This window comes from Streptomyces sp. NPDC093568 (assembly GCF_044764945.1).
Lineage (GTDB): Bacteria > Actinomycetota > Actinomycetes > Streptomycetales > Streptomycetaceae > Streptomyces.
Genome location: NZ_JBIWJD010000016.1, coordinates 55263 through 110906 on the forward strand (window position 1 = coordinate 55263; position 55644 = coordinate 110906).

Below are 55644 nucleotides of genomic sequence, written 5' to 3' on the forward strand. Positions count from 1 at the left end.
CTCCTCGCGCGGCGGATAGACGGGACCCTTCGCCCGCTCCTCCTCGACGAACTCCGTCAGCTCCTTGAAGTAGGGCTGCTGCAGCTCGTCGCCCAGAACCCCGCGCCAGGACTCGGGCAGCATGGCGGTGTCGGTCACGTCAACTTCCTTACGGTGTGCGGCAGACGATGTGCGGTCCACGACCAGCGGTCGCCTCGACGACCAGCGGTTCGCTCCCGGTTCTCAGAACCTACAGGCGACCACTGACAATCGCCCCGCGGACCGCACATCCCGACCGGCCGCCCCGCCGGTGGATCTCCCTACCAGCTCGTCTTGCGGGAGAGCTCGCCCACCATCATGATCGTCGACGGGTCCAGCGCCCGCTCCGCACCGGAGACCTCCGCGCTCGCGGCCACGTACTGCCGGCCCTGCCACAGCGGGAGCAGCCGCACGTCGTCGACGAGGATGCGCTGGGCGTCCTCGAAGTCCTTGACCACGTTGGCCCGGTCGCTCTGGGCACGGGAGTTGGGCAGCAGCGTTTCGGTGATCTTCGGCACCAGGTACGGCGTACCGAGCGCGTTCTGCTCACCGACGAACGGCGCGATGAAGTTGTCCGCGTCCGGGAAGTCGGGGAACCAGCCACGCCCGAACACCGGGTACTCGCCCTCCTGGTAGCCGGCGACGTAGGTCTTCCAGGGCCGGCTCTTGAGGGTGATGTCGAACAGGCCGGAGCCGTCGAGCTGGCGCTTCAGCTCCTCGAACTCCGCCTTGGTGGCGGAGCCGTACCGGTCGCTGGTGTACCAGAGGGTGAGGTCGACGGGGGTGGTGATGCCCGCGTCGGTGAGGATCTCGCGGGCCTTGGCCGTGCTGGGCTCGCCGTAGTCGTCGAAGAAGCCCGTGGTGTGCCCGGTCAGGCCCTTGGGGACCATGGAGTACAGCGGCTCGACGGTGTCCTTGTAGACCTTGTGCGCGATGGCCGGGCGGTCGACGACCTGGGCGATGGCCTTGCGGACGGCGGCCTTGCCCGCCATGGGGTCCTTGGGGTTGAAGACCAGGTAGTTGATCTCGGTGCCGGAGCCCTCGATCAGCTGGAGTTCGTCATCGTCGTCGGCCTGGATGTCGACGATGTCGTCGGCGGCGAGACCTCGGAAGGCGACGTCGAGCTGCTTGTCGCGCAGCGCGCCCACCATGGTGGGCGAGTCCTGGAAGTAGCGGATGGTGACCGCGTTGTTCTTGCGCTCCAGGAGGCCCTTGTAGGTGTCGTTCTTGACGAGTTCGGCCTTGCCGTCGTCGTACGAGGACAGGGTGTACGGCCCGGACCCGACGACCGACTCTTCCTCGCGGAGCTTGTCCGCCGGGTAGTCCTCGGGGTCGACGATCGACATCGCGGGGGTGGCGAGCACGAAGGGGAAGGTCGCGTCGGCCTTGTTGAGGTGGAACACGATCTCGCGGTCGTTGAGCACCTGGACCCGTTCGAGGCTGCCCAGCAGACCGGCGGGGCCGCCGTTGACGTTGATCTTCCGGATCCGGTCGATCGAGTGCTTGACCGCCTTGGCGTCGAGGGCGTGCCCGTCGGAGAACGTGAGGCCCTCGCGCAGCTCGCACTCGTACTTCATGTTGGTCGTGTCCGTGAACCGGCAGCCCTCGGCCGCGTCGGGCTCAGGGGCGGTCGCACCCGAGGGATAGCTCAGGAGTGTCTGGTAAATGTTGCGGAACAGTTCCCAGGAGCTGTCCCAGGAAGCGGCGGGATCAAGGGTGCTGGGGGCCGCGGTCGTCCCCACGACGATCGGACCTGCCTCCTCCGTCGAATCGGACGAGAGGACACCACACCCTGCCACCAGGGACGATATGGACGCGATGGCCGCCACCTGCCGCAGGCGTCGGATCCGGTTGAACACGCGCACGCTCCTCGATCTGCCATACCAAGGGTCGGCAGACGATACCGCAGTGTTCCGGCCGTGGGACCTCCTGTCTCATAGAGCACTTGTTCGTTCTTTGGATGACTACGTTGTCAATGTTTAGTGATCTTCCGATACGTCGACACGGGCGCCGCTGATGTCCAGCGGCGCCCGTGTCGAGGTGGGTATCGGGGTCGTTCCCCCGTGCGTCAGCCCACGCCGGCGTTGAGGAAGATGCCGCCGTCGACGACGAGGGTCTGGCCGGTGACCCAGTCCGACTGGTCCGAGGTGAGGAACGCGGCGGCGCCACCGATGTCGGAGGGCACGCCGAGCCGGCCCAGCGGGTAGGACGCGGCGGCCTCCTCCTCCCGCCCCTCGTACAGGGCCTGCGCGAACTTGGTCTTCACCACGGCCGGGGCGATGGCGTTGACCCGCACCTTGGGCGCGAACTCGTGCGCGAGCTGCTGGGTCAGGTTGATCAGCGCGGCCTTGCTGACGCCGTAGGCGGCGATGAACGGCGAGGGCGCGATGCCCGCGACGGAGGCGATGTTGACGATCGCGCCGCCGTTGTCCTTCTGCCAGGCGTGCCAGGTCTTCTGCGCGAAGCCGAGAGCCGAGATCACGTTGGTCTCGAAGACCTTGCGCGCGACGCCCAGGTCGAGGTCGGCGATCGGCCCGAACACCGGGTTGGTGCCGGCGTTGTTGACCAGGTAGTCGACCCGGCCGAAGGCCTCCATGGCGCGCTCGACGGCGAGGGCCTGGTGGGCCTCGTCGTGCGCCTTGCCGGCCACGTAGACGGCGCGCTCGGCGCCGAGCCGCTCGACGGCCTCCTTGAGGGAGTCCTCGGTGCGGCCGGTGATGACGACGCGGTCGCCGCGGGCGACGAGCGCCTCGGCGACGCCGTAGCCGATGCCGCGGCTGGCGCCCGTGACGAGGGCGACCTTGCCGGAGAGTGCAGGCAGTTCAGTCATGTCCGTGTCTCCTTCGGCCCTAGTCGAGCGGTCCGCCGGCGACGTACAGCACCTGGCCGGAGACGAATCCGGCCGCCTCGCCCGTGAAGAAGGCGATGGCGTTGGCGATGTCCTCCGGCTCGCCGACCCGCGCCACGGGGATCTGAGTGGCGGCCGCGGCCTTGAAGTCCTCGAAGCCCATGCCGACGCGGTCGGCGGTGGCCTTGGTCATCTCGGTGGCGATGAAGCCCGGGGCGACGGCGTTCGCGGTGACGCCGAACTTGCCGAGCTCCTTGGCGAGGGTCTTGGTGAAGCCCTGGAGTCCGGCCTTGGCGGCGGAGTAGTTGACCTGGCCGCGGTTGCCGAGCGCGGAGGACGAGGAGAGGTTGACGATCCGGCCGAAGCCCGCGTCGACCATGTGCTTCTGACAGGCCTTGGACATCAGGAAGGCGCCGCGCAGGTGCACGTTCATGACGGTGTCCCAGTCGGCGACGCTCATCTTGAACAGCAGGTTGTCGCGCAGCACGCCCGCGTTGTTGACCAGGATCACCGGGGCGCCGAGCTCCTCGGCGATCCGTGCGACGGCGGCCTCGACCTGCGCCTCGTCGGAGACGTCGCAGCCGACCGCGACGGCCCTGCCGCCGGCCGCGGTGATCTTCTCCACGGTGTCCTTGCAGGCGGCCTCGTCGAGGTCGATCACGGCGACCGCGTGACCCTCCGCGGCCAGCCGTACGGCGGTGGCGGCGCCGATGCCGCGCGCTGCGCCGGTGACTACGGCGACCCGCTGCTCAGTGGTGGACATCAGTGACTCTCCTCGGGTGAGCGACCGCTTAGTACCTTCGATGGACGTGACGCTAGAAGTCCTGGCACGCGGTGTCAACGGCCACCGCGCGCATGTGATCCATTACCTGATCCGTCACTTCACCAACACCTCGAGCAGCCGCTCGGTCTCGGCCGCCGGATCGGAGGTGAGCCCGGTGTGCACGGGCCCGGGCTGCACGACCGTCGAGCGGGGCGCGATCAGCCAGCGGAAGCGCCGCCCGGCGTCGTCGCCCGCGGCCTGCCCCGCCGCCTCGCTGCCGCCGCAGACCCGCTCGACGGCCCCGAGGGCGGCCCGGATGCCGGCCACGTCCGCGGCCGGGTCGAGGGCGAGCAGCCGCGCCTCGTCGAGGTGGGTGCGGGCGCCGACGTAGGCCTGGGCCCGGCAGTACACGAGGACGCCCGCGTTGATGCATTCACCGCGTTCGACGCGGGGGACGACGCGCAAAAGGGCGTACTCGAAGACGTCCCGTTCGTTCGACTCGCCGCCCCGGATGATGTGCCGTTCGACGACGCTGCCGGCCATGTGGATGTGGCGCTCGCTCACTTGCCCTCCTCGGTGGCGATTCCGGTGACACGCTCGTGGACGCCGGCGGCGCGGGCGAGCAGGGTGCGCGCATAGGCCCGCCGGAGCTCGTCCGGGGTGTCGAAGCCGGCCTCGTCGGCCAGCCAGACGTCCGGGATCGCGGCGGTGACCTCGGCCAGCAGGTCCTCGGTGACGCGCGGCGCGAGGTCGGCCGCGGCCGCGGCGACATCGGGGGCGAAGCGGGCCAGGGCGTGGTCGGAGGCGTCGTAGGGGCGGGCCGCGGAGGCCTCGGCCCCGGGCCAGTTGTGGTGCCAGATCATGGTCGCGCCGTGGTCGATGAGCCACAGCCCGCCCCGCCACATCAGCAGGTTGGGGTTGCGCCAGGACCGGTCGACGTTGTTCACCAGCGCGTCGAACCAGACGATACGGCCGGCCTCCTCGGCGCTCACCTCGAAGGCGAGGGGGTCGAACCCGAGCGCACCGGACAGGAAGTCCATGCCGAGGTTGGTGCCGCCGCTGCCCCGGAGCAGGTCCTGCACCTGCTGCTCGGGTTCGCCGAGCCCGAGCACCGGGTCGAGCCGCATCGTCACCAGCCGGGGTGTCCTGAAGCCGAGCCTGCGGGCGAGTTCACCGCAGACGACCTCGGCGACCAGCGTCTTGCGGCCCTGTCCGGCGCCGGTGAACTTCATGACGTAGGTCCCGAAGTCGTCGGCTTCGACGAGTCCCGGCAGCGAGCCGCCCTCACGCAGGGGCGTGATGTAGCGGGTCGCGATGACTTCCTTGAGCATCGCCCCAGGTTACTGGCGTGGAGCCGGCCGCCGGGGGCCGCCCGGCGCCCGTGCGGCCGTCACGTCGACAGCGAACCGACAGGTGCCGACAGCCGACCGACAGCTCCGCTTTACCCACCTCCGCAGGTCAGCGGGTCAGGATTTCGGCATCTCCTGAACAGCCGGTCCCCAGGGGCCGTACCACTCGGCAGATCACGAATGACCGGAAGGAACGTCAGCATGGCCAGCGAATCAGTTCAGCCGGTGTCGAAACCCAGCCGCCGTACCGTCGTGGCGGCGGTCGGCGCGGCGGGGCTCGCCGTCGCGCTGACCGCGTGCGGATCGGACGACGAGCCGTCGGGCTCGTCCACCGAGCAGGGGGCCGCCGGCGGCGGCGCGGCCACGGAGTCGGGCGGCGGCTCGTCGGCCGACCCGGGCGCGGGCGGCGGTGCGGCGCTCGCGAAGACCGCCGACATCCCGGAGGGCGGCGGCAAGGTCTTCAGCGACGAGAAGGTGGTCGTCTCGCAGCCGGCGGCGGGCGACTACAAGGCCTTCTCGACGATCTGCACCCACCAGAACTGCCCGATGACGGACCTCAAGGAGGACACCATCTCCTGCGCCTGTCACGGCAGTCAGTTCTCCGTCCTCGACGGCAGCGTGAAGAAGGGGCCCGCCACCCAGCCGCTGGCCGCGCAGCAGATCAGCGTGTCGGGCGACTCGATCACGCTGGCCTGATCCCGCGCGGACGCCCGAGGCAGCCCAGCACCTCGTCCGTGGTCGCGACCGTGGCGACCAATGCGAGGGTGTGGCTGATCATCGCCGGGGTGTAGTCGGAGGGCACCCCGGCGATGGCGTCCCGTGGCACGACCACCACATAGCCCCGGTTCACCGCGTCGAAGACGGCGTTGGGGACCGCGACGTTGGCCGAGACACCGCTCACGACCAGCGTGCGGCAGCCGAGGTTGCGCAGCAGTGCGTCGACGTCGGTGCCCTGGATCGGGGACAGGCCGTGCAGTCGCCGTACGACGAGGTCCGCTTCGGCGACCTCGATCGGCGCGGCCACGCGGACCGCCTCGGTGCCGGACGTCTGCCGGACGGGAAGCCGTTCGGCGGCGCGGAAGAGGCGGGCGTTGTGGTTGGCACCGCGGCCGTCGGGGCGGCGTTCGGCGATCGCGTGGATCACCTGGACTCCGCTCTCGTGGGCCGCGGCCACCAGACGTGCCACGTTCGCGAGCGCGCCGGACGTCCGTGCCTCCTCGGCGAGTTGGGGAAGCGCGCTGTCCGGTCCGACGACGCCCCGCTGGCATTCGACGGTGAGCAGGACGGTGGTCGCGGGGTCGAGGAGCTCGCTGAGCTCGGCGTTCGACGGCATGGGTCCCCCTGTGCCCGACGGCGGCGTGGGCGGGCGAGCGTAGCCACCATCGCGTGAGGACGGAACCACCATTGCGTGCGGACGGAAGACGACCCATCCTTTTCTGACGTGATGTCAGAGGATCTCTCCTCTGGCACGACGTGAGAGAAGAGGGGGCCGTATGACCGTCACTCAGCGCCGGGGCCGGAAGATCATGATGACGCCCGGTGAGCTGGACGAGTTCCTCACGGAGCAGCGCACCTGCCGGGTCGCCACGGTGGCCGCCGATGGATTCCCGCATGTCAGCGCCCTGTGGTTCGCCTGGGACGGCAATTCGCTGTGGCTGTACTCGGTCGTCCGCAGCAAGCGGTGGACCGATCTGCGGCGCGATCCTCGGGTCGCGGTCGTGATCGACACGGGTGAGGAGTACGAGCAGCTGCGGGGCGTCGAGCTGTCCGGCACCGCCGAGTTCGTGGGCGAGATCCCGCGCGTGGGCGAACTGCGTGCCGAACTCGACGTCCCCGAGACGCTGTTCGCCCGCAAGAACTTCGGCATCGACGAGATGCCGCACGACGGCCGGCACGCGTGGATACGGCTGACGCCCGAGAAGATCGTGTCGTGGGACTTCCGGAAGCTGGGGCCGCGGTAGGTCTCCCGTCGCCGGCGGCCCCTTCAGCCGATGTGCTCCGCCGCCGCCTGCAGCGCCTGGACCGCCGCCCGGATCGACGGACGGCGGTCGGCGTCCGCGCGCCACACCGCGTAGACGTACCGGTGGACCCGGTGGCGCACGGGCACGACCCGCACGCCGGGCGGCATCGGGTCGCGGCCCAGGCGGGGTGCGACACAGACGCCCAACCCGGCGGCGACCAGCGCGAGTTGAGTGTGGTGCTCCTCGGCGCGGTGCGCGATCCGGGGCTCGATGCCCTTGGTGCGCAGCGTGAAGAGCAGCCACTCGTGGCAGAACTCGCCCTCAGGCCAGGCGACCCATTCGTCGTCCGCGAAGTCCTCCAGGTCGACCTCGCTCCGGTCGGCGAGCGGGTGGCCCTCGGGCATGGCGATCTCCACCCGGTCGTCGAGGATCGGGGCCTTGGCGAGCCCTTCCGGCATGGGCAGCGGCTTGTTGTACCAGTCGAGGACGACGGCCAGGTCGGCGTCGCCCCGCAGCACCGCGGCGACCCCGCCCTCGGGCTCCAGCTCGCGTGAGCGCAGGCGCAGCGCCGGATGGTCGGCGCGCAGCGCGGTGAGCGCGGCGGGGAACAGCCCGCGCAGGGCCGTCGGGAACGCGACCAGCCGCAGCTCGCCGACCACCTGTCCGCGCTGTGCCTCCAGGTCGGACTGGGCGAGCTCGACCTGCGAGAGGATGCGCGCGGCGTGCTCGGCGAGCAGCCGGCCCGCGTCCGTCAGCCGCACTCCCCTGCCGTTCTTGGCGAGGAGCTGCTGGCCGACCTCCCGCTCCAGCTTGGACATCTGCTGCGAGACGGCCGAGGTCGTGATGTGCAGCCCCTCGGCGGCGCCGCTGACCGAGCCGTGCCGGGCGAGGGCGTCGAGGGTGCGCAGCCGCTCCAGATTCAACATGTAAGCAATGCTACGAGATACCGGCCGAGAAATCTCGATTGTGCTACGAGATTCTGTCGAGCATCTTTGTTCCATGACCACCGCCACCGCCTCGCGCGATGCGGCAGCGACCGCTGCGCCGCCTCGCCCGCGCGCCCGCCTCGACTGGCGTCTGCGCTTCGCCGCCCTCTCCCTGATCTGGGGCTTCAGCTTCCTGCTCATCAAGGTGGGCACCGACGGGTTCGCGCCCTTCCAGGTCACGCTGGGGCGGCTGGTGTTCGGCACGGCGGTGCTGGCGGCCGCGATGGCGGTGAAGCGGGAGCGGCTGCCGCGCGGGGTGCGGACGTGGGGTCATCTGGCGGTCGCCGCGTTCCTGCTGAACGCGCTGCCGTTCTCCCTGTTCGCGTACTCCGAGCTGACGATCCCGTCGACGCTCGCGGGCATCTGCAACGCGACCTCGCCGCTGTGGGGGATGGCCCTGTCGCTGGTCGCGCTCTCGGAGGACCGGCCGACGCGGATCCGGGTGGCCGGACTCGGCATCGGCTTCCTGGGTGTGCTGACGGTGCTGGGTGCGTGGCAGGGCTTTCACGGGCTGGACGCCACGGGTACGGCGATGGCGCTGCTGGCCTCACTGAGCTACCCGGTCGGCTGGATATACGTCCGCCGGACCCTGGCCGGCTCCGGCGAGTCGCATCTGTCGCTCACCGGGGCGCAGTTGCTGCTGGCGACGGTGCAACTGGCGGTCGTCACCCCCCTGTTCACCTCGCTGCCGACGCACTTCTCAGCGGTCCCGCTGCTGGCGATCGTGGCGTTGGGCGCGCTCGGGACCGGGCTGGCCGTGCTGCTCCAGTACGGCCTGGTCGCCGAGGTCGGACCCACCACGGCTCAGATGGTCACCTACTTCATCCCGGTGATCGCGACCGCCGCGGGGGTCGCCGTGCTCGGCGAGTCCCTCCGGTGGACCACGCCGGTCGGGGCGGTGATCGTGCTGGTGGGGGCGGCGCTCACTCAGGTGAGACGGAAGGCCTGAGCGCGGGGAAGGCCGGCTACACGTAGCTTCTCGCCGGCCCGGGTCCCAGCGCCGTCGCCACCGCGTCCGCCAGCGGGCCGATCTCCTCCTCGGTGAGGGTCGAGGTGGTGACCCTGATCCCGGGCGGCGCACCCGTGCGAAAACGCGCCCCCGGCGCGACCGCCCAGCCCGCGTGCAGCAGCCGGGCGACCGCCCCGGTCTCGTCGGGCACCGGGATCCACACGTTGAGGCCGCTGCGGCCCTGTGCAGCGATCCCACGCTCGGCCAGTGCCCCGATGAGCAGGTCGCGGCGTCTGCCGTACGTCGCCGCCACCGCCGACGGGTCCACGGCGCCCTCGGCCCAGAGCCGCACCACGGCACGCTGCACGATCCGGCTCACCCAGCCGGCGCCGAGCCGCTGCCGTCCGCGCACCCGGTCCACCGTGACCTCGTCCCCGGTGAGCACGGCGAGCCGCAGGTCGGGGCCGTACGCCTTGGCGACCGAGCGGACGAAGGCCCAGTGACGGGTGATGCCGGCCAGGGGGTGCACGGGCACATCGACGATGCCGTGGCCGTGGTCGTCCTCGATCAGCAGGATCTCCGGGTGCCGCCGCAGCTCGGAGCGCAGGGCACGGGCGCGCGCGGCGCTCACCACGGCTCCGGTGGGATTCTGCACCCGGTCGGTCACGATCAGGGCCCGCACCCCGGCGTCGAGCGCTCGGCGCACGTCGTCGGGCAGCGGCCCCTCGTCGTCGACCCCGACGGGGACCATGCGCAGGCCCAGCGCCGGGATCAGATCGAGCAGGCTGCCCCAGCCCGGATCCTCCACGGCGACGGTGTCCCCGGGCTTGAGGTGGGTCACGAGGACGCGCTCGATGGCGTCGAGCGATCCCGAGGCGACGGCGAGCGGCCCGGCCGGCACACCGTCGGCGTCCAGCCCGGCCCGCGCCAGCCGCGCCAGCTCCGGTTCCACGGCGTCGTCCCCGTACAGCACCGGCTCCCGGTCGGCCTGCTCGCCGGCGGCCGCGAAGGCCTTCGCCAGCGAGGGCAGCAGCGCCGGATCCGGATTGCCGCTCGCCACGTCGCGCACACCCTCGGGCACATCCACGCGGACGAACTCGCGCCCGGTCGTGGCGGGCCTCGGCCGCACCCGGCTCCCCCGGCGGCCCGCGGTCTCGATCACCCCGCGCTCCCGCAGGATGCGGTACGCGGCCGCGACCGTGTTGGGATTCACGCCCAGATCGGTCGCCAACTCCCGCATGGGCGGCAGCAGTTGACCCGGCTCCAGCACACCCGAGCCGACCGCGCGCTCGACGCTCGCCGCGATCTCGGCTGCACGTCGCCCTTCGATCCGATATTCTCCTAGCACAAACAACATTATGTACTAGTGCAATGGAGAAGGCAATGCAGGGGACCCCGCAACCGACGTCGCCGCCCACCGCCTACACGCCGACCGAGCGCACCGTCCCCACCCGCTCCGCGGAGCGCGCGGCGTACGACAAGGACCAGGTCCACGCGATCCTCGACGAGGCCTACGTCTGCCACCTCGGCTTCGTCCGCGACGGCGCCCCGGTGGTGCTGCCCACGCTGTTCGGCCGGGTCGGCGAGACGCTCTACGTGCATGGATCGACGGGTTCGCGCCCGCTGCGGATGACCGGCCAGGCCGACCCGGGGCTGCCGGTGTGCCTGACCGTCACGCATGTCGACGCGCTGATCCTGGCCCGCTCGGCCTTCCACCACTCGATCAACTACCGGTCGGTGGTCGTGCACGGCACGGCGTACGACGTGACGGACCCCGAGGAGAAGCGGGTCGCCCTGGACGCGCTCGTCGACCATGTGGTGGCGGGCCGCTCCCGTGACTCCCGGCCGGCCAACAAGAAGGAGCTGGCGGCCACCGCGGTGATCCGCCTCGAACTGAACGAGGTCTCCGCCAAGCTCCGCACCGGCGGCGTGAACGACGAGCCGGAGGACCTCGCCCTCCCCCACTGGGCCGGCGTCGTCCCGCTGCGCAAGGGCTACGACACCCCGGTCGACGACCCCGACCTGGCCCCCGGCACCCGACTCCCCGACTACCTCAGGACCCTGTGATGCTTATCCACCCCTGGGACGCGCCCCAGGACGACACCGAATGGCAGCGGTGGCTGACCGTCCACGACTTCGGGCAGCTCGTGGTCAACGGCCTGGACGGCGAACTGCCGCACGTCCAGCCACTGCACTTCACGTACGACTCCGAGCGCGGCAAGGTCGTCACGCATCTGGCCCGCCCCAACCCGATATGGCCGGCGCTGCTGGCGCACCCCGAGGTCGTGCTCAGTGTGGTCGACGACTACGTGTTCGTGCCCGGCCCCTGGCAGGCGGGGCCGGAGCAACCCTCCGAGCACGGCGAGCCGACCAGCTTCTACGCGGCGGTGCAGCTCCGGTGCCGCGCCCATGTCGTGGACGACCCGGCCGAGAAGGCCGAGCTGCTCAACCGCCAGGTCGACCACTTCCAGCCGGAGGGCGGCTCGGCGAAGGTGGCGGTCGGGGAGGTGCCGTACGGCAGGCTGCTGTCGGGCATCCGCGGGCTGCGGCTCGAAGTGACCGGTGTGCGGGCGAAGTTCAAGTTCGGGGGCCGGCGCACGGCGGAGGTCCAGGACCGGATCGCGGGGAGGCTCGCGCACAGGGCCGGGCCGCGCGACGGTGCCGCGCGCGAGCACATGCAGCGGCGCCGCCCGGCCTGAGCGCGGGGTCGCGTGAGGCGAGGGGCCGGGGGCCCGCACCGGTCGGTGCGGGCCCCCTCCATGTCACACCGGCATCGGTTCCCGCTCCCGTCGCGCCCCGCGCGTCTCCGCCACCGCGAGGCCCGCGACCGAGCCGAGCATCAGCAGCGTGCCGGCGAGGGTCGGCGCCGTCAGGTGCTCGCCGAGCAGAAGGACGGCGAGCACCGCCGCGCTGACCGGCTCCAGCAGCATGATCACCGACACGGTGGCCGACCGTACGGCCGCCGCGCCCGCGAAGTAGAGGGCGTACGCGAGGGCTGTCGGGATCGCCGCGATGTACAGCAGCAGCCAGCCGAGCCGGAGCGGGTCGGCCGTGTCCGGCAGGAGCCCCTCCACGAGGGCGAGCGGCAGCAGACACAGGCTGGTGACGGCGAAGGCCCACACGGAGGTGTCGGCGGCGTCGGCCCCGCCGTCGCGGCCCCACTTGCGGGTCAGCAGGGTCATCACCGAGTACGCCGCCGCGGACACGAGCGCGAGCAGCACACCCCACGGCCGTACGGTCGCGCCCTCGCCGCCGAGCGCGAGCACCGCGAGACCGGTGAGCGCGCCCGCCACCGCGGCCACTCCCCCGCGGCCGAGCCGCTCCCCCAGCGTCAGCCGGGCGCCGAGCGCGATGAACACGGGACCGGCGCCGAGGGTGACCACGGTGCCCACGGCGAGCCCGGTGGCCTCCACGGCCGCGAAGTAGGCCGTCTGGAACACGGCGAGCCCGACACCGGTGGCCCCGGCGCGCAGGGCCTTGCGGGCGAGGGGTCCGGGGGTGGTGCGCCGCGGACGGGGCCGCAGCAGACGGACGGCGACCAGCAGCGCGAAGCCGACCGCGCAGCGCCAGAAGGAGAGGGCGATCGGACCCATGTCACTGGTCCGGTAGACCAGTGAGGCGGCCGCGCCCGCGGTGCCCCAGGCGGCACCGGCGATGATCAGGTAGATGAGGCCTCGCCCGATGGGCAGGCCGGAGACAGGTGTGTTCGACACGAGTTGTTCTCCGCAGACATGCAGAAGTTCTGGGAGGAGCCCGGCTCAGCGGGCTCCGTGGACTTCGTCTGCGGGCAGCACCGTTCGGCCCGGCGCGCTGCCGGGCCGGTTGTACCGGAGGGCCCGCCTCAGGCGGCCGGAGGCGGAAGAACGAGTGTCGAAGGCATGATCACGCAGCCTAGGCGACGTTTCCGCGGGCGGACAACTCGCGCTCGGGGCCACCGCTCGCCACCGGTTCGGCGGAGGGCTTGGCGGGCGCGGACGACTGCGCGATGAACGCCCCGGCCAGCACGACCGCGCCGCCGACGATCTGCGGCGCCGACAGGTGCTCACCCAGCAGGAACCAGGCGAGGACGGTCGCGATGACCGCCTCCAGGCACGCCACGACGCCCGCGACCTGCGGTGACAGCCGTCGTACGGAGACCACGCCGGTGACGTAGGCGACCACCGTGGCGAGGAGCACGATCCAGGTCAGCAGCACACCGGCCGCGATCGGGGTGCCGTTCATGTCGGCGGTGCCCGCGAGGACCGGCCAGTCCATCCGCCAGGGGCGGGCCACGACGGTCAGCACGGCGGCGCCGACCAGCAGGCCGTAGGCGATGACGCCGAGCGGGTCGGGGGCCTGCTCGCCGGAGTCGCTGCCTTGGTCGGACAGGACGAAGTAGCCGACCTGGCAGCAGGCGGCGCCGAGCGCGAGGAGCAGTCCGAGGGCGTCGAAGCTCAGTCCGGACCAGACCTCGACGACACAGGCGAGGCCACCGACCGCGAGGACCACGCCGACGGCGGCGGCGCGCGTCACCGGCCGCCGCTGCACGAACCGCACCCAGCCGAGCACGAGGGCGGGCGCCAGATACTCGACGAGCAGCGCCACCCCGACCGGGATGCGGGATATCGACGCGAAGTAGAACGCCTGCACACCGGCCACCCCGAGCAGGCCGAACCCGGCGAGCAGCGCGGGTCGGCTGCGCAACAGCGCCCGGTGGCGCACGGCGAGCGGCAGCATCACTAGGGCGGCGCCCGCTACGCGCAGCCACACCACGTGGAGCGGGTCGAGCCCCGCCTCGATCAGCGGCTTGGCCGCGACGCCGGAACCACCGAAGGCGATCGCGGACCCGATCGCCAGACCGAGCCCGACACCTTTGCCCCGGCCCACGTGGCCGCTCTCAGAGTTACGCACCGGCACATGATGACAGGCGATGACAGGAGCGTCACCCCCGATGACACCTGTCTCGCTCCGTGGACGCTCCGGTCCTCACGCAGGGCGTGAGTCGCGGGGAGGCAGGCCGCCGGCCATGGCCTTGTCCCCGGTGAACATGTCGATCAGGCCGTGGGGTGTGCTGTCGCCGAACATGAGCTCGTAGAGCTCGGCGCCCTCGGCGGCGGCCGCCGCGCTGCGCGGGAACATGGCCTGCTCGTACGCGCCGAGCGCGGCCTCGATGTCGCCGGGGTTCTCGGCTATGGCCCGGCCGAGTTCGGCGCCGTCGTACATGGCCAGGTTGGCGCCTTCGCCGTTCGGGATCGAGACGTGTGCGGCGTCGCCGATCAGGGTGACCCCCGGCACCCGGTCCCACCGGTGCTCGATCGGCAGGGCGTTGAGGGGACGCAGAACCGGTGCGGTGTCGCTGTCGGTGATCAGTGCGGTGACCTCCGGCGCCCAGCCGTGGAACTCCTGCGCGATCCGCGCGGTCGCCGCGGCGGCATCGCTGAAGTCGATCCGCGCGAACCAGTCCTGGGGCTTCGCGAGCGTGACGTAGGTGTGGAGGGTGCCGCCGCTCTCGCGGTGCGCCATGATCGCCTTGCCCGGCGCGAGCGTGAACAGCGATCCGCCGCCGACCGTCTTCGCGGCAGCCGGGTGCCGGGTCTCGGCGTCGAAGAGGTAGGTCTCGACGACCGACCGGCCGGAGTACTCGGGCACAGCGGCGCAGAGCAGCGGCCGGACCCGTGACCACGCGCCGTCCGCGCCGATCAGCAGGCCGGTGACGACGGTGGTGCCGTCGGCGAAGGTCACCTCGTGGCGACTCTCGCCCAGGGCACGGACGGCGCTGACCTTGCGGCCCCAGCGGACGGTGCCGGCCGGGAGCGAGTCGAGCAGGAGCCGGCGCAGGTCACCGCGCTGCACCTCGGGGCGTCCGCCCGTACCGTCGTCGGGCACGTCGAGCAGGAGGGTCCCGTCCGTCGCGAGGACCCGGGTCGCCTCACGGCCTTCCAGGACGAGGTCGCTGAACTCGTCGATCAGACCCGCGGCCCGCAGCGCGAGTTGGCCGTTGTAGTCGTGGATGTCGAGCATCCCGCCCTGGTGGCGCGCCGTCGGGGAGGGCTCCGCCTCGTACACGGTGGCCGCGATGCCATGGACGTGCAGGACGCGAGCGAGGGTGAGGCCACCGAGTCCGGCGCCGATGATCGTGATGTCAGGGCTCATGGTGATTCCTTGTCTGTGGCACGTCCCGCCGGGCGTGCGCCCGGCAGGTCCCTGAAACGTGCCAGGCCCGGCCGACAAGCCGCCGATATCGGACCGACAGTTCCCTGACAGGGGCTACAGCGCGGTCTCGCCGCCGACGACGTACTCGTCCCGGCGTCCGTGCCCGCGTCCGTCGATGCGGACGCGGACGGTGTCGGCGTCGACGCCGGCGCGTTCGAGCACCTCGACGGCACGCGCCTGGGGGTCCGTCACGATCGCCGCGAGGAGGTCGATGCCACGGGCCTGGGTGTCGCCGCGGCGGGCGGCACGTCGGCAGGCGTGCTGCATCGCGCTCGCGGCCAGCGGGGAGAAGCCCTCGCCGTGCATCACCACGGGGACGGCGCCGGAGTCCTCGACGGCGCCCTGCCAGCGCAGGCCGTAGCCGATGCTGCGCTGTACGAGGTAGCCGAGGAGGCGGGCGATCTGGGGTCCGTCGCCGAAGACGGCGTAGACGTCCGGGTCGTGCTCCAGGAGCGAGTGCAGCAGATGGGCGGTGTCGATGTGCCGGTCCCCGTCCCTGACCGCCCGACGGCGGGCACCGGAGACCACCGCTGCCAGTTCGTCGCTGAGCCTGGCATCGTCCGCCGGGGCGTCCGGGCGCCGGCAGTCCTGTTCCTCGTCGGACTGCCGGGGGATACGGGGTTGCACAACCCCTACCCCATCAGCCAGGTGGGGCCGGGTCATCGCCGAGGGGAAGCATTTTCGCGTCCCACACAGAGTGGACCCCGGCGGCCGGAATCTCCTCCTTACGGATGAGATCACGCCGAACGACCCCGGAGGGCGCGCGCCGCCTTGCCGTGCGCCCCATACGCAACCAGGGCGCCGCCTCGCACGTCCCACAAGGACATGGAAAGGGCCCACCGGGACAGCGGGGAGTGCAGGTGCTGGCTGGTGGCGTTACCGGCCGTCGACGGCAGACAGTACGTCTACCGCGTGTACGCCCCGGAGGACGCCCTGCTCGCCGACCTGTTCTGGGAGGCCTGGCACTGCCACGACGAGAGCGCACTGCCGCGGGCGTGGGACGTGTTCGACGCGGCGGAGATACGGCTGGTGGGCTGAGCCCGCCGGGTGGGTCCGCGTCTCCACATTTTCTGACGGTTCATCAGTATTGAATGTTCCGGCCCCCGCCGCTACGTTCCGCGACACCGTAGCCCGAGTCGAAGGGGTGGTCGCATGGCCGAAGTCAGCGCGGAGGCACGCATCGAGGCGCCGGCCGAGAAGGTCTGGGCACAGCTGACGGACTGGTCGTCGTACGGCCGGTGGAACGCCACCCACACCAGCTTCCCGAGCGGCGGCCCCGCAGCCCTCGAAGTGGGCGGTACCTTCCAGGAGAACATGAAGCTGATGGGGTTCCCGGCCGAGGTCGAGTGGACCATCGAGGAACTGGAGCCGGCGCGGGTGCTCGCGATCCGCGGCAAGGGCCCGATGGCCGTGACCGTGGCCACGCGCTACACGCTCACCCCGGACGCCGACGGCGGCGCCACGGCCGTACGCATCGACGGGGAGTTCACGGGCGCGGCGGTGTCGCTGATGGCGGGCAAGCTCAAGGACTCGGCGACGGCGGCGCTGAACGAGTCCCTGCGCAAGCTGGCCGGTCTGGTCACCTGACCCCTCCCCGCGGCACGGGTGAAGGCGCCCCGCGGAGTACACCACGGGGCGCCTTCACCTGGTACGGCGGTGAGGCCGCCGGTGCCGCTCAGTCCTCGTCGGCGAGGATCAGGTACAGCTTCTTGCGGGCGTCGTTGATCACGGCCAGCGCCTTGTCGCGCTGCTCCTTGCTGCCCGTCTTCCAGACCTGCCCGAACGCCTCCATCAGACCGAAGCCGGCCTGGCGGATCTCGCCGAGGGATTCCCAGTCGACGCCGCGGGAGGCTTCCTCCCAGGGCGCCTCGGGGCCGGCCTCGGCCGCCTCGCGGCCCGACTCGGTGAGCGAGAACAGCTTCTTGCCGCCCTCGGACTCACTGGCGATCAGGCCCTCGTCCTCCAGCAGCTGGAGGGTCGGGTACACCGAGCCGGGGCTGGGCTTCCACGCCCCGCCGCTGCGCTCGGCGATCTCCTGGATCATCTCGTAACCGTGCATGGGGCGGTCCTTCAGCAGGGCGAGGATCGATGCCCGTACGTCACCGCGCCGGGCCCTGCCCCGCGGCCCTCCTCGACCCCTGGGCCCCCAAGGGCCGGGCCCGAATCCGGGACCGCCGAAGCCGGGGCCACCGCCCGGGCCGAAGGGCCCGAAGGCGCCACGCAGCTGCTCGAATCCACCTCGGCCGTGGTGACCGTGTCCACCATGCCCACGCTCGAATCCATGGGAACGCATCGCAATCACTCCATCCATCGTTGATCTGTCGCGATGCTTCAACGATATATCGGAACCGATCGGATGACAAGGCCCGACCGACCTCGGGCGAGCTCGGACGCCAGGAGCCCGGCCGTCCAGGGGGAGCCGGATCCGCCCGTGGTGTCAGGCCGGGTTCCCGGGTGTGCGGAGGATCCGGCGGACCGCTGCTCGGAGCCAGTGGTGGGCGCCGTCGGCCGCGTGGCGGGGATGCCAGGCCATGCCGATGGTCAGGGGCGGCAGGGGCAGGGGGATGTCGAGCAGGTTCAGGCCGAAGACGGAGGCGGGGGTGGTGAGGGGTGAGGGGGCCGCTCCGGCGGGTGCCGCCGGGACGAGGCAGACGACGTCGCTGACGGCCGCGAGGGTCATCGCGGCCAGGTGACTCGGAAGGACGGCACTCACGCGTCGTTCCAGGCCGCGTTCGGCCAGTGCGGTGTCCAGCGGGCCGGTGAAACGGCCTCGGCGGCTGACCACGACATGCTCGGCGGCAGCGAGCCTGGCCGGCGTCAGGGGCTTGCGGGTGAGGGGGTGGCCGGGGCGGACGGCCGCCGCCATGCGCAGGTACACCAGTTCCTCGACGTGGGTCTCGGGGTCGGCATGGTCGATGGACCCGATCTCCAGATCGATCCGGCCGTCACGGAGCGCCGGTCCCGCCTCCAGTTCTTCGGCCCGCATCCGCAGCGAGACGCCCGGCGCCTCCTGACGGGCCAGTTCGAGCAGTGCGGGGGCCAGCGCGGCACCGACCAGGTCGGCGGCCTGGACAGTGAAGGTGCGGTTCAGGGTGGCCGGGTCGACGGCGGTGTCGGGAGTGAGCAGCACCGTGATGCGGCGGACCACCTCGGCGGCTTCCTCGCGCAGGGCCAGGGCCCGCGGGGTGGGGACCATCGCCTGTCCGGCCCGGACCAGGAGCGGGTCCCCGAGGATGCGTCGGAGGCGGCCGAGGGTGCGGCTCATGGCGGCCGGGGACGTGTGCAGGCGGGCGGCGGCACGCGTGACGCTCTCCTCGGCCAGCAGGGCATCCAGCGCGATGGCGAGATTGGCGTCGAGAACCGGCTCCGAACCGCCGTTGAGCTGCATAATTCCACCTCGGACAATGATTGGGTGCTGAAGTTCCCATTGTGACAATGCTCAGCGGCTTCGCAGGATGTGGGTGTTCCGATCCGGCCCCGTCCGAGAGGTCTTCATGATCGCCATCACCGCACCCACCGGGAACATCGGCAGCCACCTGCTCTCCCGGCTCCTTCGATCCGCTCCGCCCGAGGAAGGCCTGCGCGTGGTCGTACGCGATCCGGCACGGCTCCCCGACGAAGTACGAGAACGCGTCGAGGTGATCACCGGCTCCCACGGCGACCCCGAGGTCGTCGACCGTGCCTTCGCGGGCGCGGACGCCGTCTTCTGGCTCGTCCCCCCGGACTCCTCCCTGACCCCGGAGGCGGCCTACAGCGGTTTCACCCGTCCCGCCGCGCAGGCACTCGCCGCGCACGGCGTCGGCCACGTCGTGGGGGTCTCCGCGCTCGGTCGTGGCACGCCGGTCGCCGATCGCGCCGGTCTCGTGACCGCGTCCCTCGCGATGGACGACCTCATCGCCTCCACCGGTGTGGCCCACCGGGCCCTGGCCTGCCCGTCGTTCTTCGAGAACCTCCTGGAGGAGGCCGACTCGATCCGGGAGAAGGGCGTCTTCACCGACCTGGTCGACGCGAACCGCAAGGCGCCGATGGTGGCCGTCACCGACATCGCCGCCGCGGCTGCGGCCCTGCTCCTGGACCGCACCTGGACCGGCGCCGACAGCGTCCCCGTCCTCGGACCGCGGGACCTGTCCCCCGCAGACCTGGCCCGCATCATGACCGAGCAACTCGGACGGCCCGTCCGCTACGAGCGCCAGTCCTACGACGACCTGTACTCCGCCCTCGTCGGCCACGGCCTCGACGCGGCCTTCGTCCAGGGCATCGTCGACATGAAGCGGGCCAAGGACGACGGCCTGGACGCCGGAGTGCCCCGCACCGACGAGTCCTCCTCCCCCACGTCCTTCGAGCAGTGGTGCGTCCAGGTACTCAAGCCCGCCGTGCTCACCTGACCCCGCTCCGGACACCGCTCCGGGCCGACTTGCCGACCCGGCGCCCGAGTGCCGGGCCCCTGTTCCGATACTCCGAGAAAGGCACTGCCATGCCCGTCGAGGCAACCAAGACGCCGGTCACGGCGTTCATGCTCGTCAAGACCACACCCGAGTGGCTGGCCCTGACCGTTCAAGAACGGGTGGAGGCCTTCACCACCCAGGTCGTCCCCACGATCAAGTCCAGGACGTCCGGCGTCCGGTCCCGCTTCTACGACACGGAGTTCTACTCCACGCGCGTCACCGACGTCTGGGTCTGGGAGGCGGACGACCACGGCGCGTACCAGCTCCTGATCGACGCGCTGCGCGAAACCCCGTTCTGGGACCGCTACTTCGAGGTCGTCGACCTCCTCGTCGGCACCGAGAACGGCTACGCCCGGACCTACGGCGTCGAACCGGTCACCACCATCAACACCTGACCCACCGATCGAGCAGGGGCGCGCGAGATCGGTCCAGCACCCCCGAATTGGCCTTGGCCCTCACGTCGGGGCACCCCCTACGGTCGGCGTCATGCGGATTCGAATCGTCGACGCCTTCTCCGACCGTCCCTTCGCCGGCAACCCGGCGGGGGTGCTCCTTCTCGACGCGTTCCCGGAGGACGACTGGCTCCAGAAGGTGGCCATGGAGGTCAATCACGCCGAGACGGCGTTCGCGCACCCGCTGCCCGAGGGCGGCGAGGCCGACTGGGCGCTGCGGTGGTTCACACCGGTCACCGAGGTGACGATGTGCGGGCACGCCACGCTCGCCACGGCCCACGTGCTGCACAGCACCGGCGCCCACGAGGGGCCCGTGCGGTTCGACACCCTCAGCGGCATGCTCGTCGCCACGCCCGGCGAGGACGGGTCGATCACGCTGGACTTCCCGACCGCCCCGCTCACCCGGGTCGAGGCCCCGGAGGGCGTCGCCGAAGCACTCGGTGCCGAGCCGCTCACCGCCTTCGACACCGGCCCGAACATCGGCGACCTGCTCCTCGAACTCGCCGACGAGAAGACGGTCCTCGGCCTGACGCCGGACCTCAAGGCACTCGGCGCCCACTCGTCGCGCGGCATCATCGCCACCGCCCGCGCCGAGGACCCCGAGCGCGGCTACGACTTCGTCTCCCGTTGCTTCTTCCCGAACGTCGGCATCGACGAGGACCCGGTCACCGGCAGCGCCCACACGGCCCTCGCGCCCTACTGGTCCGAGCGCCTCGGCCGGACCGGGCTCACCGGCCTCCAGGCCTCCCGCCGCTCCGGCCGCGTCCGCACGGAGGTGCGCGGCGACCGCACCCTGCTGAGCGGCCGGGCCGTGACGGTCATCGAGGGGGAGCTGATCGCCTAGGTGTGGTGTCTCAGCGTGCGAACTTGTCGATGGCCGCCGGGGTGACGGGGGTGAAGAAGTTGACGAGGTTGCCGTCAGGGTCGCGGAACAGCAGCGACCGGTTGCCCCAGGGCATCGTGGTGGGTTCGTTCACGAAGTCGGTGACGAAGCCGGTCAGGTTCTGGTGAACGCGGTCCACGTCGTCGACGAGGAACTCGGTGATCACGCTGTGGTTGTCCGCCGGGCGGGCAGAGCCCGGAGCGAACAGCGGGACCGTGCGGGTGCCGGCGATCGCGAGGGTGGCGCCCGCGGTCCTGAGTTCGGCGAAGTCCTCGGTGGCCCACGTCGCTTTCGCCCCTGTGGCTCGCTCGTAGAACTCGACGAGGCGAGCCACGTCGCTGGTGATGATGCGGATCGAGACGAAGTCCATGGGAATCTCCTTGGCTGTGCTGGAGGCGTGCACGTCGCAGGCTAGGAGAAATAGCGGACAGAATCGGTCCCGTATTCGCGTTAAGCTGCGGCCATGGCTCGACCCACCGGCCGCGTGCTGACACTGCTGGAACTGCTGCAGTCGGGCGGCACCCGGACGGTGGCCGAACTCGCCGACCGGCTCGGCGTCGAAGGCCGCACCGTGCGCCGGTATGTGGACCATCTGATCGACCTCGACGTGCCCGTGGAATCGGTGCGCGGCCGCTACGGCGGGTACCGGCTCGCCCCCGGGTACCGCCTGCCTCCGCTCATGCTCAGCGACGACGAGGCGCTGGCCGTCCTGCTCGGCCTGATCGCCGGCCGCCGAGCGGGGCTGACGACGACGGAGCGCACGGCGAACGAGACGGCATCGGCGAAGATCCGGCGGGTGCTGCCCAAGCACATCGCCCGCCGGCTCGACACATTCCTGGAAGCTCTCGCCTTCACGGATAAGCCCGGCGAGTTCGACGCCCCCGACACCGGGGTCCTGCTCACGCTCGCCGATGCGGTGCGCCACCGCCGACCGGTCTCGATCCGCTACACCGACAGCGACGGACGTCGCAGCGAACGCACACTGCACGCGTACGGGATCGTCGCCCATTCGGGCCGGTGGTACGTCACGGGCACGGACGCACGGATCGGCGAGGACCGAACCTTCCGGCTCGACCGCATCGCAGACGCCAGGACCCTGCCCGGCTCATTCGAGACGCCCGCGGGTCCCGGTCCGGCACAGCGCGTGTTGTCGGGATTCGCCACGGCCGAGTACCGGCATGAGGTGACCTTGCGGATCCACGGGACGGTCGAGCAGATCCGCGCCCACCTTCCCGCCGGCGTCGCGAACGTGGAGGAGCACGAGTCCGCATCCGGCGAGAACCGCGCGACGGAACGCTGGCTGCGCGTCGAGCTACGGGCGGAGCGACTCGACTGGCTGCCTCCGGTACTCGCCTCACTCGACCGGCCGTTCGTCATCGAGCGCCCCGATGAACTCCGCGACCTCGTCATCGCGCTCGCCGATCGCCTCACGTCCTACGCCGCCGAGCCCGACCGCGAGGAGCCGATGTCATGAGATGGCACACCGGCGGCACAGCTCACGCCGTCGGCAGCCAGCCCACCTTCCCGGCCAGCAGCGCGTAGCCCACGAACGCCCCTATGTCGAGCAGGGAATGCGCCACGACCAGCGGCCCCACCCGGCCCCAGCGCCGGTACAGGTAGACGAACACCACGCCCATCGCCATGTTGCCGAGGAAGCCGCCGATGCCCTGGTAGAGGTGGTACGAGCCGCGCAGTACGGAACTGGCCATCAGCGCGGTGCCGGGTGTCCAGCCCAACTGGCCCAGCCGGCGCAGCAGATAGCCGACGACGATGACCTCTTCGAGGACCGCGTTCTGGATCGCCGAAAGGATCAGCACCGGGTACTTCCACCACACGTCGGGCAGCGCCTCCGGCACCACCGTGAGGTTGAAGCCGAGGCCGCGAGCGGCCAGGTAGAAGGCGATTCCGGTGCTCCCGATCACCGCCGCGATCGCCGCGCCGCGGCCGAGGTCCGGCCAGGGCCGGGTGCGGTCGAAGCCGAGGGTGCGCAGGCTCTTGCCTTCGCGCATGAGGAAGTGCGCGACCAGCGCGACGGGCACCAGCGCGGTGGTGATCCCGAACAGCTGCCAGGCGAGATCCAGCCAGGGGCGGCCCGGCGCGGCCGAGGCGTTGAGGGTGGCCGCCTGGTCCTTGAGGCCGCCCGGTTTGGTGACCGATCCGACAAAACTGATCAGGGCGGATACACCGCTCGCACCGAGCGAAAGTGCCAGAACGAGCAGCGTCTCATCGCGGAAAATCCGTCGAGAAGGCCGCTCATGCGGAAAAGAATCGGCCACGGGGCCTGCCTCGCCCTGCACTCCTGCCTCCACTTGAGTAATCCCGCCTCATCCTCATCGTCGCCCCGCTAGGGTCTCGAAAGCAGTTACGAAGACCGTGCGCGACAGGCCGTTGGGGGGACGGGCGCCGTACGGGGCGTACCGCCCCTCTGCCTGCCATACGGCCGGATTCCGGCGCGATGTTCAGCGGGCAAACAGGGAGGGGCACGACCGACATGGGACGTCATAGCTTGCCCGATCAGTATGGGGCGGGCGGCAGCGGCCCCCGTCGCCGCGATCCCCGTCGCCACGCACGCCGCCGTGCCGTGGCCGTCGCGGCCGTCCTCGTCCTGGCCGTCGCCGGTGGTACGGCCGCCGCCGTCAAAGGTGGCCTGCTGTCCTTCGGCTCCTCCTGCCAGGACGATCCGGTACGGCTGACCCTGGCCGCCTCTCCCGACCTCGCCCCCGCCCTCGCGGCGGCGGCGAAGCGGGCGCGGGAGGCCGACCTCACCTCCGACGGGCGGTGCGTCGCGGTCACGGTGAGCGCGCGCGAGTCGTACAGGGTCGCGGACGCGCTGCTGGCGGACAAGGACCCCGGCGCCGAGGTCTGGGTGCCCGACTCCGCCCTGTGGCTCCAGCGCCTGACGGCGGACGGCGGCACGGCCGACGTCTCCACGGTGGGCCATGTCGCCTCCTCGCCCGTCGGGGTCGCGATGGTGCCGGCGGCCGCGAAGTCGCTGGGGTGGCCGAAGCGGACGTACGACTGGCTGGAGCTGGCCGGTGCCGCCCTGCGCGACGACTCCGTGCCACTCGGCGCGGCCGATCCCGCGCGCAGCGCGACCGGGCTGCTCGCGCTCACGCGGCTGAGCACGGCCGCCGGCGGCGTCGAGGGCGGAGACACGCAGGCCGCCGCGATGATGAAGGCGCTGTCGCAGCGCGTGTCGGACAGCGACAGCCAGGTCCTGGACACGCTGCCGCGCGACGTCTCCGGCACCGGGCAGGGCAATCCGAAGCGCAACCAGGCGCTGGTGCTCAGCGAGCAGGCGGCGTACGCGTACAACTCCGGGGCGGACGGCGGCGGCCTGGACTTCTTCTATCCGAAGGACGGCTCGCCCCGGCTCGACTACCCCTACACCCTGCTCGACCAGACCGGGCTGACGACCGACGAGAGCCGGGCCGCGATCCGTTTCATGAGCTACCTGCGCGATCCGGGCCAACTGCGGCTGCTGGAGCGGCACGGCTTTCGCACCTCCGCCGACGGCGTGCCGGACGCGCTGGTCACGGGGGCCGGCGGCAGCGGTCCGCAGCCGTACGGCGAACCCGAGGGCCGGCCCGTGTCGGAGGTCGCGCTGCAGGAGACCCTCGGGGTGTGGACGATCACGGTGCAGAGCGCGCGGATCACCACGGTCGTGGACGCCTCGGCCTCCATGTCCGAACCGGTGCCGGGAAGTGGCCGGTCACGGATGGACGTGACGAAGGCGTCGCTGCTGCAGGCGCTGGCGACATTCACGGCGGAGGACGAGGTGGGTCTGTGGGACTTCTCCACCGAACTGGACGGCGACAAGGACTACCGCGTCCTGGTCCCGACCGAACGGCTCGGCGACCGCGAGGGCACGGGCACGAGCACGCAGCGCGACCGGCTGTCGGCGGCGTTCGGCGACCTGGAGCCGGTACCGGACGGCGGGACCGGCCTGTACGACACCACGCTCGCCGCGTACCGGGCGGCGACCGGGTCCTACGCCCGGGGCAGGTTCAACGCACTGGTCGTGCTCACCGACGGGGTGAACGAGGACCCTCGAAGCGTCTCGCGCGCCGACCTCCTCAACACCCTTCAGCGGCTCACCAACCCCGAACGCCCGGTCCCCCTCATCATGATCGCCGTGGGCCCCGACGCCGACCGCGAGGAGGCCGACCGCATCGCCGAGGCGACGGGCGGCTCGGGTCATCAGGTGACGGATCCGGCCCAGATCCACTCGGTGATCCTGAAGGCGATCGTGCGGGCCGCCTCACCGGGGGGACTGGGCTGACACCGGCTGCCCGCCTCCCGGCGTCACCCCAGCGGCACCGGCTCCAGCAGGCCCACCGGCCATGTGTGCACCGGATCCCCGCGATGCATCAGGTCGCGGTACCGCCGGGTCGTCGCTGCCAGCGCGGTGTCTCGCGTCAGCCCCGATTCCAGCGCCCGGTGGAAGGTCGCCGTCTGCCAGGACGCGCCGTTCATGCGCCTGCGGCACCGCTCCTCGATGACGCCGAGGTAGAGGTCCCGGTCGGCCGGCTCCACGCCCCACGCGTCGAGTCCGGCCTCGGCCAGCGGAAGCAGTTCGTCGCGGACCAGGCTCACCGCGTCGACCTCGGCCGTCCCGCCGTACCGCCCGCGCCGGGGCCAGGTCAGCTTGGCGTCGATGCCGTGCCGGCAGGCCGTGTCGAAGTTGGCGGCCGCGGCCTCGAAGGGCATCCGGGTCCACACCGGCCGCGACTCCTCGGCGAGGGCGCGCACGACGCCGTAGTAGAAGGCCGCGTTGGCGATGACGTCCGTGATGGTGGGCCCGGCGGGCAGGACGCGGTTCTCCACGCGCAGGTGCGGGACGCCGTCGGCGATGCCGTAGACCGGCCGGTTCCAGCGGTACACGGTGCCGTTGTGCAGGACGAGTTCGGCGAGCGTCGGGGTGCCGCCCGCGTCGAGGACCGCCAGCGGGTCCTCGTCGTCGCAGATCGGCAGCAGCGCCGGGAAGTAGCGCAGGTTCTCCTCGAAGAGGTCGTACGCCGAGGTCACCCACCGCTCCCCGAACCAGGTGCGCGGCCGCACGCCCTGGGCCTGGAGCTCGGGCGGGCGGGTGTCGGTGGACTGCTGGAACAGCGGCGGGCGGGATTCACGCCACAGCTCCCGCCCGAACAGGAAGGGCGAGTTGGCGCCGATGGCGACCTGCACCGCGGCGACCGCCTGGGCCGCGTTCCAGACGTCGGCGAAGCGGCCCGGGGTGACCTGGAGGTGCAGTTGGACGGAGGTGCAGGCGGCCTCCGGGGCGATGGACTTCGACGTGCAGGTCAGGTGCTCCACGCCGTCGATGTCGAGCGTGAAGTCCTCGCCGCGGGCGGCGACGATCTGGTCGTTGAGGAGGACGTAGCGATCCACGTCGGAGAGGTTCGAGGAGACCAGGTCGTCCCGGTCGAGCGTCGGCAGAATGCCGATCATCACGATTCCCGCGTCGACCTCGCCCGCTTTCCGATCGGCATATGCCAGGGACGTACGGAGTTCCTCGGCCAGCCGGTCGAATACCCGCCCCTGCAATCGGTGTGGAGCAATGTTGACTTCCAGATTGAACATGGCGAGTTCTGTTTGGAAATCGCGGCTCGCGATCCGCTCCAGAACCTGCGCATTCAACATTTTAGGCATGCCGTCCGCACCGGCGAGGTTCAATTCGATCTCCAGCCCCATGAGGTTCTTGGGGCGGTCGAACCGCTTCTCCGCCAGCAGTCGCTCCAGGCCCGTCAGGCACTGCCGCAACTTCTCGCGGTAGCGCTGCCGATCGGACAGATCGAAGCGACCTGCCACGACCTTCTCACCCATCGAAGCTTCCCTCCTCGGATGGGCGGGCGGCCGAGGTCCGGCCACCCGTCTCCCGGGTCAGGTTGGATGATGCCCAGCCGAAGCGATCGATAACGTCCCGCGCGCAGCCGGCGCCCGCTACTCTGTCGGATGTGACCGGTGGCACATTCAGCGGGCATGATGCAGTGTGCAGTTTCGGACGGCGCACAGCCTCGTGAAAAACGCCGACGAGAATTGGCCGACCGCACCCGGGACGTTTTTCGAGGTCATCGCCGCCACATCGGCCGGGAATCGGGAGGATTCCCGCATTTCCGCGGCCGATTGACTCCTTGCCGAGTGCACCGAAAGCGGTTAGACGAAACACCGTCTGAACACTCGTCGTATAAACTTCGCAATCAAGGCAGAGGGTTGGCACCCGCGGTCCCCGACCTGCCGTCCCGGTGACGTGCGGCAGGCCTCTCTCACCCCCCTCGCACCCCGACCCGGCCCCCGCCTCTCTGACCTCCGTGAGCTGACAGCGCCGTCCGCCCGCCCCAGCCCCGCCCTCGCGCCACCGTGCCTGTCGAATGAGAGGCGACCCACCATGCCGCTGCATGTCCCCCCGGCTCCCGCGCCCGCACTTCGCTCCGTCCTCGCCGCGCTCGGTTCCCCCACCGCCGTGAGCGAGGCCCGAACGCCCTCCCTGCGCGCCGCCCAGGGGCCCGTCACTCCCGAACTCCCGCTGCCCGTCCATGTCCTGGACGAGTTCACCCCGGCGGGGGTCTCCGCGACCCGGCTGGCCGGCTGGCGGTTCCTGATCCGGTCCGGCGGCCGCGCGGGCGCCGCCGCCGAGACCCGGCTGACCCCGGACGGCTGGACCTTCTCGCACTTCTTCGAAGGCCCCTACATCGCCTCGACCGAGCGCGCGCTGCGCCAGGCGGAGACGATCACACCAACCTGCCAGCCCCGCCTGCTGTCGTTCCCCGGCCTCTACATGCTCGCCCTCTGGCTGCACGCCGACTTCGCCGCGGACGGCGCCACCGGCCACCCCGACCCCGCCGACGTCCTCGTGCCGCTGGCGCCGGCCCCGCCCGGCATCGCGGCCCATGTGCCGCACCGGGTCGCCGACCTCTTCCCGGTGCTCACCACTCGGGCGACACCGGCTCCCCTGCCCCCACTGCCGCCACTGCTGGGCTCGCCTGCCTGACATCACGCACGCACGTGTACCCGCGTACCCCGCCGCCATTTCCGGGCAGCGGGGTCCGCGTGTGTCCGGTGAGGGGATTAGGCTCGGATCGGACAAAAGAAAACCGCTCGGACAAATGAATTCCGCTCGCCCGAGCAGCAATCCGCTCGCCCGAGCAACAATTCGCCCACCGGAGCGACAGTGCGCTCGAACGAGCCCCAAGGGCTCCTGGCCCGCACGGACTAGCCCCATCCGACCACGCCGAACCATCCAAAGTGACAGTGGAGTTGGGATGAACCGTCCGCGCGGGTGATGCGTCATCAACCTGTGAGAAAGCGGTGCCGCGAAATCCCTGCGGATTGACGCCCGTGGGGCAACACTGGGTTCCGACCGACTTATCACAACGGGGGGCGGCCATGAACGAAGCTTCACGCCGCAAGACAGACACCACAGCCATCTCGCACGTCACGACAGAGCGAAAGATCCCATCCATGTGCCAGCACCAGCCACCGTGCCCGTCAGCCGACTCCGCCGACCGGGAATCCGCCCGCCTCATGGCGCACCACCCGGAGCAGGGATGGAGCCTGCTGTGCAACGGCGTTCTGCTCTTCGAGGACACCGGTGAGCTCCTGCCCGACGGCCAGATCATCGCCCCGCACCGTCCGCTGGGCACCGGCAAGGTGATGACCGCCGCGTAGCGCCGCACGGCGGACCACGCCGGGGGCCCTGCACCACCGGGCGGCACGACGGACGCCCGGAGTACTCCAGGGGCCGGTCGCAGACTCTCACTGCGAGCCGGCCCCCACGTGTGTCCGGGATCGCTCACCCACCGTAGTGCGCCGTGCGTCCCGGGCGACCCTCGTACCGACGCCCGGGCCACACGGCCGACGGTGGCCTACCTCAGCGCCTCGCGCAGTGCGAAGTACGCCGGCTTGGGCCGCAGTTCCTCGTCCCACGGCAGTGCCGCGCCCTCGCCCGGGAAGAACGCCGGGATCCAGGAGTACTTGTCCGTGTAGTCCCAGACCGTGATCCCCACGCATCGGCGCACCGCGAGGCACGCCTCGGTCATCTGCCGGTACCAGTCGGCCTGCTGGGCCAGCTTCTCCTCGGTCGCGGGAAGCTGCATCCGTACGTCGACCTCGGTCAGCGCCGTGTCGAGGCCGAGGCGGGCAAAGCGGCGGAGGTTGTCCTCCAGCGTGGCCGGATAGCCGTACTGGAGCGCCAGATGGGTCTGGAGCCCGAAGCCGTGCAGCGGGACGCCCTTGGCCTTCAGCTCCTTGGCCAGCCGGTAGTAGGCGTCGCTCTTCGGGCCGGTCGCCTCGACGTTGTAGTCGTTGAGGTACAGCTTGGCGCGCGGGTCGGCCTGGTGTGCCCAGCGCAGGGCGTCGGCGATGTAGCCGGGGCCGAGGGTCTTGTAGAAGACCGTCTCGCGGTACGTGCCGTCCTCGTTGAACGCCTCGTTGACGACGTCCCAGGCGTAGATCTTGCCGCGGTAGTGCCGCACCTCCGTCTGGATGTGCTTCTTCAGTACGGCCCGCAGCTCGGCCGCCGTCCACTCGCGGCCGGTGAGCCAGTCGGGCAACTGGCTGTGCCAGACGAGGGTGTGGCCGCGCACCTTCTGGTGGTGGGCGCGGGCGAGGTCGACGATCTCGTCGCCCTGGGAGAAGTCGAACACGCCCTGCTCGGGCTCGGTGGCGTACCACTTCATGCCGTTGCCGGGGGTGATCTGGTCGAACTCGCTGCCGAGGAGCGCCTTGTACGGCTCGTCGGTCAGCTCGGGGTTGTCGGTCGCGCTGCCGAAGTAGCGGCCGTGGCGCTGGGCGAGCTCGGCCAAGGTGGCTGTGTCGTCATGGGCCTGGGCGGCCGGGACGGTGACGGCGACCAGGGCGGCCGCGAGGGCGCCGACGAGTCTGAGCCGGTTCTTGCGCATGGTGCGACTCCTCACGTTTCTCGGATGTGTGGGTGAGCCGTACGTCCGCCCGCGCGCGTCATCCCTTGGTCGCGCCGGCGGTGAGGCCGCCGACGAGCTGGCGCTCGGCGACCGAGTAGAAGGCGAGCGCGGGGACCATGGCGAGGACCAGGTAGGCGAAGACACGGGCGTAGTCGGCGGAGTACTGGCCCTGGAACTGCTGGACGCCGATGGGGATGGTCCACCACGTGGAGTCGGTGAACACCAGCAGCGGCAGGAAGAAGTTGTTCCAGCTGGTGACGACGGCGAGCACCGAGACGGTGCCCAGCGCGGGCCGCGCCATGGGCAGCAGCACCCGCCAGAAGAACCCGAACGAGCTGCACCCGTCGAGCGTGGCCGCCTCCTCCAACTCGCCCGGGATCTGCCGGAAGAAGCCGCGCAGGATGATGATGGTCATCGGCAGTCCGAAGGCGGCCTGCGGAAGGATCACGCCGAGCGGGTTGTCCAGCAGGCCCATGGAGCGCAGCAGCAGGAACAGCGGCAGGGCCGCCACCGCGAAGGGGAACATCAGCCCCATGGTGAACAGGGTGAACAGGCCCTCCCGCCCGCGGAAGGCGAAGCGCGCGAAGGAGAACGCCGAGAGCGCGGAGACGGCGACGACCAGCACGGTCGTACCGACCGCGATCAGTGTGCTGTTGCCGATCAGCCGCCAGAAGTCCCCCGAGCCGATGATGTCCGTGTAGTTGCCGGTCACCCAGGACTCCGGCAGCCCGACCGGGTTGCGGGAGAGCTCGTCGGTGGACTTGAAGCCGGACAGCACGGCGTACAGCAGCGGTACGACCATCACCGCGCCGACCACCACGAGGATCACGTGCAGCGACAGGTTCCTGCCGTTCCTCCTGCCGGACCTGACCGTCACTTGACGCCTCCCCGCATTGTCGTGGTGGCTCCCTGGAGATCGCGGCGGAGCACGAACCGCTGGTAGGCGAGGGCGAAGACGAGGCTGATGCCGAACATGACCACGCTGATCGCGCTGGCGTAGCCGACCTGGTAGCGCTTGAAGCCGTACTGGAACATGGTCACGGCCATGGTCTCGGAGTGATGGTCGGGGCCGCCGGCGGTGGTCACCCAGACCAGGTCGAAGAGCTGGATCGACCCGATGACGGACAGGAACACACTGATCCGCAGAGTGGGCCCGAGCAGCGGCAGGGTGACGCTGCGAAAGCGCTGCCAGGCGTTCGCGCCGTCGATCAGCGCGGCCTCCGTCAACTCCCGGGGGATGGCCTGGAGTCCGGCCAGGTAGAGCATCATGTGGAAGCCGAAGTACTTCCACATCATGACCAGGAAGAGGGTTGCCATGACGGTGGACTGGTCGGCGAACCACTCACCGCCCAGGCCGTCGAGGCCGATGCGGCCCAGGACCTGGTCGGCGAAGCCGTCGTCGGGGGCGAAGATCATGCCGAACAGGACACCGGTGATCGCCTCGGACAGGACGTACGGCCCGAAGAACAGCATCCGGTAGAACGCCCGGCCGCGCAGCCGCTGGTTGAGCAGTACGGCCATGGCGAGCGCGAACGGCAGCTGGATCGCCAGCGACAGCACGACCAGGACCAGACAGCGCCACAGGTCGCCGAGGAAGACGGGGTCGTCGAAGAGACGGGTGAAGTTGTCGGTGCCGATGTAGTCGGACGGCATGCCGAAGCCGCCCCATCGGAAGAAGGCCGCGTACAGCGCGAACAGCATCGGCAGCAGTACCAGCACGAGGAACAGCACCAGGGCGGGCACCTGGAAGCCGACGGCGGTGAGCCAGTTCAGGACGCGCCGCCTGGCCCGCCCCCGGGCCGCGTCGGGCTGTGGGGGCGGGACTTCGACGCCGGGGCCGGTGCGCTTGTCCGGCAGGAACGTGGAGGTCATCGCCGGCTACTGCTCTTCCTTCGCGGTCTTCGTGATCGACTCGGCGACCTGCTGCGGGGACTTGGATCCGGCGATGAGCGCTCCGACGCTGTCGTTGACCTCCTGGCCGACGGCGGGCGCGTACGCCTGGTCGAGATAGAGCTGGAAGCCGGTGGCGGCCTTCAACTGGGCCTGTACGGCCTTGATGTTGGGGTCGCTGATCGCGCTCTCGGCGGCCGGGACGACCGGGAGGGCGCCGGTCTTCTTGACCAGCTCCACGTCCGTCGCCTCGGAGGCGAAGAACTTCAGGAAGTCGACGGCGGCCTGCGGGGCCCCGCTGCGCAGGGCGTGTCCGCCGCCCCCGCCGAACACCTCGGTGATCGTGCCCTTGCCGCCCTCCACCGCGGGGAACGGGAAGAACCCGAGGTCGTCGCCGAGTCCCTTGCCGGCGTCGGCCTGGACGACCGGGGCCCACTGGCCCATGAGTTCCATGGCGGCCTTGCCGTTGCCGACGGTCGCGGCCTGACCGGTGGGGCTGGAGTAGGCGGCGCCGAGGAAGCCCTTCTGGAACGGCTGGAGGTCGACGAGCTCCTGGAGGTGCTGTCCGGCCTGCACGAAGGGATCGCCGGTGAAGTCCTTGTCGTCGTAGGCCTTCTGCACCGCGGAGGCGCCCGCGGTGCGCATGGCGAGGTAGGCCCAGTAGTACATGCCGGGCCACTTCTCCTTGCCGGCGAGGGCCAGCGGCGTGATGCCCTTCGCCTTCAACTTCCGTACGGCGTCGAGGAAGCCGCTCCAGGTGGCCGGCGGCTCGCCGATCCCCGCGTCCTTGAAGAGCGCCTTGTTGTACCAGAAGCCGATCATGCCGATGTCGAACGGTATGCCGTACACCTTCTCGTCGAGGAGATACGGCTCCTTCGCCACCGGCAGCAGGCCGTCGGCGAAGTCCTTGGTGCGGTCGGTGAGATCCTCGACGAGCCCGGCGTCGACCTGCTGCTTGAGGACGCCGCCGCCCCAGGTGTGGAAGATGTCCGGCAGCTTCCCGGAGGCGATCAGCGCCGTCATCTTGGACTTGTAGGCGTCGTTCTCCATCTGGACGATCTTCACCTTGACCTTGGGGTTCTGGGCCTCGAACTTCTTGGCCAGCGCCGCCCAGACACTCTTGGTCGGTTCGGTGGTGGAGATGTTCCACCACTCGATGGTGGTCGTGCCGCCCGAGGACCCTCCGCCCGAGTCGCCGCCGCAGGCGCTCAGTGCCGTCATTCCCACACCGGCCGCGGCGGAGGCCGCCAGGAATCCGCGGCGGGACAGTCCCGGGTCGCCCATCATGCGCTCCTTGGGTACGGGACGGCGCGTCCATGGTCACCGTCCGGTGCTTCGAAAGTTTCGGATGAGATCCAGAAAGCTTCGTTGCTGCCGCACCCTAGAGACGGCGTCCAAGCGGTGGCAACCCCTTGGACGCCGCGAATCTGACACCACCTTCTCTTTCTGATGCGCCGGAGCGAAACATTCGGCAGGGCTGGCGAACCTTACGGAGCTTAAATCCGAGGTTCCGCCAGGCCTCAGAGGCCGACGTCGCGGCTGCGGATGTCCTCCAGGGACTCGCGTCGGACCAGGAGCCGGGCCCGGCCGTCGTCCACGGCGACCACCGGCGGGCGGCCCACCATGTTGTAGCCGGAGGCCATGGACAGGTGGTAGGCGCCGGCCGCCGGGACGGCGAGCAGATCGCCGGGGCGGATGTCGTCGGGGAGTTCGACGTCGGCGGCGAGGACGTCGCCCGCCTCGCAGTGGCGGCCCACGACGGTCACCGGGGCCGGGGCGGCGGTGCTGTGGCGGCCCACCAGCCGGGGTGCGTAGCGCACGCCGTAGAGCGCGGGCCGGGGGTTGTCGCTCATGCCGCCGTCCACGGCGACGTAGGTGTGCGCGCCGGTCCGCTTGACGGCGAGGACGTGGTAGAGCGCGATCCCGGCCGGCCCGGCGATGGCACGGCCCGGCTCGATGATGAGACGGGGCACGTCGATCCCGGAAGCCGCGCATGCGTCGGCCAGTTCCGCGCGCACCTTGCGGGCCAGCGTGGTGAGGTCGAGGGCGGGTTCGCCGGGGCGGTAGGCGATGCCGTGGCCGCCGCCGAGGTCGAGTTCGCGCAGGACCAGACCGTGCTGCTCGTGCAGCCGGGCCATGAGGCCGACCATCCGTCGTACGGCGGACAGATACGGCTTGACGCTGGTGATCTGCGAGCCCAGGTGGCAGTGCAGGCCGGTCAGTTCGAGCCGCGGTTGGTCCAGTATCCGGGCGATGGCGTGCTGGGCGTATCCGTCCCTGATGGACAGGCCGAACTTCTGCTCCTCGGTGCCGGTACGGATCTTCTCGTGGCCGCCGGCGCTGATGCCGGGCACCACGCGGACCATGACCTTCTGGTGGCCGTCGGGTCCGACCGCCGCGGCCAGCCGGGCGATTTCGGAAGGGCTGTCGATGACGATCCGGCCGACGCCGAGGCGCAGGGCGGTCTCCAGGTCGCGCGGGGACTTCGCGTTGCCGTGCAGCACGATCTTCTCCGGCGGGAAGCCGGTGGTGACGGCCAGCTCCAGCTCACCGGCCGAGCAGACGTCGAGGCCGAGGCCCTCCTCGTCCACCCAGTGGATCATCGCCCGGCACAGGAACGCCTTGGCCGCGTAGAGGACCTCGGCCTCGGGGAAGGCGTGCCTGTAGGTGCGGCAGCGCTCTCGGATCTCGTCCTCGTCGATGACGTAGACGGGCGTGCCGAAGCGGGCGGCGACCTCGGCGAGCGGCACACCGCCGACGGTGATCTCGCCCTCGCGGGGCTCGACGGCGGAGGCCGGCCACACCGAGAGGACGTCGGAGGCGGTGGTCACCGCGGGTTCGTGAATGGTGGTCATGGTGCGCTCGCCCTCAGCCGATCCACATGGTCAGCGCGGAGATCAGCGCGGCGGCGCCGGTCACGCGCAGGGCTCCTACGGCCTGGGGGTCCCAGGCGCTCTCACGGAATCGGGGACCGGAGTGCACGACCTCTTCCCGGGCGGACGGGGTGGTCGCGGTCGGGGCCGGCGCGCAGAACTGGGGGTCCACCGTGACGGTGGTGACTCCTAGTGGTGCGGTCAGCGAGCGCAGGGCGGGCTCGGCGAGCCGGATCCAGGGCTGGTCGGGGCCGAGGGTCGCGGTCAGTTTCCGCCGGGAGGTGAACCCTACGGCCGTACGGTCACCGATGGGTGTACGAAAGAGGCGGGCCGCACAGGCGGCCTGACCCGACCGGACCGGAACGTACAGAGGGCCGGCCGGGAACCGTTCAGAGGGCTCCGGGTCTTCGTCGTACAGGATGTCTGCCATGGGGGGCCTCCGGTGGATCCGACGTACGTCGGACGGGTTGCTTGACGCCCCGGACGCGGGGAGGCGGACCGGGGCTTGCAACTGACGCTATGCCCGGTGACCCCGGGTTCCGGACCGTCCATGACGCGATGCTGACGGGGATCGGCCGGTGGTTGACGCGATGCTGACGCCGGGCCCGGCAGCCCCCCGCGAACGCCGTCAGAGGTGCGCCGAGAAGAGCCGTTGAGGCCGGCTGCGGGCCGGTGGCGGGGGTGTGGTGGAAGCGGCCCTTCGAGGGCCCGCCCGGCGGGTGTCGGGCGGCGCGGCCCGCGAGAACCGCGCGCGGGTGTGCGCGAAGAACCGCACAGCACGAAGAACCGCGGAGAACGGTGGATTCAGGATTCACGTCTGGTTCCGACGGCCGTGCGGCCGCACGGGTCGTGGTGGGCATGAGCGGCTCCCTGGGGAGCCTCACCGCTCTGTCCCGGGCCGCGGAAGAAGCCCGGCGCCGCGACGCCGAGCTGTGGCCCGTGCCGGCCTGGCAGCCGCCGGGCGGGGACCTCGCCGCGCGGCGGGGTCCGGCCGCGGGCCTGGCGGCCGACGAGTGGCAGCGCATGGCCCGTGAGCGGCTCGTCGGGGTCCTGAAGGACATGTTCGGCGAGACAGGGCCCGGGGTGTGGATGTATCCCCTGCTGGCGCGTGGCACCCCCGGGCCGGCCCTGGTCGAGGTCGCAGACCGCGAGGACGACGTCCTGGTCGTCGGCGCGGACCGGCGCAGCCCCTGGCACCGCGCCTGCCACCGCTCGGTGACCCGCTACTGCCTCACTCACGCCGGCTGCCCGGTCCTGGCGATACCCCCGTCCCCGCTGGAGACGGACCTGGCAGCCGTGCACCGCCGCAACGCCTGGCGCCTGCGCCTGGACACCCGGGATCTGGCGGAGGAGGCGGTACCGGACGAAGGACAAGTCGGCCGTCTCCACGAGCGTCGTCTCGGGGCCGAGCGGGGTGTCCTCGGTACGGTGGACGCAGGCCCGCAGCCGGGCCATCAGCTCGTCCATGCTGAACGGCTTGGTGACGTAGTCGTCGGCTCCCGCGTCGAGGGCGACGACCTTCTCGTCGGACGTCCGGCGCGCCGACAGCACCAGGATCGGTACCCGGGTCCAGCCGCGCAGCGCCTTGATGACGTCGACGCCGTCCATGTCGGGTAGGCCGAGGTCGAGCATCACCACGTCCGGCTGGCGTGCGGCCGCGAGTCTGAGCGCGGTGGCGCCGTCGGGCGCCGCGTCCACGCCGTACTTGCGTGCCTGCATGTTGATCACGAGGGCCCGCACCAGCTGCGGGTCGTCCTCCACCACCAGCACCCGGGTCATAGGTGTGCGCCTTTCTTCACGGCTGCGGGAGCCGGCGGATCGGATGTCTCCGACCGACGGCTCCCGTACGTTTCGCGTAACCCCATCAGCCCTTGGCCACAAGGCCCTTGAGCGCGATGTTGAGTTCCAGGACGTTCACGCGTGGCTCGCCGATGAAGCCGAGGGTGCGGCTCTCGGTGTGGTCCTTGACGAGCCGCTCCACCCGCGCGACGGACAGGCCGTTACGCTCGGCGACCCGGTGCACCTGGATCTCGGCGTACTGGGGAGAGATGTCCGGGTCCAGGGCGGAGCCGGAGGAGGTGACCGCGTCGGCGGGGACCTGGGAAGGCCTGACGGTGTAGCCGGGCACGGAGTTGTCCTTGACGACCTTCGCCTGTGCCTCCTTCACCCACTTGATGAGTTCGGGGTTGTCGCCGGAGCGGTTCGTGGCGCCGGAAAGGATCAGCTTGTACTGGGTGTTGACCGAGTTCTCGCCCATTCCGTTCGCCGGACGGGACTGGAAGTACTTGAGGCTGTAGCCCTGTTGGCCGATCAGCGAGGAGCCGACGACCTTGCCGTCGTACTTGATCTCGGAGCCGTTCGCCCTGTTGCGGAACAGCGCCTGGGCCACGCCCGTGACGGCCAGCGGATAGATCACGCCGGTGAGCAGGGTCAGCACCAGCAGCGCCCGCAGGCCCGCCCCGAGCAACCGGGCTGTGTTCGATACGGAGTTGTTCATGGCGGTCAGCCGATCCCGGGGATGAGGGAGATGAGCAGGTCGATGATCTTGATGCCGACGAAGGGCGCGACCAGGCCGCCGAGACCGTAGACGGTCAGGTTCCGGCGCAGCATGCGATCCGCGCTCACCGGCCGGTACTGCACGCCCTTCAGGGACAGCGGCACCAGCGCGATGATGATCAGCGCGTTGAAGATGACCGCGGACAGGATCGCGGAGTCCGGCGAGGACAGGCCCATGATGTTGAGCTTGTCCAGGCCCGGGTAGACCGCCGCGAACAGCGCCGGGATGATCGCGAAGTACTTCGCGACGTCGTTGGCGATGGAGAACGTCGTCAACGCGCCCCGGGTGATGAGGAGTTGCTTGCCGATCTCGACGATCTCGATGAGCTTGGTCGGGTTGGAGTCGAGGTCGACCATGTTGCCGGCCTCCTTGGCGGCCGACGTGCCGGTGTTCATCGCCACGCCGACGTCCGCCTGGGCGAGCGCGGGTGCGTCGTTCGTGCCGTCACCGGTCATCGCGACCAGCTTGCCGCCGGCCTGCTCCCGCTTGATGAGCGCCATCTTGTCCTCGGGAGTGGCCTCCGCGAGGAAGTCGTCGACGCCCGCCTCGTCGGCGATCGCCTTGGCGGTCAGCGGGTTGTCGCCCGTGATCATGACGGTCTTGATGCCCATGCGGCGCAGTTCCTCGAACCGCTCCCGCATGCCGTCCTTGACGACGTCCTTGAGGTGGATGACGCCCAGCACCCTGGCTCCGTCGGCGTCCTCGACCGCGACCAGCAGCGGCGTGCCGCCCGCCTCGGAGATCCGGTTGGCGATCGTGTCCGCGTCGTCGGCGATGGCGCCGCCCTGCTCCCGCACCCAGGCGATGACCGATCCGGCCGCGCCCTTACGGATCTTCCGCCCGTCGACGTCCACACCCGACATCCGGGTCTGGGCGGTGAAGGCGATCCACTCGGCACCGGCCAACTCGCGCTCGCGCAGCCCGTACTTCTCCTTCGCCAGTACGACGACCGAGCGGCCCTCCGGTGTCTCGTCGGCCAGCGAGGAGAGCTGGGCGGCGTCCGCGACCTGGGCCTCAGTGACACCGTTGACCGGGACGAGCTCGGCGGCCTTGCGGTTGCCGAGCGTGATGGTGCCGGTCTTGTCGAGCAGCAGCGTGGAGACGTCTCCGGCGGCCTCGACCGCACGGCCCGACATGGCCAGCACGTTGCGCTGGACCAGCCGGTCCATGCCGGCGATGCCGATCGCGGAGAGCAGCGCGCCGATCGTGGTCGGGATCAGACAGACCAGCAGGGCGACCAGCACGACCATCGTCAGGTGCGTGCCCGCGTAGTCCGCCGGCGGCGGCAGCGTGGCGCAGGCCAGCAGGAAGACGATCGTCAGGGAGGCCAGCAGGATGTTCAGCGCGATCTCGTTCGGCGTCTTCTGCCGGGCCGCGCCCTCGACGAGGTTGATCATCCGGTCGATGAAGGTCTCGCCGGGCTTCGTCGTGATCTTGATGACGATCCGGTCGGAGAGGACCTTCGTGCCACCGGTGACGGCCGAACGGTCGCCGCCGGACTCCCGGATGACGGGGGCCGACTCACCGGTGATCGCCGACTCGTCGACGGACGCGACACCCTCGACGACGTCGCCGTCCCCGGGGATGTTGTCGCCGGCCTCGCAGACGACCAGGTCACCGATGCGCAAATCGGTGCCGGCGACCACAGTTCCGTCGACCTTGCGCGCCACGGTGTCGGTCTTGGCCTTGCGCAGGGTGTCGGCCTGCGCCTTGCCGCGGCCCTCCGCGACGGCCTCCGCCAGGTTGGCGAAGATCACGGTCAGCCACAGCCAGACGCTGATGGTCCAGCCGAACCAGTCGCCCGGGTCCTTGAAGGAGAAGGCGGTGGTCAGGAGGGAGCCGATCCACACCACGAACATCACCGGGGACTTGACCATCACCCGCGGGTCGAGCTTGCGGAACGCCTCCGGCAGCGACTTGAGCAGTTGCTTCGGGTCGAAGAGGCCCGCGCCGACACGGCCCTCGGGGGACTTGTGCCCGGTGGGTACGTCGCTGTGCGGCGCCCGAGTCGGGGTGGCGGTGGACATGGAGTCCTCGTGCTTCTCTATACGGGTGGTCATCACGCCAGCCCCTCGGCCAGCGGACCCAGCGCGAGGGCCGGGAAGTACGTCAGACCGGTGATGATGATGATCGTTCCGACGAGCAAGCCGGCGTACAGCGGCTTGTCGGTCCGCAGGGTGCCCGCAGTCTCCGGGACCGGCTTCTGCTCGGCGAGCGAGCCGGCCAGGGCCAGCACGAACACCATCGGCAGGAAACGGCCGAACAACATGCACAGGCCGAGCGTGCTGTTGAACCACTGCGTGTCCGCGTTCAGACCGGCGAAGGCCGAGCCGTTGTTGTTGGACGCGGACGTGTAGGCGTACAGGATCTCGGAGAACCCGTGCGCCCCGCTGTTGGTCATGGAGTTCGCCGGGGTGGGCAGCGCCATCGCGAAGGCGGTGAAGACGAGCACCAGGGCCGGGGTGATCAGGATGTAGCAGGCGGACAGCTTGATCTCGCGGGAGCCGATCTTCTTGCCCAGGTACTCGGGGGTGCGGCCGACCATCAGACCGGCGATGAACACCGCGATGATCGCCATGATCAGCATGCCGTAGAGACCGGAGCCGGTACCACCGGGCGCGATTTCGCCCAGCATCATGCCGAGCATGGTGACGCCGCCGCCGAGGCCCGTGAAGGACGAGTGGAAGGAGTCCACCGCACCGGTCGAGGTGAGCGTGGTCGCCGTCGCGAAGATCGACGAGGCGCCCACGCCGAAGCGGACCTCCTTGCCCTCGTACGCCCCGCCCGCGATGTCGAACGCCGGTCCGTGGTGGGCGAATTCGGTCCACATCATCAGGGCCGTGAAGCCGAGCCAGATCGTGGCCATCGTCGCGAGGATCGCGTAGCCCTGCTTGACCGAGCCGACCATGAGGCCGAAGGTGCGGGTCAGCGCAAAGGGGATGACGAGGATCAGGAAGATCTCGAAGAGGTTGGAGAACGGGGTGGGGTTCTCGAAGGGGTGGGCGCTGTTGGCGTTGAAGTAGCCGCCACCGTTGGTGCCCAGCTCCTTGATGGCCTCCTGCGAGGCGACCGCGCCGCCGTTCCACTGCTGCTGCCCGCCCATGAACTGGCCGACCTCGTGGATGCCGGAGAAGTTCTGGATGGCGCCGCAGGCGACGAGGACAACCGCGGCGACGGCCGCGATCGGGACCAGGATGCGGACGGTGCCGCGCACCAGGTCGGCCCAGAAGTTGCCCAGCTCACCGGTGCGCGAGCGCGCGAACCCGCGCACGAGCGCGACGGCGACGGCGATGCCGACGGCCGCGGAGACGAAGTTCTGCACGGCCAGACCGGCGGTCTGCACGACGTGGCCCATGGCCTGCTCGCCGTAGTACGACTGCCAGTTGGTGTTGGTCACGAACGACACGGCGGTGTTGAACGCCTGGTCCGGGTCGATCGCGGAGAAGCCGAGCGAACCGGGCAGCACGCCCTGCAGACGCTGGAGCAGGTAGAGGAAGAGGACGCCTACGGCCGAGAAGGCGAGGACGCCGCGCAGGTACACCGGCCAGCGCATCTCGGTGTCGGGGTTGGCACCGATGCCCTTGTAGATCCACTTCTCGACCCGCCAGTGCTTGTCGGAGGAGTAGACCTTGGCCATGTAGTTGCCAAGCGGGACGTAGGCGAGCGCGAGGGCTGCGATCAGGGCGAGCAGTTGGAGCACGCCGGCGAGTACGGGACCCATGTCTTGCCTCAGAACCTCTCCGGGAAGATCAGGGCGAGGACGAGATAGCCCAGCAGGGCGACGGCCACGACGAGGCCGACGATGTTCTCGGCGGTCACAGCTTGGTCACCCCCTTGGCAACGAGAGCCACCAGCGCGAAGCACGCGATCGTGATGACGACGAAGGCCAGATCGGCCACCGTGGACTCCTGGAGTGAGGTTCGGTCGGACAGGAACGACTCGAGGAAACAGCCTTGGTGGCCGGATTCGAGCGCCGTTGACGGCTCCCATACGGCCCGCCGCGCACCCTTGACGGTTCTCTTACGGCGACCCGATCACCGCAGGTCGCAGGCGCGCCGGGGTCAGAACAAGCGGAACCGCAACCGGCAGATCACCGCCTCCGTCTCCTTGCGCACGGCATGCGCGACGACCGCGCCCCGCTGGTTCTGCAGAAGCCGCTGCCACAGCTGCTCCGGTTCCGCCTCCGGGATCAGCACGGTGACCCCGGTGGCCGGCTCAGAGGCCAAGACGTCATGGACGGGTCTCCGACGCCCCGCCGAACGCATGCAGCCCCTCGGGCGGGATGTCGAGGAACTCGACCAGCGTGGCCCGGCGTACGACCTCGTCGGGCACCGTCTCGTGCTGCGGCACCCGGTGATCTTCTCGATCACGTCCTTGAGGGACTCCAGATGCTGGACGTTGACCGCGGTGACGACATCGATGCCCGCGAAGGCCAATACGAGCGCGTGGAGACCACCCAGCCACATCCCCCACCGTCTCCCCGGGGCGAACCATCGACGTCACCGTCAATAACGCTGAGTATCCCCCCTCAGCCCCACCACCCCCTCCCCCATACAGCCCAATCCCTGCCGCACACACCCCAAAGCCCACGTCTTTACAGGCGACCAACACAGACATGGCCAGTCTTAACGGAAGCTTGACGCCCACCGCCCCTCGATCCGTGGGCCCACACGTAACTCTCTGCTTACGCTGGTGCCGCCGTCCGCGTGATGGCCGGATTCGCTTGCCGACCCGCACATCAGGAGCACGCCGATGGCCACGACCGAACACCCTCCTCCCAGTCGCTTGCGCGCCTGGATGCTGGAGGGTCTGTCCGACATGGGCAAGGGCCACGGCTCCAAGGCTCCGCAGGCCGAGAAGGCGCCCGTGGACGAGGGGCAGCCCTGGTACCGGGTCATGTGCCTCACGGGCGTCGACTACTTCTCGACCCTCGGCTACCAGCCGGGCATCGCGGCCCTCGCGGCCGGCCTGCTCTCCCCGATCGCCACGATCGTGCTCGTGATCGTCACCCTGGCGGGCGCCCTGCCCGTCTACCGCCGGGTGGCCGAGGAGAGCCCGCACGGTCAGGGCTCGATCGCGATGCTGGAGCGGCTGCTGACCTTCTGGAAGGGCAAGCTGTTCGTCCTGACCCTGCTGGGCTTCGCGGCCACGGACTTCCTGATCACCATCACGCTCTCGGCGGCCGACGCCTCGACCCACCTGGTCGAGAACCCGCACCTGGAAAGCGCCCTGCACGACAAGCAGATGGTGATCACCCTGATCCTGGTGGCGCTGCTGGGAGCGGTGTTCCTCAAGGGCTTCCTGGAGGCCATCGGCGTCGCGGTCGTCCTGGTGGGCATCTACCTCGCGCTCAACGCCGTCGTCGTGGTCTCCGGCCTCTACCACGTCGTCACCGAGGGCCACGTCGTCACCGACTGGTCCAACGCCCTGACCGCCGAGCACGGCAACGTCTTCGTCATGATCGGCGTGGCCCTGATCGTCTTCCCCAAGCTCGCGCTCGGCCTGTCCGGCTTCGAGACCGGCGTCGCGGTGATGCCGCACGTCAAGGGCGACCCGGGCGAGACCGAGGAGAACCCCAAGGGGCGGATCCGGGACACCAAGAAGCTGCTCACCACCGCTGCCGTGATCATGAGCTGCTTCCTGATCACGACGAGCTTCATCACCACCCTGCTGATCCCCGAGAAGGATTTCGAGCCGGGCGGCGAGGCCAACGGCCGTGCCCTCGCCTTCCTCGCGCACGAGTACCTCGGCAACGCCTTCGGCACGGTCTACGACGTCTCCACGATCGCCATCCTGTGGTTCGCCGGCGCCTCGGCCATGGCCGGGCTGCTCAACCTGATGCCCCGCTATCTGCCGCGCTACGGCATGGCCCCGCACTGGGCGCGCGCGGTGCGTCCGATGGTCATCGTCTTCACCCTGGTCGCGTTCCTGGTCACCTGGATCTTCGACGCCAGTGTCGACGCGCAGGGCGGCGCGTACGCCACCGGCGTCCTGGTGCTCATCAGCTCCGCCGCGATCGCCGTGACCATCGCCGCCCGCGAGGCCGGCCAGCGCAAGTGGTTCATCGGGTTCGCGGTCATCTCGGCCGTCTTCCTCTACACGACCGTCGTGAATGTCATCGAGCGCCCCGACGGTGTGAAGATCGGCGCCTGCTTCATCGCCGGCATCATCCTCGTCTCCCTGCTCTCGCGGCTGCTGCGTGCCTTCGAGCTCCGCGTCACCAGCGTGACGCTCGACGACATGGCGGAACGATTCATCAGGGACATCGCGAGCCGGAAGATCCGGTTCATCGCGAACGAGCCCGACAGCCGGGACAAGGCCGAGTACCGCGACAAGATCGAGCAGATCCGCCACGACAACGACCTGCCGGAGCAGGAGGACTTCGTCTTCGTGGAGGTGACGGTCACCGACCCCTCGGAGTTCGAGGCCGGGCTGGCCGTACGCGGCCAGGTCATGCACAACCGCTACCGCGTCCTCACCCTGGAGTCCTCCTCCATCCCCAACGCCCTGGCCGCCCTGCTCCTGCACGTGCGCGACACGACCGGCTGCATCCCGCACATCTACTTCGAGTGGACCGAGGGCACCCCGTTCGCCAACTTCCTGCGCTTCTTCCTCTTCGGCCAGGGCGAGGTAGCCCCGGTCACCCGCGAGGTGCTGCGCGAGGCCGAGCCGGACCGGGATCGCCGGCCGCGCGTGCACACGGGCTGAACCGGCCGCGGCCATCAGAATCGCGTCAACGATGAGCCGTAAGGCGTCAGAGCACCGTCAGCGGAGTTCGCGCGGGCGCCACCGCCCCCTACCGTCTGCACTGTGGACGGAAGCAGACCGCGCCCGGCCCCGACCGGTGACCGCCACTGGCGCGACAGCGCCCGGTTCGCCACCGGCTGTGCTCTGACGTTCTTCGCCATGACCCTGGTGGTCGACTGGGACGCGCACACCCTGACAGCGCCGCGCACCATGCTGTGGCTGGTCATGACCGCCCTGCTCTTCACGATCCTGCTTCCCCAGCGGGTGACCGCCGGCCCCGGCTGGCTCGCGGTACGCGGTCTCGTACGCCATCAGGCCGTACGCACGGACGCCCTGGTGACCGTACGCCAGTACGGCGACGTCTCCACTCACCTGACCCTGTGCGACACGGACGGCCGCCGCCTGGAACTGGACCCGCGCATCCTTGTCGCCAACCCCCTGCTGTGGCACGAGTTCGACACCGGGGTACGCCGCTCACGGGCCGGCGGGACGCTGCGCGAGGGCATCGACGTACTGGAACGCCTGCGACACGAGATCGACGACACGCAGGCGCGGGCGGTGCTCAGGGCGTCGGGGCTCTTCTGATCCGCCGACCCGCTTCTACAGCGGGAAACCCCAGGAAACCGAAGGGCTCCGCCCCGGCCACGTACGGCCGAAGCGGAGCCCCTCAGTCACAGACCGACCGGATCTCAGTCGTCGTAGGCGTCCAGCGGCGGGCAGGAGCACACCAGGTTCCGGTCACCGAAGGCCTGGTCGATACGGCGCACCGGCGGCCAGTACTTCTCGGCGGCCGACACTCCGGCCGGGAACACGGCCTCCTCACGGCTGTAGGCGTGCTCCCACTCCCCGCCGAGCGCGCCGGCGGTGTGCGGGGCGTTGCGCAGCGGGTTGTCCTCGGCCGGCCAGTCGCCCGACCCGACCTTCTCGATCTCCGCACGGATGGCGATCATCGCGTCGCAGAACCGGTCGAGTTCGTTCAGGTCCTCGGACTCGGTCGGCTCGATCATCAGCGTGCCGGCCACCGGGAACGACATCGTCGGCGCGTGGAAGCCGTAGTCGATGAGCCGCTTGGCCACGTCGTCGACACTCACGCCGGTCGCCTTGGTCAGCGGACGCAGGTCGATGATGCACTCGTGCGCGACGAGCCCGCCGGGCCCGGTGTAGAGCACGGGGTAGTGCGGCTCGAGCCGCTTGGCGACGTAGTTGGCGGACAGCACGGCCACCTGCGTGGCCCGCTTCAGCCCCTCGCCGCCCATGAGGCGGACGTACGCCCACGAGATGGGCAGGATCCCCGCGGAACCCCACGGCGCGGCCGAGATCGGGCCGACGCCCGTCTCCGGCCCGGCCGCAGGCTGCAGCGGGTGGTTGGGCAGGTACGGCGCGAGGTGGGCGCGCACACCGACCGGGCCGACGCCCGGACCGCCGCCGCCGTGCGGGATGCAGAAGGTCTTGTGCAGGTTCAGGTGCGAGACGTCGCCGCCGAAGTGCCCCGGCTTGGCCAGTCCCACCAGCGCGTTGAGGTTCGCGCCGTCCACGTACACCTGGCCACCGGCCTCGTGGACCTGCGCGCAGATGTCGGCGACGTGCTCCTCGAACACACCGTGCGTCGACGGGTACGTGATCATCAGCACGGACAGCTCGTCCCGGTACTGCTCGATCTTCGCCCGCAGGTCCTCGACGTCGATCTCGCCGTCCTCGGCGGTCTTCACGACGACGACCTTCATGCCGGCCATGACGGCGCTGGCGGCGTTCGTGCCGTGCGCGGAGGACGGGATCAGACAGACGGTCCGCTGCTCGTCCCCGTTGGCCCGGTGGTACCCGCGCACGGCGAGCAGTCCGGCCAGCTCGCCCTGCGACCCGGCGTTCGGCTGGAGCGACACCTTGTCGTAGCCGGTGACCTCGGCGAGACGTTCCTCCAGCTCACGGATGAGCGTCAGATAGCCCTGGGCCTGCTCGGCGGGCGCGAAGGGGTGCAGCTGCCCGAACTCCGGCCAGGTGACCGGCTCCATCTCGGTGGTGGCGTTGAGCTTCATCGTGCAGGAGCCCAGCGGGATCATGCCGCGGTCGAGCGCGTAGTCACGGTCGGCCAGCCGGCGCAGGTAGCGCAGCATCGCCGTCTCGGAGCGGTGCTGGTGGAAGACGGGGTGCGTGAGGTAGTCGTCGGTGCGCAGCAGCGCGTCCGGGACGGCCTCCTCGGTCGCCGTGTCCAGCGCCTCGATGTCCCCCTCGACCCCGAACGCCGTCCACACCGCGCCCACCTGGGCCCGTGCGGTGGTCTCGTCAAAGGCGACGGAGACGTGGTCGGCGTCGACGAGGCGCAGGTTGACGCCGTTCTGCCGGGCGGCGTCGACGACCTCGGCGGCCTTTCCGGGCACGCGCACGGTCAGCGTGTCGAAGTAGGAGCCGTGCACGACCTCGACCCCACCGGCCGTGAGGCCCGCGGCGAGGATCGAGGCGTAACGGTGGGTCCGCCGAGCGATGCTCTTGAGCCCCTCGGGCCCGTGGTAGACGGCGTACATCCCGGCCATCACGGCGAGCAGCACCTGGGCGGTGCAGATGTTGCTGGTCGCCTTCTCCCGCCGGATGTGCTGCTCACGGGTCTGGAGGGCGAGCCGGTACGCCTTGTTCCCGTCGGCGTCCTGGGACACACCCACGAGCCGCCCGGGCAGGCTGCGCGCGAACTTCTCGTGTACGGCCATGTAGCCGGCGTGCGGACCGCCGAAGCCCATCGGCACACCGAAGCGCTGGGTCGTCCCGACCGCGATGTCCGCCCCGAGCTCACCCGGCGACTTCAGCAGCGTCAGCGCGAGCAGATCGGCGGCGACGGTGACGAGGGCACCCAGCTCGTGGGCCTGCTCGATGACGGGCTTGATGTCCCGTACGACACCGGAGGCGCCGGGGTACTGGAGGAGCACGCCGGTGATCTCACGCGAGGCGAGGTCGGCCGGGATCCCGCCGCTGAGGTCGGCGACGACGATCTCCACGCCGGTGGGCTCGGCACGGGTCTCGATCACGGCGATGGTCTGCGGCAGCACATCCGCGTCGACCAGGAAGAGGCCCTTCTTGTTCCGGCCCATGCGCCGGGACAGCGCCATGGCCTCGGCCGCGGCCGTCCCCTCGTCGAGCAGCGAGGCACCGGAGGTCGGCAGCCCGGTCAGGTCGGCGACCATGGTCTGGAAGTTCAGCAGGGCTTCGAGGCGCCCCTGCGAGATCTCCGGCTGGTACGGCGTGTAGGCGGTGTACCAGGCCGGGTTCTCCATGACGTTCCGCAGGATGACCGGCGGGGTGAAGGTCCCGTAGTACCCGAGGCCGATCATCGAGTCCAGCACCTGGTTGCGGTCCGCGAGCGAGCGCAGCTCGGCCAGCACCTCGGGCTCGGTGCGCGCTCCCGGCAGGTCGAGCGAGTCGGCGTTCTTGATCACGTCCGGCACGGCGGCCGCGGTGAGGTCGTCCAGGGAGCCGTAGCCGACCTGGGCGAGCATCTTGGCCCGAGCCTCGTGGTCAGGACCGATATGACGCTGCTCGAACGGGATCCCCTGTTCGAGCTCGGAGAGCGGAATGCGGTGGGCGGTCATTGCGGAGGCCTCCTGGTCTGACGCGACCTTCGAGGGGCACCACGGCGCGGGTACCCGGACGGCCTCCCCCTCTGTCATCTCAACCTGAGAGCTTCACCGGGTCACCACAAGGGTTCCCGGCTTTCACCGTCGGTGAGAGCGGAAGCCGTCGACACCCGCCCTGCTTTCCAGAGTGACCTCGTCCGAGCGGTACGTGAGCCTGAGAGATTCCGGGGAGGATTTGCTCCTTCGGCGCCTCCGATGTCGCCGGAGGACTCTCCCGCACGGGGTCAGCAGCCGCTAAAAGCCTACCAGCGAGGTCAACGAGGCGACCTTCGAGTGGCCACTCTCACCAATGTGCCTTTTCGTAGTGCTTACGGATGAGTTGCGACCAAGTGGAGGGCCCGTGCAGACCGACATCGATCCGCGCAACCTGATCGGCCGCAAGGCCTTCGACCGCAACGGCACCAAGATCGGCACCATCGACGAGGTCTACCTCGACGACGCGACCGGAGTACCGGAGTGGGCGGCGATACGCACCGGCCTCTTCTCCCGGGACGCCTTCGTCCCCCTGGAGCCCAGCGAACTGGTCGAGGGCACCCTCCACATCCCCTTCGACCGGGCCCTCATCAAGGACGCCCCCGACTTCGGAGTGGGCCGCCACCTCTCCCCCGAGCAGGAACTCCAGCTCTACCACCACTACGGGCTCGACGTAACGGCCCCGCCGCCACCCCCCGACCGGGACTTCGGCAACCTGGCCTCCACCGAGGACCCCGACAACAACGGCCCGAAAACCCCCCACGCACACCCCTGACCCAGGCGGGCCATCCGTAGGCCGGCTGCGCGGGGGCTGGGTGCCGCTGAACAACTCCGCCGCCGATCGCCCGAGCACCCACCGCTCCGCCCTACCCAGGCGCCACAGACGACGCCCCACCAGCGCCGACGGCCCCGCTCCGCCCCACGGGCCCCGCCACCAACGGCAACGGCTCCGCCGCCTCCAGCTCCGGATCATCGACCCGAAACGTCCGCACCCTCCCCGGCTCCGACCCAGGCGTCTCGAACCGCACGGTCACCCGCCCGACCCCGCTCCCCTGCACCCACCCGTGCCCGTACTCGACATGCCGCACGTCGTGCCCGGCATGCCACCGCCGCTCACTCACCCCGGTCTCCCCCCGCGCCGCCGCGGCCTCTTCCTCCCCGTCCTCCGCCGCGGAGCCCGCGGCCCCCGCAGCCGCTTCCCCCCGCTCCCCCGCGGCCTGCGCGAACAGGTCCTCCTGCGTGTAGTCGGCCAGTCCGCTCACCCCGACTCCCAGCAGCCGCACCCCACCCGTCGTGTCCACGGATTCCAGGAGCCGCGCGGCAGCCTCGCGCACCACAGCCGGATCGTCCGTCGGCCCCCGCAGCGTCTCCGACCGCGTCAAGGTCGAGAAGTCGTACCGCCGCACCTTGAGCACGATCGTCCGCCCGGACAGTCCGGCCCCCCGCAACCGCCGTACACAGCGGTCGGCCAGTCGCTGCACCTCCAGCCCCACCCGGACCCGGTCGTGAATGTCCACGTCGTACGTGTCCTCGACCGACACCGACTTGGTCTCCCGCTCGGCCACCACAGGCCGCTCGTCGTGCGCCAGGGCCATCGCGTACAGCGCGTGCCCATGCGCCTTCCCCAGCAGCCGCACGAGCTCGTCCTCACCCGCCTCGGCGATCTCCTCGACCGTGTGGATCCCGGCCCGCCGCAGATGGTCCCCGGTCGCCGGCCCCACCCCCGGCAGGGTCCGCACCGACATCGGCCCGAGCATCGCCCGCTCGGTCCCGGGCTCGATCAGCACCAGTCCGTCGGGCTTGGCCTCCTCGGAGGCGATCTTCGCGAGCATCTTGGACGCGGCAAGCCCCACGGACCCCGCGAGCCCGGTGGCCGCCCGTATGTCGGCCCGCAGCTTCGCCCCCACCAGCCGCGCCGACGCTTCGTCCCAGGCCGCTTCTCCGGCCTCCAGGTCCACGAACGCCTCGTCCAGGCTCAGCGGCTCCACCAGCGGCGACAGCTCGCGCAGCAGCCCCATCACGAGCTCGCTGATGTCGCGGTAGATCCCGAAGCGCGGCACGAGATACGCGGCGTTCGGCGCCAGCCGGCGCGCCTGCGCCATGGGCATCGCCGAGTGCACCCCGAAGACCCGGGCCTCATAGGAGGCGGTCGCGACCACTCCCCGCGGCCCGAGCCCGCCCACGATGACGGCTTTCCCGCGCAGGCTCGGCTTGGATGCCTGCTCCACCGAGGCGTAGAAGGCATCCATGTCGAGATGCAGGATCGTGGGCGCGTTTCTCACACCTCTGATGCTGCCTCACACCACTGACAATGCCCTGCCCGGCCACGCCCGTGGGAGCAGCGGAGCGTCAAGGACCGGCCATCGCTCAGACCGCCCGGTTACGCCGCCGAGCCAGCTCGTCCGTCGGGTTGTGACCGATGAGCGTCTCCCCGGTGTCGATCCGCTCCCCGTGCAGCTGCGACAGGGCGCTCTCGACATCCCGCCACACCACACCCACGGCGATGCCGAAGATCCCCTGCCCGCCCTGGAGCAGCGCGTGCACCTCGTCCGGCGAGGTGCACTCGTACACCGTCGCGCCGTCGCTCATCAGCGTCATGCGCTCAAGATCACGAAAACCCCGCTCCCGCAGATGCTGCACGGCGGTGCGGATGTTCTGGAGCGACACCCCGGTGTCGAGGAAGCGCTTGACGATCTTCAGGACGACGACGTCGCGGAAGCTGTACAGCCGCTGCGTCCCCGACCCGTAGGCGGGCCGCACGCTCGGCTCGACGAGACCGGTGCGCGCCCAGTAGTCCAGTTGCCGGTACGTGATACCGGCGGCCGCACACGCCGTCGGACCGCGATAACCGATCTCCTCGGTCGCCATGGACGCCGCCCCTCCGCCGCTGCTCGGCACGACCGTCGGCCGCTGCACGACGTGATCCGCGCTGCCGGGCTGGGGATACCCCCTGCTCGAACGCAGCTGAGAACCTGGGGGAGGGTACGGACCGCTCGCCCCGGAACCGCGTCCCAGGGGACCCCCAGCCGTACCGTCGCCGCTGCTTCTCACGCCGACCTCCGTCCTTGACCTGCCTTCTCGACGGTAGGCAGTCACCAGGGGTGCGTCAACGATCGCCACACTCGGCACGCCGAGTGATAATCACCCTAGGAGTGGTTTCCCGCACCCCACCGCGGGGAAAGGCTAGCCGAATGCCCTCGGGACAGGCCTCAGGACTCTCACGCTCGCCGCTGGCAAATGCCGGCATTTGAGCCGTAACCGGCCGTGGGCCGCACCACGACGGACAGCGAGCCCGCCCGGCACCGCCCACGCCGCCTCACTGACTGCTGGTGCCGAAGTCCTCCGGCGAGATCTGGTCGAGGAACTCGCGGAACTTCTCCACCTCGTCCTCCTGCTCGTCCGGAATCGCGATGCCGGCGTCGTCGAGCACCCCGTCGCTGCCGTAGATCGGCGTTCCGGTGCGCAGGGCCAGCGCTATGGCATCGGACGGGCGGGCGCTCACCTCGACGCCGCTGGCGAAGACCAGCTCCGCGTAGAAGACGCCTTCACGCAGGTCCGTGATGCGTACTTCGGTGAGCTCCTGGCCGACGGCCTCCAGCACGTCCTTGAACAGGTCGTGGGTCAGCGGTCGCGCGGGGGCCATGCCCTGCTGGGCGAAGGCGATCGCCGTCGCCTCCCCCGGCCCGATCCAGATGGGGAGGTAGCGGTCGCCTCCCACTTCGCGCAGGAGCACGATCGGTTGGTTGGAGGGCATTTCGACCCGGACACCTACGACATCGAGCTCGTTCACACAGCAACCCTAGGCCGTGCCCGGGACGTTTGGGTAGTCGGGCCCGGAACGGGTGGCCGATCCGGCCGCCCCGAGGTATGCCACGCTCAGGGCAGCCGTACCCCGAGAGCCGTCTGCACCAGCGCGGAGTGCAGCTTCACGGTGAGCCCCGCCAGCTCCTTGGCGCGGGCCTCGGCATGAGCCCTCGTCTGCGGGTTGCGGTGCCGCCTCAGCGGCGCCACGACCTGGTCCACGAGCCCGGCCTCACGGTCGGCGGCGGCCTTCATGACCCGAAGGTGCCTTGGCTCGATTCCGAACCGCCCCAGCTCGACCACGAGCGAGGCCACCGTGACCGCCTCCGCCTCGTACGCCCCGTCCGGCAGCGCACTGATCAGGCCGTACGACTCCCACTCAGCGAGTTCGCGCTCCTCGATCTCGGCGGCGGCGAGCAGCTCGGCGCGACCGATCCGGGGTGCCGGGGGTGCCTCCACGGGCTCCAGGACCGTTTCTCCGTCCCGCTGGCGGCACACGGCGGGCAGGGGTGCCGCCTCGCCGCGCTCCATGGCGTCCAGATGCTCCCGGATCACCTTGAGCGGCAGATAGTGGTCCCGCTGCATCCGCAGGACGTGACCGAGCCGCTCGACGTCCTGCGCGCTGAACTTGCGATACCCCGAGGGGGTCCGCTGCGGCTCGACAAGGCCCTCCGACTCCAGGAAACGGATCTTGGAGATGGTGATGTCAGGGAACTCCTCGCGCAGCACGTTCAGCACTGTGCCGATGCTCATCAGCCGACCGTCCGTGGCGGCGGTGCCGTGCCGGGCACCGCCGCTCGGTGTTTTCAGCATGAACCTTCCCTGGTTCTCCCCGGACGGGCTCCGGGGGAGGGTCAGTAGCCCCGCTGGCTCGCGTAGAAGACCAGCCGGTACTTGCCGATCTGCACCTCGTCGCCGTTGTTCAGGGCGACCTGGTCGATCCGCTCGCGGTTGACGTACGTGCCGTTCAGGCTGCCGACGTCGGCGACCGTGAACGAGCCGTCCTGAGCGCGACGGAACTCCACGTGGCGGCGCGAGACCGTCACGTCGTCCAGGAAGATGTCGCTCTGCGGGTGACGGCCGGCCGTGGTCAGATCGCCGTCCAGGAGGAACCGGCTGCCCGAGTTCGGCCCGCGGCGCACCACCAGTAGCGCGGAGCCCAGCGGAAGCGCGTCGACGGCCGCCTGGGCCTCCGGCGACAGCGCCGGGATCTGCGTCTGACCGGTGGTCTCGGCGTCGTAGGCCTCGATACCGGAGATGGAGATCGTGGAGGTGGTCTCGGACGGACGCTCGGCGGCCGCACCGCGCAGCGGGGCGCCGCAGTTGGAACAGAAGCGGCTGTTCTCCGCGTTGCGGTTACCGCACCTCGTACACACCAGGGCCGACATCGGGGAAAACCCTCCACCCGTACTTGAGGTTGACGGTTGCCCGAAACCTATGCCGCCGGACTGGCCAGGGTCAACCGACTGCGCGCCCTGACCTCCGGAAATGTCACCGCCCGGACCAGACACCTGGTCCCTGAACAGCGGGCGCTGGACGTCCTCGTCCCCCTGTGCGCGGTGACGAGCGGTCGCGTTGTCGCTGCCCTCTCGCGCGCTCTTGCCGAACAACTTCGCAAACAACTTCACGGGCGATTCCCCTTGACCGAAACAGACCCGCCCGTGGGGCAGGACGAACCCTGACTGCACTCTCTGACCGACCCGGACATCTTCACAACGTCCGTCTCCACCAGACAGTTTCCACCACGCACCACCCATTCGGTGCGCCGACCCCCCGCAACCTCATGCCCTCCGCGGTCGTCCCGCATGCACCCTCGGTTCACTGGGAGGACGACCGAGCGTAGTCAGGCCGCTCCGCCGCTCGCAAGGCGTCCACGACGATCTTGTCCGACCGCTCGATCGTCACGGTGGCCTGCTCCTTCTCGAGGGTCTGCACCACGCCTCCAGGGATGTTGAGCGCCGGTTCGAGGTCCTGCGGCTTGCCGATGACCTTGAAACGATAGGGCGCGTTGATCTTGTTCCCGTCGACACTCACGCTATTGCCGGAATCGGTCAGATAGGTGCCGGCGACGACGCGTACGCCGTTCACCTGGATCGCCTCCGCGCCCGCGGCGCGCAGCTCCTGGATCGCGTCGAGCAGCATGTCAGCCTCGACCGTCCCCTTCGTGTCGTCGATGGTCATCGTGATGCCAGGTCCCTGCGCGGCCACCGTGCCCGCCAGGATGCCGAGTTGCCTCTCCTTCTCGACGGTCTGCTTGCGGGCCTCCTCGGCCTGGTTCGAACTGTTCTCCAGTTCGTCGCGCTGTTTCTCCAGACCTTGCTTCTCGTCCTCTAGACGCTGAGTACGGTCGTCCAGTTCATCGAGGATGCGAACCAGATCTTCCTGACGTGCCCCACGCAGTGCGCTGTCGCTGTCACTGTTCGACGCCACCTGGACGGCCAGCCCGAATCCGAGGCCGAACAGCAGCAGGGCGACGATGAGTTGGGCCCTGGTGACACGCGGCGGCCACAGCCCCTGCGCCAGCCGCTGCCGCCCGGTCAGCCCCGCCTCGGGCAGCGCCTCGGGTGTCCGCGGGTCCTCGGGAGCGTCCACGGGCTCGGCGGAGCCCGCCGGCATCTCCTCGGGGAGCTGCTTGCGCAGCCTGTTCTCGGTGGTCTCGTCGTGGTTGCTCATCGGCCTCACGCCCGGAACACGTGCCGGCGAATCGCCGCGGCGTTCGAGAAGATCCGGATGCCGAGCACCACGACCACGCCCGTGGACAGCTGGGCGCCCACGCCCAACTTGTCACCCAGGAACACGATCAGCGCGGCGACGACCACGTTGGACAGGAACGACACTACGAAGACCTTGTCGTCAAAGATCCCGTCGAGCATGGCCCGCAGACCTCCGAAGACGGCGTCCAGCGCCGCCACGACGGCGATCGGCAGATAAGGCTCGACGACCGCCGGAACCTCAGGCCGGACCAACAGTCCTGCCACGACTCCCACGACGAGGCCCAGTACGGCGATCACGATGTGCCCTTCTCGGTTTTCTCGGTGTTCGGCTGTGCTGTACGTACGATCACGCTCGGTGCGGCCGGCAGCCGGAGGTCGTCCTGCACGGAGATGCTGGTCCGGATGCCGAAGTTCTCCTGCAAGGCGTGCAGGTACAGTCCGTCGGCGCTGTCCTGGAACCTGCTGCTCAGCCGCTCCCCGTCCCCCACCGCGAGCACCGTGTACGGCGGAACCAGCGGCTTGTTGTCGACCAGTATCGCGTCACCCGCGGCCCTGATCGCCGACAGGGCTGTCAGCCGCTGTCCGTTGATCGAGACGGCTTCGGCGCCCGACTCCCACAGCCCGTTGACCACACGCTGCATGTCGCGGTCGCGGACCCGCCCGGTGTCGGAGAATCCGGTCGCGCCCCGGGGGTCGGTGCCGCCCTCGGTGCCGGCTTCCTTGGCGTCGTTCACGACCAGCTTCACGCCGGGTCCGTGCACCTCGACGGCGCCCGACAGAATGCCCATGAGCTCCGCCTGGTCGCCGCCCGTCGACTTCAGGGCCTCGCGCTGCCGGGCGCTCACGTCGGCGCGCAGATCGTCGACGCTCTCCTCCAGCTTGTCCGCGGTCGCCGTCTCCCGGTCGATGCGGTCGATCAGCTCCTCGCGCTCCTTGGCCACGACGGGCGCCGCCACACGCGCCTGTGCCGCTCCCACGGTCACCACGAGCGCCGCGAGCACCAGACCGGCGGCCAGCCCCAGCTTCGCCCTGAGCGTCTTGGGCAGGCCCCCGTCCCCCGCGGCCTTCTTCCGGGCGGCCGCCTCGGCGTACCCGTCGTCGAGGCTGTGATCCATGACGTTGGTGAGCAGCGACATGGACGCGTCCGGGCGCGCAGGGGGCGTGGGTGTGCTCCGAACGGGGGGCTGCTGCGGCATGCCGCACATCGTCGCACGTCGCGACCGCTACCTCCGAATGGCCCCACCGGCGTGCCGGACAGGCCCCGTTCGGGCACACCTGTCCGGCACGCGCGTGTACTGCTTGCGTCAGCGGCCGGCGCTGTCCACGACCGCCGCCCACTCGTCGAGCAGGGCCTGCGCGGACGCGTCGTCCGGCCCCTCGGCCCACAGGTGGGTGACCGCCTCGGCCGGGTCCGGCAGCACCATCACCCAGCGGCCGTCGGTCTCCACGACCCGCACACCGTCAGTCGTGTCGACAAAGCGATCTCCGGCCTCCTCGACGACCCGACGCATGACGAGCCCCTTGACGGCCCACGGGGTCGCGAGATCCCGTTTGATGACATGCGCCCGCGGAATCCGCGCGTCGATCTGGCTGAGCGTGAGCTGCGTCCGCGCCACCAGCCCGATCAGCCGTACGAAGGCCGCCGTACCGTCGAAGACGCTGCTGAACTCCGGGACGATGAACCCGCCCTTGCCGTCACCACCGA

General features: G+C 70.3%; 56 protein-coding genes, 3 pseudogenes and 1 riboswitch (2 of these 60 running past the window's edge). Of the genes and pseudogenes, 18 read left to right on the plus strand and 41 right to left on the minus strand.

The window, feature by feature from the left end; translation table 11 throughout:
- From ung to ACIRD7_RS38710, 6 genes are all read right to left on the minus strand, one after another.
- Nucleotides 1-138 carry the beginning of a uracil-DNA glycosylase gene (ung, locus tag ACIRD7_RS38685; RefSeq protein ID WP_403460672.1) on the minus strand. It extends 546 nt beyond the left edge of the window, so the window shows 138 of its 684 coding nt (coding positions 1-138); its start codon is at nt 136-138; the stop codon falls past the left edge of the window.
- 161 nt (nt 139-299) lie between these two features.
- Nucleotides 300-1877: an ABC transporter substrate-binding protein gene (locus tag ACIRD7_RS38690; RefSeq protein ID WP_403460673.1), complete on the minus strand. Its 1578-nt coding sequence runs from the start codon at nt 1875-1877 to the stop codon at nt 300-302.
- Between the two features lie 209 nt (nt 1878-2086).
- Entirely contained in the window at nt 2087-2848 is a 762-nt protein-coding gene (locus ACIRD7_RS38695; RefSeq protein ID WP_403460674.1) for an SDR family oxidoreductase, read from the minus strand.
- A gap of 19 nt (nt 2849-2867) precedes the next feature.
- Nucleotides 2868-3629 (minus strand): 3-oxoacyl-ACP reductase FabG, encoded by a 762-nt coding sequence (gene fabG, locus ACIRD7_RS38700; protein WP_403460675.1) that lies wholly within the window; start codon nt 3627-3629, stop codon nt 2868-2870.
- A gap of 114 nt (nt 3630-3743) precedes the next feature.
- Nucleotides 3744-4193, minus strand: a complete 450-nt coding sequence (locus tag ACIRD7_RS38705) for a DUF3037 domain-containing protein (protein WP_403460677.1) — start codon at nt 4191-4193, stop codon at nt 3744-3746.
- Nucleotides 4190-4960: a HipA family kinase gene (locus ACIRD7_RS38710; protein ID WP_403460678.1), complete on the minus strand. Its 771-nt coding sequence runs from the start codon at nt 4958-4960 to the stop codon at nt 4190-4192. Before ACIRD7_RS38710 ends, ACIRD7_RS38705 begins: the two co-directional genes overlap by 4 nt.
- A gap of 219 nt (nt 4961-5179) precedes the next feature.
- Between ACIRD7_RS38710 and ACIRD7_RS38715 the strand changes: the two genes are divergently transcribed.
- On the plus strand, nt 5180-5674 hold the full coding sequence (locus tag ACIRD7_RS38715; protein ID WP_403460679.1) for a Rieske (2Fe-2S) protein: 495 nt from the start codon (nt 5180-5182) through the stop codon (nt 5672-5674).
- Here the strand turns inward: ACIRD7_RS38715 and ACIRD7_RS38720 are convergent.
- Nucleotides 5661-6311, minus strand: a complete 651-nt coding sequence (locus ACIRD7_RS38720; RefSeq protein ID WP_403460680.1) for a cysteine hydrolase — start codon at nt 6309-6311, stop codon at nt 5661-5663. The genes ACIRD7_RS38715 and ACIRD7_RS38720 overlap by 14 nt on opposite strands.
- 160 nt (nt 6312-6471) lie before the next feature.
- Between ACIRD7_RS38720 and ACIRD7_RS38725 the strand changes: the two genes are divergently transcribed.
- A complete protein-coding gene (locus ACIRD7_RS38725) occupies nt 6472-6939 on the plus strand; it encodes a pyridoxamine 5'-phosphate oxidase family protein (protein WP_403460681.1) in 468 nt (155 codons plus the stop codon).
- Nucleotides 6940-6962: 23 nt separating this feature from the next.
- Here ACIRD7_RS38725 and ACIRD7_RS38730 read toward each other — a convergent pair whose 3' ends face one another.
- Entirely contained in the window at nt 6963-7865 is a 903-nt protein-coding gene (locus ACIRD7_RS38730) for a LysR family transcriptional regulator (RefSeq protein WP_403460683.1), read from the minus strand.
- Between the two features lie 73 nt (nt 7866-7938).
- Here ACIRD7_RS38730 and ACIRD7_RS38735 point away from each other — a divergent pair, with 73 nt between their 5' ends.
- Nucleotides 7939-8874, plus strand: coding sequence for a DMT family transporter (locus tag ACIRD7_RS38735; RefSeq protein WP_403460684.1), 936 nt, complete (start codon nt 7939-7941; stop codon nt 8872-8874).
- Nucleotides 8875-8890: 16 nt separating this feature from the next.
- On the opposite strand, the gene ACIRD7_RS38740 is transcribed toward ACIRD7_RS38735, so the two are convergent.
- Complete coding sequence (locus tag ACIRD7_RS38740) at nt 8891-10222, minus strand: aminotransferase class I/II-fold pyridoxal phosphate-dependent enzyme (protein ID WP_403460685.1); 1332 nt, start codon at nt 10220-10222, stop codon at nt 8891-8893.
- A 35-nt stretch (nt 10223-10257) separates the two neighbouring features.
- On the opposite strand from ACIRD7_RS38740, the gene ACIRD7_RS38745 reads away from it, so the two are divergent.
- Nucleotides 10258-10941, plus strand: a complete 684-nt coding sequence (locus tag ACIRD7_RS38745) for a pyridoxamine 5'-phosphate oxidase family protein (RefSeq protein WP_403460686.1) — start codon at nt 10258-10260, stop codon at nt 10939-10941.
- A complete protein-coding gene (locus tag ACIRD7_RS38750) occupies nt 10941-11573 on the plus strand; it encodes an FMN-binding negative transcriptional regulator (protein ID WP_403460687.1) in 633 nt (210 codons plus the stop codon). Before ACIRD7_RS38745 ends, ACIRD7_RS38750 begins: the two co-directional genes overlap by 1 nt.
- A gap of 63 nt (nt 11574-11636) precedes the next feature.
- Here the strand turns inward: ACIRD7_RS38750 and ACIRD7_RS38755 are convergent, their stop codons facing one another.
- From ACIRD7_RS38755 to ACIRD7_RS38770, 4 genes are all read right to left on the minus strand, one after another.
- Nucleotides 11637-12587, minus strand: a complete 951-nt coding sequence (locus ACIRD7_RS38755) for a DMT family transporter (protein ID WP_403460688.1) — start codon at nt 12585-12587, stop codon at nt 11637-11639.
- A gap of 178 nt (nt 12588-12765) precedes the next feature.
- Nucleotides 12766-13770 carry an EamA family transporter gene (locus tag ACIRD7_RS38760; RefSeq protein WP_403460689.1) on the minus strand — a complete coding sequence of 335 codons (1005 nt, stop codon included), beginning with the start codon at nt 13768-13770 and terminating at the stop codon, nt 12766-12768.
- Between the two features lie 69 nt (nt 13771-13839).
- Complete coding sequence (locus ACIRD7_RS38765; RefSeq protein WP_403460690.1) at nt 13840-15006, minus strand: FAD-dependent oxidoreductase; 1167 nt, start codon at nt 15004-15006, stop codon at nt 13840-13842.
- 114 nt (nt 15007-15120) lie between these two features.
- Nucleotides 15121-15693, minus strand: a complete 573-nt coding sequence (locus ACIRD7_RS38770; RefSeq protein ID WP_403460691.1) for a Clp protease N-terminal domain-containing protein — start codon at nt 15691-15693, stop codon at nt 15121-15123.
- Between the two features lie 243 nt (nt 15694-15936).
- Between ACIRD7_RS38770 and ACIRD7_RS38775 the strand changes: the two genes are divergently transcribed.
- Nucleotides 15937-16104, plus strand: a complete 168-nt coding sequence (locus tag ACIRD7_RS38775; RefSeq protein WP_403460692.1) for a hypothetical protein — start codon at nt 15937-15939, stop codon at nt 16102-16104.
- A 114-nt stretch (nt 16105-16218) separates the two neighbouring features.
- Nucleotides 16219-16653: an SRPBCC family protein gene (locus ACIRD7_RS38780; protein WP_403460694.1), complete on the plus strand. Its 435-nt coding sequence runs from the start codon at nt 16219-16221 to the stop codon at nt 16651-16653.
- Nucleotides 16654-16741: 88 nt separating this feature from the next.
- Here the strand turns inward: ACIRD7_RS38780 and ACIRD7_RS38785 are convergent, their stop codons facing one another.
- Together ACIRD7_RS38785 and ACIRD7_RS38790 are read right to left on the minus strand one after the other, a co-directional pair.
- Complete coding sequence (locus tag ACIRD7_RS38785) at nt 16742-17359, minus strand: PadR family transcriptional regulator (RefSeq protein ID WP_403460695.1); 618 nt, start codon at nt 17357-17359, stop codon at nt 16742-16744.
- A 144-nt stretch (nt 17360-17503) separates the two neighbouring features.
- Nucleotides 17504-18454, minus strand: a complete 951-nt coding sequence (locus tag ACIRD7_RS38790; RefSeq protein ID WP_403460696.1) for a LysR family transcriptional regulator — start codon at nt 18452-18454, stop codon at nt 17504-17506.
- A 106-nt stretch (nt 18455-18560) separates the two neighbouring features.
- On the opposite strand from ACIRD7_RS38790, the gene ACIRD7_RS38795 reads away from it, so the two are divergent.
- The 3 genes from ACIRD7_RS38795 (at nt 18561) to ACIRD7_RS38805 (ending at nt 20807) form a co-directional block, all read left to right on the plus strand.
- Nucleotides 18561-19451: an NAD(P)H-binding protein gene (locus tag ACIRD7_RS38795; RefSeq protein WP_403460697.1), complete on the plus strand. Its 891-nt coding sequence runs from the start codon at nt 18561-18563 to the stop codon at nt 19449-19451.
- A gap of 89 nt (nt 19452-19540) precedes the next feature.
- Nucleotides 19541-19906, plus strand: a complete 366-nt coding sequence (locus ACIRD7_RS38800) for a darcynin family protein (protein WP_381597362.1) — start codon at nt 19541-19543, stop codon at nt 19904-19906.
- 91 nt (nt 19907-19997) lie between these two features.
- On the plus strand, nt 19998-20807 hold the full coding sequence (locus ACIRD7_RS38805) for a PhzF family phenazine biosynthesis protein (protein WP_403460698.1): 810 nt from the start codon (nt 19998-20000) through the stop codon (nt 20805-20807).
- 10 nt (nt 20808-20817) lie between these two features.
- Here the strand turns inward: ACIRD7_RS38805 and ACIRD7_RS38810 are convergent, their stop codons facing one another.
- On the minus strand, nt 20818-21216 hold the full coding sequence (locus ACIRD7_RS38810) for a VOC family protein (RefSeq protein ID WP_403460699.1): 399 nt from the start codon (nt 21214-21216) through the stop codon (nt 20818-20820).
- A gap of 93 nt (nt 21217-21309) precedes the next feature.
- Here ACIRD7_RS38810 and ACIRD7_RS38815 point away from each other — a divergent pair, with 93 nt between their 5' ends.
- Complete coding sequence (locus ACIRD7_RS38815) at nt 21310-22320, plus strand: helix-turn-helix transcriptional regulator (RefSeq protein WP_403460700.1); 1011 nt, start codon at nt 21310-21312, stop codon at nt 22318-22320.
- A gap of 22 nt (nt 22321-22342) precedes the next feature.
- Here the strand turns inward: ACIRD7_RS38815 and ACIRD7_RS38820 are convergent, their stop codons facing one another.
- On the minus strand, nt 22343-23143 hold the full coding sequence (locus ACIRD7_RS38820; RefSeq protein ID WP_403460701.1) for a CPBP family intramembrane glutamic endopeptidase: 801 nt from the start codon (nt 23141-23143) through the stop codon (nt 22343-22345).
- A gap of 194 nt (nt 23144-23337) precedes the next feature.
- Between ACIRD7_RS38820 and ACIRD7_RS38825 the strand changes: the two genes are divergently transcribed.
- On the plus strand, nt 23338-25128 hold the full coding sequence (locus ACIRD7_RS38825; RefSeq protein ID WP_403460703.1) for a substrate-binding and VWA domain-containing protein: 1791 nt from the start codon (nt 23338-23340) through the stop codon (nt 25126-25128).
- Nucleotides 25129-25151: 23 nt separating this feature from the next.
- On the opposite strand, the gene ACIRD7_RS38830 is transcribed toward ACIRD7_RS38825, so the two are convergent.
- On the minus strand, nt 25152-26669 hold the full coding sequence (locus ACIRD7_RS38830) for a glutamate-cysteine ligase family protein (RefSeq protein WP_403460704.1): 1518 nt from the start codon (nt 26667-26669) through the stop codon (nt 25152-25154).
- 562 nt (nt 26670-27231) lie between these two features.
- Between ACIRD7_RS38830 and ACIRD7_RS38835 the strand changes: the two genes are divergently transcribed.
- Nucleotides 27232-27834 (plus strand): hypothetical protein, encoded by a 603-nt coding sequence (locus ACIRD7_RS38835; protein WP_403460705.1) that lies wholly within the window; start codon nt 27232-27234, stop codon nt 27832-27834.
- A gap of 470 nt (nt 27835-28304) precedes the next feature.
- Nucleotides 28305-28511, plus strand: coding sequence for a DUF5999 family protein (locus ACIRD7_RS38840; protein ID WP_403460706.1), 207 nt, complete (start codon nt 28305-28307; stop codon nt 28509-28511).
- A gap of 197 nt (nt 28512-28708) precedes the next feature.
- Here ACIRD7_RS38840 and ACIRD7_RS38845 read toward each other — a convergent pair whose 3' ends face one another.
- The 6 genes from ACIRD7_RS38845 to ACIRD7_RS38870 form a co-directional block, all read right to left on the minus strand.
- Nucleotides 28709-29743, minus strand: a complete 1035-nt coding sequence (locus tag ACIRD7_RS38845) for an endo-1,4-beta-xylanase (RefSeq protein WP_403460707.1) — start codon at nt 29741-29743, stop codon at nt 28709-28711.
- A 58-nt stretch (nt 29744-29801) separates the two neighbouring features.
- Nucleotides 29802-30641 carry a carbohydrate ABC transporter permease gene (locus tag ACIRD7_RS38850; RefSeq protein WP_403460708.1) on the minus strand — a complete coding sequence of 280 codons (840 nt, stop codon included), beginning with the start codon at nt 30639-30641 and terminating at the stop codon, nt 29802-29804.
- Nucleotides 30638-31636, minus strand: a complete 999-nt coding sequence (locus tag ACIRD7_RS38855) for a carbohydrate ABC transporter permease (RefSeq protein WP_403460709.1) — start codon at nt 31634-31636, stop codon at nt 30638-30640. The genes ACIRD7_RS38850 and ACIRD7_RS38855 overlap by 4 nt, the downstream gene beginning before the upstream one ends.
- 6 nt (nt 31637-31642) lie before the next feature.
- Nucleotides 31643-32938: an extracellular solute-binding protein gene (locus ACIRD7_RS38860; RefSeq protein ID WP_403460711.1), complete on the minus strand. Its 1296-nt coding sequence runs from the start codon at nt 32936-32938 to the stop codon at nt 31643-31645.
- 236 nt (nt 32939-33174) lie between these two features.
- Nucleotides 33175-34509 carry a diaminopimelate decarboxylase gene (gene lysA, locus ACIRD7_RS38865; RefSeq protein WP_403460713.1) on the minus strand — a complete coding sequence of 445 codons (1335 nt, stop codon included), beginning with the start codon at nt 34507-34509 and terminating at the stop codon, nt 33175-33177.
- Nucleotides 34510-34522: 13 nt separating this feature from the next.
- The gene (locus ACIRD7_RS38870; RefSeq protein ID WP_403460714.1) at nt 34523-34957 is read right to left on the minus strand and encodes an SAV_915 family protein; all 435 of its coding nucleotides are present in this window, start codon (nt 34955-34957) and stop codon (nt 34523-34525) included.
- Nucleotides 34958-35385: 428 nt separating this feature from the next.
- Between ACIRD7_RS38870 and ACIRD7_RS38875 the strand changes: the two are divergent.
- Nucleotides 35386-35733, plus strand: a pseudogene (locus ACIRD7_RS38875) (universal stress protein); the annotation flags it as partial.
- A gap of 162 nt (nt 35734-35895) precedes the next feature.
- Here the strand turns inward: ACIRD7_RS38875 and ACIRD7_RS38880 are convergent.
- The 7 genes and pseudogenes from ACIRD7_RS38880 to ACIRD7_RS38910 all read right to left on the minus strand — a co-directional run.
- A pseudogene (locus ACIRD7_RS38880) lies at nt 35896-36306 on the minus strand (response regulator); the annotation flags it as partial.
- 85 nt (nt 36307-36391) lie between these two features.
- A complete protein-coding gene (locus ACIRD7_RS38885) occupies nt 36392-37024 on the minus strand; it encodes a potassium-transporting ATPase subunit C (RefSeq protein WP_403460715.1) in 633 nt (210 codons plus the stop codon).
- 5 nt (nt 37025-37029) lie between these two features.
- Entirely contained in the window at nt 37030-39144 is a 2115-nt protein-coding gene (gene kdpB, locus ACIRD7_RS38890) for a potassium-transporting ATPase subunit KdpB (RefSeq protein ID WP_403460716.1), read from the minus strand.
- Nucleotides 39144-40805: a potassium-transporting ATPase subunit KdpA gene (gene kdpA, locus ACIRD7_RS38895; protein ID WP_403460718.1), complete on the minus strand. Its 1662-nt coding sequence runs from the start codon at nt 40803-40805 to the stop codon at nt 39144-39146. Before kdpA ends, kdpB begins: the two co-directional genes overlap by 1 nt.
- Before the next feature lie 8 nt (nt 40806-40813).
- Nucleotides 40814-40903: a K(+)-transporting ATPase subunit F gene (gene kdpF / locus ACIRD7_RS38900; RefSeq protein ID WP_016434100.1), complete on the minus strand. Its 90-nt coding sequence runs from the start codon at nt 40901-40903 to the stop codon at nt 40814-40816.
- A gap of 242 nt (nt 40904-41145) precedes the next feature.
- Nucleotides 41146-41310: a hypothetical protein gene (locus ACIRD7_RS38905; RefSeq protein WP_403460737.1), complete on the minus strand. Its 165-nt coding sequence runs from the start codon at nt 41308-41310 to the stop codon at nt 41146-41148.
- A 40-nt stretch (nt 41311-41350) separates the two neighbouring features.
- Nucleotides 41351-41523 (minus strand): annotated as a pseudogene (locus ACIRD7_RS38910) (sensor histidine kinase KdpD); the annotation flags it as partial.
- 313 nt (nt 41524-41836) lie between these two features.
- Here ACIRD7_RS38910 and ACIRD7_RS38915 point away from each other — a divergent pair.
- Together ACIRD7_RS38915 and ACIRD7_RS38920 are read left to right on the plus strand one after the other, a co-directional pair.
- Entirely contained in the window at nt 41837-43792 is a 1956-nt protein-coding gene (locus ACIRD7_RS38915; protein WP_403460719.1) for an amino acid transporter, read from the plus strand.
- A 102-nt stretch (nt 43793-43894) separates the two neighbouring features.
- Nucleotides 43895-44416: a hypothetical protein gene (locus ACIRD7_RS38920; RefSeq protein ID WP_403460720.1), complete on the plus strand. Its 522-nt coding sequence runs from the start codon at nt 43895-43897 to the stop codon at nt 44414-44416.
- Nucleotides 44417-44520: 104 nt separating this feature from the next.
- On the opposite strand, the gene gcvP is transcribed toward ACIRD7_RS38920, so the two are convergent.
- Entirely contained in the window at nt 44521-47406 is a 2886-nt protein-coding gene (gcvP, locus tag ACIRD7_RS38925) for an aminomethyl-transferring glycine dehydrogenase (protein ID WP_403460721.1), read from the minus strand.
- A gap of 177 nt (nt 47407-47583) precedes the next feature.
- Nucleotides 47584-47678, minus strand: a riboswitch (glycine riboswitch).
- A gap of 113 nt (nt 47679-47791) precedes the next feature.
- Between gcvP and ACIRD7_RS38930 the strand changes: the two genes are divergently transcribed.
- Nucleotides 47792-48199, plus strand: coding sequence for a PRC-barrel domain-containing protein (locus tag ACIRD7_RS38930; RefSeq protein WP_403460722.1), 408 nt, complete (start codon nt 47792-47794; stop codon nt 48197-48199).
- Nucleotides 48200-48290: 91 nt separating this feature from the next.
- On the opposite strand, the gene ACIRD7_RS38935 is transcribed toward ACIRD7_RS38930, so the two are convergent.
- The 9 genes from ACIRD7_RS38935 to ACIRD7_RS38975 all read right to left on the minus strand — a co-directional run.
- Complete coding sequence (locus ACIRD7_RS38935; RefSeq protein WP_403460723.1) at nt 48291-49706, minus strand: DNA polymerase IV; 1416 nt, start codon at nt 49704-49706, stop codon at nt 48291-48293.
- 85 nt (nt 49707-49791) lie between these two features.
- Nucleotides 49792-50475, minus strand: coding sequence for a MerR family transcriptional regulator (locus ACIRD7_RS38940; protein WP_403460724.1), 684 nt, complete (start codon nt 50473-50475; stop codon nt 49792-49794).
- Nucleotides 50476-50740: 265 nt separating this feature from the next.
- Nucleotides 50741-51214: a bifunctional nuclease family protein gene (locus tag ACIRD7_RS38945; protein ID WP_004002801.1), complete on the minus strand. Its 474-nt coding sequence runs from the start codon at nt 51212-51214 to the stop codon at nt 50741-50743.
- 86 nt (nt 51215-51300) lie between these two features.
- Nucleotides 51301-52038: a MerR family transcriptional regulator gene (locus tag ACIRD7_RS38950; RefSeq protein WP_403460726.1), complete on the minus strand. Its 738-nt coding sequence runs from the start codon at nt 52036-52038 to the stop codon at nt 51301-51303.
- A 41-nt stretch (nt 52039-52079) separates the two neighbouring features.
- The gene (locus tag ACIRD7_RS38955; RefSeq protein WP_403460727.1) at nt 52080-52982 is read right to left on the minus strand and encodes an FHA domain-containing protein; all 903 of its coding nucleotides are present in this window, start codon (nt 52980-52982) and stop codon (nt 52080-52082) included.
- Nucleotides 52983-53043: 61 nt separating this feature from the next.
- A complete protein-coding gene (locus ACIRD7_RS38960; protein ID WP_403460728.1) occupies nt 53044-53898 on the minus strand; it encodes a DUF881 domain-containing protein in 855 nt (284 codons plus the stop codon).
- 5 nt (nt 53899-53903) lie between these two features.
- Nucleotides 53904-54236: a small basic family protein gene (locus tag ACIRD7_RS38965; protein WP_003988855.1), complete on the minus strand. Its 333-nt coding sequence runs from the start codon at nt 54234-54236 to the stop codon at nt 53904-53906.
- Complete coding sequence (locus ACIRD7_RS38970) at nt 54233-55144, minus strand: DUF881 domain-containing protein (RefSeq protein WP_403460729.1); 912 nt, start codon at nt 55142-55144, stop codon at nt 54233-54235. The genes ACIRD7_RS38965 and ACIRD7_RS38970 overlap by 4 nt, the downstream gene beginning before the upstream one ends.
- Nucleotides 55145-55243: 99 nt before the next feature.
- Nucleotides 55244-55644, minus strand: partial view of a sugar phosphate nucleotidyltransferase gene (locus tag ACIRD7_RS38975; protein WP_403460730.1) — the end only. The gene runs 2095 nt beyond the window's last position; 401 of the gene's 2496 nt are visible here — the last part of the coding sequence; its start codon lies off the right edge, out of view; it ends in the stop codon at nt 55244-55246.

Coding starts and splice junctions, on each gene's coding strand:
- ACIRD7_RS38955 (WP_403460727.1), bottom strand. CDS start 52,982: ATGGGTGGTGCGTGGTGGAAACTGTCTGGTGGAGACGGACGTTGTGAA.
- ACIRD7_RS38715 (WP_403460679.1), top strand. CDS start 5,180: ATGGCCAGCGAATCAGTTCAGCCGGTGTCGAAACCCAGCCGCCGTACC.
- ACIRD7_RS38735 (WP_403460684.1), top strand. CDS start 7,939: ATGACCACCGCCACCGCCTCGCGCGATGCGGCAGCGACCGCTGCGCCG.
- ACIRD7_RS38960 (WP_403460728.1), bottom strand. CDS start 53,898: ATGAGCAACCACGACGAGACCACCGAGAACAGGCTGCGCAAGCAGCTC.
- ACIRD7_RS38825 (WP_403460703.1), top strand. CDS start 23,338: ATGGGACGTCATAGCTTGCCCGATCAGTATGGGGCGGGCGGCAGCGGC.
- lysA (WP_403460713.1), bottom strand. CDS start 34,509: ATGACCACCATTCACGAACCCGCGGTGACCACCGCCTCCGACGTCCTC.
- ACIRD7_RS38720 (WP_403460680.1), bottom strand. CDS start 6,311: ATGCCGTCGAACGCCGAGCTCAGCGAGCTCCTCGACCCCGCGACCACC.
- ACIRD7_RS38710 (WP_403460678.1), bottom strand. CDS start 4,960: ATGCTCAAGGAAGTCATCGCGACCCGCTACATCACGCCCCTGCGTGAG.
- ACIRD7_RS38730 (WP_403460683.1), bottom strand. CDS start 7,865: ATGTTGAATCTGGAGCGGCTGCGCACCCTCGACGCCCTCGCCCGGCAC.
- kdpA (WP_403460718.1), bottom strand. CDS start 40,805: ATGGGTCCCGTACTCGCCGGCGTGCTCCAACTGCTCGCCCTGATCGCA.
- ACIRD7_RS38915 (WP_403460719.1), top strand. CDS start 41,837: ATGGCCACGACCGAACACCCTCCTCCCAGTCGCTTGCGCGCCTGGATG.
- ACIRD7_RS38970 (WP_403460729.1), bottom strand. CDS start 55,144: ATGTGCGGCATGCCGCAGCAGCCCCCCGTTCGGAGCACACCCACGCCC.
- ACIRD7_RS38795 (WP_403460697.1), top strand. CDS start 18,561: ATGATCGCCATCACCGCACCCACCGGGAACATCGGCAGCCACCTGCTC.
- ACIRD7_RS38765 (WP_403460690.1), bottom strand. CDS start 15,006: ATGAGCCCTGACATCACGATCATCGGCGCCGGACTCGGTGGCCTCACC.
- ACIRD7_RS38800 (WP_381597362.1), top strand. CDS start 19,541: ATGCCCGTCGAGGCAACCAAGACGCCGGTCACGGCGTTCATGCTCGTC.
- ACIRD7_RS38725 (WP_403460681.1), top strand. CDS start 6,472: ATGACCGTCACTCAGCGCCGGGGCCGGAAGATCATGATGACGCCCGGT.
- fabG (WP_403460675.1), bottom strand. CDS start 3,629: ATGTCCACCACTGAGCAGCGGGTCGCCGTAGTCACCGGCGCAGCGCGC.
- ACIRD7_RS38885 (WP_403460715.1), bottom strand. CDS start 37,024: ATGAACAACTCCGTATCGAACACAGCCCGGTTGCTCGGGGCGGGCCTG.
- ACIRD7_RS38785 (WP_403460695.1), bottom strand. CDS start 17,359: ATGCGTTCCCATGGATTCGAGCGTGGGCATGGTGGACACGGTCACCAC.
- gcvP (WP_403460721.1), bottom strand. CDS start 47,406: ATGACCGCCCACCGCATTCCGCTCTCCGAGCTCGAACAGGGGATCCCG.
- ACIRD7_RS38845 (WP_403460707.1), bottom strand. CDS start 29,743: ATGCGCAAGAACCGGCTCAGACTCGTCGGCGCCCTCGCGGCCGCCCTG.
- ACIRD7_RS38950 (WP_403460726.1), bottom strand. CDS start 52,038: ATGCTGAAAACACCGAGCGGCGGTGCCCGGCACGGCACCGCCGCCACG.
- ACIRD7_RS38835 (WP_403460705.1), top strand. CDS start 27,232: ATGCCGCTGCATGTCCCCCCGGCTCCCGCGCCCGCACTTCGCTCCGTC.
- ACIRD7_RS38780 (WP_403460694.1), top strand. CDS start 16,219: ATGGCCGAAGTCAGCGCGGAGGCACGCATCGAGGCGCCGGCCGAGAAG.
- ACIRD7_RS38870 (WP_403460714.1), bottom strand. CDS start 34,957: ATGGCAGACATCCTGTACGACGAAGACCCGGAGCCCTCTGAACGGTTC.
- ACIRD7_RS38840 (WP_403460706.1), top strand. CDS start 28,305: ATGTGCCAGCACCAGCCACCGTGCCCGTCAGCCGACTCCGCCGACCGG.
- ACIRD7_RS38830 (WP_403460704.1), bottom strand. CDS start 26,669: ATGGGTGAGAAGGTCGTGGCAGGTCGCTTCGATCTGTCCGATCGGCAG.
- ACIRD7_RS38815 (WP_403460700.1), top strand. CDS start 21,310: ATGGCTCGACCCACCGGCCGCGTGCTGACACTGCTGGAACTGCTGCAG.
- ACIRD7_RS38695 (WP_403460674.1), bottom strand. CDS start 2,848: ATGACTGAACTGCCTGCACTCTCCGGCAAGGTCGCCCTCGTCACGGGC.
- ACIRD7_RS38810 (WP_403460699.1), bottom strand. CDS start 21,216: ATGGACTTCGTCTCGATCCGCATCATCACCAGCGACGTGGCTCGCCTC.
- ACIRD7_RS38805 (WP_403460698.1), top strand. CDS start 19,998: ATGCGGATTCGAATCGTCGACGCCTTCTCCGACCGTCCCTTCGCCGGC.
- ACIRD7_RS38745 (WP_403460686.1), top strand. CDS start 10,258: ATGCAGGGGACCCCGCAACCGACGTCGCCGCCCACCGCCTACACGCCG.
- ACIRD7_RS38860 (WP_403460711.1), bottom strand. CDS start 32,938: ATGGGCGACCCGGGACTGTCCCGCCGCGGATTCCTGGCGGCCTCCGCC.
- kdpB (WP_403460716.1), bottom strand. CDS start 39,144: ATGACCACCCGTATAGAGAAGCACGAGGACTCCATGTCCACCGCCACC.
- ACIRD7_RS38855 (WP_403460709.1), bottom strand. CDS start 31,636: ATGACCTCCACGTTCCTGCCGGACAAGCGCACCGGCCCCGGCGTCGAA.
- ACIRD7_RS38750 (WP_403460687.1), top strand. CDS start 10,941: ATGCTTATCCACCCCTGGGACGCGCCCCAGGACGACACCGAATGGCAG.
- ACIRD7_RS38790 (WP_403460696.1), bottom strand. CDS start 18,454: ATGCAGCTCAACGGCGGTTCGGAGCCGGTTCTCGACGCCAATCTCGCC.